52 protein-coding genes (2 of these 52 cut by a window edge) are annotated in these 57671 nt (G+C 55.8%); 12 read left to right on the forward strand and 40 right to left on the reverse strand.

Annotated elements, in window-relative coordinates:
* Both INT32_RS16535 and INT32_RS16540 read right to left on the reverse strand, forming a co-directional pair.
* Positions 1 to 512 carry the 5' portion of an ABC transporter permease gene (locus INT32_RS16535; RefSeq protein WP_193089822.1) on the reverse strand. The gene continues 361 nt to the left of window position 1, outside the view, so only the first 512 of its 873 coding nucleotides appear in the window; its start codon is at positions 510 to 512; the stop codon falls past the left edge of the window.
* Between the two features lie 2 nt (positions 513 to 514).
* Positions 515 to 1594: an ABC transporter ATP-binding protein gene (locus INT32_RS16540; RefSeq protein WP_193089823.1), complete on the reverse strand. Its 1080-nt coding sequence runs from the start codon at positions 1592 to 1594 to the stop codon at positions 515 to 517.
* Positions 1595 to 1881: 287 nt separating this feature from the next.
* Here INT32_RS16540 and INT32_RS16545 point away from each other — a divergent pair, with 287 nt between their 5' ends.
* The gene (locus tag INT32_RS16545; RefSeq protein WP_193089824.1) at positions 1882 to 2700 is read left to right on the forward strand and encodes an IclR family transcriptional regulator; all 819 of its coding nucleotides are present in this window, start codon (positions 1882 to 1884) and stop codon (positions 2698 to 2700) included.
* Between the two features lie 76 nt (positions 2701 to 2776).
* On the opposite strand, the gene INT32_RS16550 is transcribed toward INT32_RS16545, so the two are convergent.
* From INT32_RS16550 to INT32_RS16560, 3 genes are all read right to left on the reverse strand, one after another.
* On the reverse strand, positions 2777 to 4084 hold the full coding sequence (locus INT32_RS16550; RefSeq protein WP_193089825.1) for an FAD-binding oxidoreductase: 1308 nt from the start codon (positions 4082 to 4084) through the stop codon (positions 2777 to 2779).
* A gap of 254 nt (positions 4085 to 4338) precedes the next feature.
* Entirely contained in the window at positions 4339 to 4800 is a 462-nt protein-coding gene (locus INT32_RS16555) for a GyrI-like domain-containing protein (RefSeq protein ID WP_193089826.1), read from the reverse strand.
* Positions 4801 to 4854: 54 nt separating this feature from the next.
* A complete protein-coding gene (locus INT32_RS16560; protein ID WP_128393095.1) occupies positions 4855 to 5043 on the reverse strand; it encodes a YqaE/Pmp3 family membrane protein in 189 nt (62 codons plus the stop codon).
* A 225-nt stretch (positions 5044 to 5268) separates the two neighbouring features.
* Between INT32_RS16560 and INT32_RS16565 the strand changes: the two genes are divergently transcribed.
* From INT32_RS16565 to INT32_RS16575, 3 genes are all read left to right on the forward strand, one after another.
* The gene (locus tag INT32_RS16565) at positions 5269 to 5808 is read left to right on the forward strand and encodes a DUF924 family protein (RefSeq protein ID WP_193089827.1); all 540 of its coding nucleotides are present in this window, start codon (positions 5269 to 5271) and stop codon (positions 5806 to 5808) included.
* A 391-nt stretch (positions 5809 to 6199) separates the two neighbouring features.
* On the forward strand, positions 6200 to 7549 hold the full coding sequence (locus INT32_RS16570; protein ID WP_193089828.1) for an efflux RND transporter periplasmic adaptor subunit: 1350 nt from the start codon (positions 6200 to 6202) through the stop codon (positions 7547 to 7549).
* Positions 7542 to 9104 carry a DHA2 family efflux MFS transporter permease subunit gene (locus INT32_RS16575; protein WP_226817168.1) on the forward strand — a complete coding sequence of 521 codons (1563 nt, stop codon included), beginning with the start codon at positions 7542 to 7544 and terminating at the stop codon, positions 9102 to 9104. The genes INT32_RS16570 and INT32_RS16575 overlap by 8 nt, the downstream gene beginning before the upstream one ends.
* Positions 9105 to 9149: 45 nt before the next feature.
* On the opposite strand, the gene INT32_RS16580 is transcribed toward INT32_RS16575, so the two are convergent.
* The 11 genes from INT32_RS16580 to INT32_RS16630 form a co-directional block, all read right to left on the reverse strand.
* Positions 9150 to 9800: a DUF3540 domain-containing protein gene (locus tag INT32_RS16580; protein WP_193089829.1), complete on the reverse strand. Its 651-nt coding sequence runs from the start codon at positions 9798 to 9800 to the stop codon at positions 9150 to 9152.
* Between the two features lie 39 nt (positions 9801 to 9839).
* Positions 9840 to 11765, reverse strand: coding sequence for a type VI secretion system baseplate subunit TssF (gene tssF, locus INT32_RS16585; protein ID WP_193089830.1), 1926 nt, complete (start codon positions 11763 to 11765; stop codon positions 9840 to 9842).
* A complete protein-coding gene (gene tssE / locus INT32_RS16590) occupies positions 11765 to 12319 on the reverse strand; it encodes a type VI secretion system baseplate subunit TssE (protein ID WP_226817170.1) in 555 nt (184 codons plus the stop codon). The genes tssF and tssE overlap by 1 nt, the downstream gene beginning before the upstream one ends.
* Positions 12320 to 12382: 63 nt before the next feature.
* Positions 12383 to 13204 (reverse strand): type VI secretion system accessory protein TagJ, encoded by an 822-nt coding sequence (locus tag INT32_RS16595; RefSeq protein ID WP_193089831.1) that lies wholly within the window; start codon positions 13202 to 13204, stop codon positions 12383 to 12385.
* A gap of 114 nt (positions 13205 to 13318) precedes the next feature.
* On the reverse strand, positions 13319 to 13804 hold the full coding sequence (locus tag INT32_RS16600; RefSeq protein WP_193089832.1) for a type VI secretion system tube protein Hcp: 486 nt from the start codon (positions 13802 to 13804) through the stop codon (positions 13319 to 13321).
* A gap of 187 nt (positions 13805 to 13991) precedes the next feature.
* Positions 13992 to 15488, reverse strand: a complete 1497-nt coding sequence (tssC, locus tag INT32_RS16605) for a type VI secretion system contractile sheath large subunit (protein ID WP_193089833.1) — start codon at positions 15486 to 15488, stop codon at positions 13992 to 13994.
* A 13-nt stretch (positions 15489 to 15501) separates the two neighbouring features.
* Entirely contained in the window at positions 15502 to 16068 is a 567-nt protein-coding gene (tssB, locus tag INT32_RS16610; RefSeq protein WP_226817172.1) for a type VI secretion system contractile sheath small subunit, read from the reverse strand.
* Positions 16069 to 16126: 58 nt separating this feature from the next.
* Positions 16127 to 17176, reverse strand: coding sequence for a type VI secretion system protein TssA (gene tssA, locus INT32_RS16615; protein WP_193089834.1), 1050 nt, complete (start codon positions 17174 to 17176; stop codon positions 16127 to 16129).
* A gap of 370 nt (positions 17177 to 17546) precedes the next feature.
* A complete protein-coding gene (locus tag INT32_RS16620) occupies positions 17547 to 18845 on the reverse strand; it encodes a TRAP transporter large permease (protein ID WP_193089835.1) in 1299 nt (432 codons plus the stop codon).
* A gap of 84 nt (positions 18846 to 18929) precedes the next feature.
* Positions 18930 to 19439 carry a TRAP transporter small permease gene (locus INT32_RS16625; protein ID WP_193089836.1) on the reverse strand — a complete coding sequence of 170 codons (510 nt, stop codon included), beginning with the start codon at positions 19437 to 19439 and terminating at the stop codon, positions 18930 to 18932.
* The gene (locus INT32_RS16630; RefSeq protein WP_193089837.1) at positions 19436 to 20410 is read right to left on the reverse strand and encodes a TRAP transporter substrate-binding protein; all 975 of its coding nucleotides are present in this window, start codon (positions 20408 to 20410) and stop codon (positions 19436 to 19438) included. The genes INT32_RS16625 and INT32_RS16630 overlap by 4 nt, the downstream gene beginning before the upstream one ends.
* Before the next feature lie 557 nt (positions 20411 to 20967).
* Between INT32_RS16630 and INT32_RS16635 the strand changes: the two genes are divergently transcribed.
* The 3 genes from INT32_RS16635 (at position 20968) to INT32_RS16645 (ending at position 27543) form a co-directional block, all read left to right on the forward strand.
* Complete coding sequence (locus INT32_RS16635; RefSeq protein WP_193089838.1) at positions 20968 to 24588, forward strand: hydantoinase B/oxoprolinase family protein; 3621 nt, start codon at positions 20968 to 20970, stop codon at positions 24586 to 24588.
* A gap of 351 nt (positions 24589 to 24939) precedes the next feature.
* Positions 24940 to 25938, forward strand: coding sequence for a tripartite tricarboxylate transporter substrate binding protein (locus tag INT32_RS16640; RefSeq protein WP_193089839.1), 999 nt, complete (start codon positions 24940 to 24942; stop codon positions 25936 to 25938).
* A gap of 57 nt (positions 25939 to 25995) precedes the next feature.
* Entirely contained in the window at positions 25996 to 27543 is a 1548-nt protein-coding gene (locus INT32_RS16645; RefSeq protein WP_193089840.1) for an acetolactate synthase large subunit, read from the forward strand.
* A gap of 60 nt (positions 27544 to 27603) precedes the next feature.
* On the opposite strand, the gene INT32_RS16650 is transcribed toward INT32_RS16645, so the two are convergent.
* The 6 genes from INT32_RS16650 to INT32_RS16675 form a co-directional block, all read right to left on the reverse strand.
* Positions 27604 to 28551 carry a LysR substrate-binding domain-containing protein gene (locus INT32_RS16650; RefSeq protein ID WP_193089841.1) on the reverse strand — a complete coding sequence of 316 codons (948 nt, stop codon included), beginning with the start codon at positions 28549 to 28551 and terminating at the stop codon, positions 27604 to 27606.
* Positions 28552 to 28662: 111 nt separating this feature from the next.
* Positions 28663 to 29433, reverse strand: a complete 771-nt coding sequence (locus INT32_RS16655) for an amino acid ABC transporter ATP-binding protein (RefSeq protein ID WP_193089842.1) — start codon at positions 29431 to 29433, stop codon at positions 28663 to 28665.
* On the reverse strand, positions 29430 to 30080 hold the full coding sequence (locus INT32_RS16660; protein ID WP_128393116.1) for an amino acid ABC transporter permease: 651 nt from the start codon (positions 30078 to 30080) through the stop codon (positions 29430 to 29432). The genes INT32_RS16655 and INT32_RS16660 overlap by 4 nt, the downstream gene beginning before the upstream one ends.
* Positions 30081 to 30082: 2 nt before the next feature.
* On the reverse strand, positions 30083 to 30943 hold the full coding sequence (locus INT32_RS16665) for a transporter substrate-binding domain-containing protein (RefSeq protein ID WP_226817174.1): 861 nt from the start codon (positions 30941 to 30943) through the stop codon (positions 30083 to 30085).
* A gap of 130 nt (positions 30944 to 31073) precedes the next feature.
* A complete protein-coding gene (metC, locus tag INT32_RS16670; protein ID WP_193089844.1) occupies positions 31074 to 32225 on the reverse strand; it encodes a cystathionine beta-lyase in 1152 nt (383 codons plus the stop codon).
* A 230-nt stretch (positions 32226 to 32455) separates the two neighbouring features.
* Positions 32456 to 33787 carry a PLP-dependent aminotransferase family protein gene (locus tag INT32_RS16675; protein ID WP_193089845.1) on the reverse strand — a complete coding sequence of 444 codons (1332 nt, stop codon included), beginning with the start codon at positions 33785 to 33787 and terminating at the stop codon, positions 32456 to 32458.
* Between the two features lie 136 nt (positions 33788 to 33923).
* On the opposite strand from INT32_RS16675, the gene INT32_RS16680 reads away from it, so the two are divergent.
* Entirely contained in the window at positions 33924 to 34802 is an 879-nt protein-coding gene (locus INT32_RS16680) for a DMT family transporter (RefSeq protein ID WP_193089846.1), read from the forward strand.
* Positions 34803 to 34849: 47 nt separating this feature from the next.
* On the opposite strand, the gene INT32_RS16685 is transcribed toward INT32_RS16680, so the two are convergent.
* Positions 34850 to 35659 carry a siderophore-interacting protein gene (locus tag INT32_RS16685; protein ID WP_226817176.1) on the reverse strand — a complete coding sequence of 270 codons (810 nt, stop codon included), beginning with the start codon at positions 35657 to 35659 and terminating at the stop codon, positions 34850 to 34852.
* A gap of 121 nt (positions 35660 to 35780) precedes the next feature.
* Positions 35781 to 36362: a PadR family transcriptional regulator gene (locus INT32_RS16690; RefSeq protein ID WP_193089847.1), complete on the reverse strand. Its 582-nt coding sequence runs from the start codon at positions 36360 to 36362 to the stop codon at positions 35781 to 35783.
* A 280-nt stretch (positions 36363 to 36642) separates the two neighbouring features.
* Here INT32_RS16690 and INT32_RS16695 point away from each other — a divergent pair, with 280 nt between their 5' ends.
* Both INT32_RS16695 and INT32_RS16700 read left to right on the forward strand, forming a co-directional pair.
* Positions 36643 to 37119, forward strand: coding sequence for a DUF2753 family protein (locus tag INT32_RS16695; RefSeq protein WP_193089848.1), 477 nt, complete (start codon positions 36643 to 36645; stop codon positions 37117 to 37119).
* Between the two features lie 116 nt (positions 37120 to 37235).
* A complete protein-coding gene (locus INT32_RS16700; RefSeq protein ID WP_193089849.1) occupies positions 37236 to 37847 on the forward strand; it encodes a superoxide dismutase in 612 nt (203 codons plus the stop codon).
* A gap of 232 nt (positions 37848 to 38079) precedes the next feature.
* Here INT32_RS16700 and INT32_RS16705 read toward each other — a convergent pair whose 3' ends face one another.
* Positions 38080 to 38877, reverse strand: a complete 798-nt coding sequence (locus INT32_RS16705) for an SDR family NAD(P)-dependent oxidoreductase (protein ID WP_193089850.1) — start codon at positions 38875 to 38877, stop codon at positions 38080 to 38082.
* A 499-nt stretch (positions 38878 to 39376) separates the two neighbouring features.
* Between INT32_RS16705 and INT32_RS16710 the strand changes: the two genes are divergently transcribed.
* Positions 39377 to 40357, forward strand: coding sequence for a tripartite tricarboxylate transporter substrate binding protein (locus tag INT32_RS16710; RefSeq protein WP_193089851.1), 981 nt, complete (start codon positions 39377 to 39379; stop codon positions 40355 to 40357).
* A gap of 94 nt (positions 40358 to 40451) precedes the next feature.
* Here INT32_RS16710 and INT32_RS16715 read toward each other — a convergent pair whose 3' ends face one another.
* From INT32_RS16715 to INT32_RS16760, 10 genes are all read right to left on the reverse strand, one after another.
* Complete coding sequence (locus tag INT32_RS16715; protein WP_193089852.1) at positions 40452 to 41444, reverse strand: hotdog domain-containing protein; 993 nt, start codon at positions 41442 to 41444, stop codon at positions 40452 to 40454.
* A gap of 204 nt (positions 41445 to 41648) precedes the next feature.
* Complete coding sequence (locus INT32_RS16720; protein ID WP_193089853.1) at positions 41649 to 42416, reverse strand: carboxymuconolactone decarboxylase family protein; 768 nt, start codon at positions 42414 to 42416, stop codon at positions 41649 to 41651.
* Between the two features lie 51 nt (positions 42417 to 42467).
* Positions 42468 to 43694, reverse strand: a complete 1227-nt coding sequence (locus tag INT32_RS16725) for an SDR family oxidoreductase (protein ID WP_193089854.1) — start codon at positions 43692 to 43694, stop codon at positions 42468 to 42470.
* Positions 43695 to 43710: 16 nt separating this feature from the next.
* Positions 43711 to 44469, reverse strand: a complete 759-nt coding sequence (locus INT32_RS16730; protein ID WP_193089855.1) for an SDR family NAD(P)-dependent oxidoreductase — start codon at positions 44467 to 44469, stop codon at positions 43711 to 43713.
* Positions 44470 to 44481: 12 nt separating this feature from the next.
* A complete protein-coding gene (locus INT32_RS16735) occupies positions 44482 to 45441 on the reverse strand; it encodes an acyl-CoA dehydrogenase family protein (protein ID WP_226817178.1) in 960 nt (319 codons plus the stop codon).
* Between the two features lie 2 nt (positions 45442 to 45443).
* A complete protein-coding gene (locus INT32_RS16740) occupies positions 45444 to 46646 on the reverse strand; it encodes an acyl-CoA dehydrogenase family protein (RefSeq protein WP_193089856.1) in 1203 nt (400 codons plus the stop codon).
* Positions 46647 to 46663: 17 nt separating this feature from the next.
* The gene (locus INT32_RS16745) at positions 46664 to 48796 is read right to left on the reverse strand and encodes an acetate--CoA ligase family protein (RefSeq protein ID WP_193089857.1); all 2133 of its coding nucleotides are present in this window, start codon (positions 48794 to 48796) and stop codon (positions 46664 to 46666) included.
* A 3-nt stretch (positions 48797 to 48799) separates the two neighbouring features.
* Positions 48800 to 49570, reverse strand: coding sequence for an enoyl-CoA hydratase/isomerase family protein (locus tag INT32_RS16750; protein ID WP_128393132.1), 771 nt, complete (start codon positions 49568 to 49570; stop codon positions 48800 to 48802).
* Positions 49571 to 49653: 83 nt separating this feature from the next.
* Positions 49654 to 50448, reverse strand: coding sequence for a flavin reductase family protein (locus tag INT32_RS16755; RefSeq protein WP_128393133.1), 795 nt, complete (start codon positions 50446 to 50448; stop codon positions 49654 to 49656).
* 20 nt (positions 50449 to 50468) lie between these two features.
* Complete coding sequence (locus INT32_RS16760; protein WP_130304189.1) at positions 50469 to 51530, reverse strand: LLM class flavin-dependent oxidoreductase; 1062 nt, start codon at positions 51528 to 51530, stop codon at positions 50469 to 50471.
* A gap of 113 nt (positions 51531 to 51643) precedes the next feature.
* On the opposite strand from INT32_RS16760, the gene INT32_RS16765 reads away from it, so the two are divergent.
* Positions 51644 to 52579 carry a LysR family transcriptional regulator gene (locus INT32_RS16765; RefSeq protein WP_193089858.1) on the forward strand — a complete coding sequence of 312 codons (936 nt, stop codon included), beginning with the start codon at positions 51644 to 51646 and terminating at the stop codon, positions 52577 to 52579.
* Between the two features lie 4 nt (positions 52580 to 52583).
* Here INT32_RS16765 and INT32_RS16770 read toward each other — a convergent pair whose 3' ends face one another.
* The 5 genes from INT32_RS16770 to INT32_RS16790 all read right to left on the reverse strand — a co-directional run.
* Positions 52584 to 53477, reverse strand: coding sequence for an SMP-30/gluconolactonase/LRE family protein (locus INT32_RS16770; protein ID WP_226817180.1), 894 nt, complete (start codon positions 53475 to 53477; stop codon positions 52584 to 52586).
* 27 nt (positions 53478 to 53504) lie between these two features.
* Positions 53505 to 54479: a tripartite tricarboxylate transporter substrate binding protein gene (locus INT32_RS16775; protein WP_226817182.1), complete on the reverse strand. Its 975-nt coding sequence runs from the start codon at positions 54477 to 54479 to the stop codon at positions 53505 to 53507.
* A 131-nt stretch (positions 54480 to 54610) separates the two neighbouring features.
* The gene (locus tag INT32_RS16780; RefSeq protein ID WP_193089859.1) at positions 54611 to 55579 is read right to left on the reverse strand and encodes a tripartite tricarboxylate transporter substrate binding protein; all 969 of its coding nucleotides are present in this window, start codon (positions 55577 to 55579) and stop codon (positions 54611 to 54613) included.
* A 423-nt stretch (positions 55580 to 56002) separates the two neighbouring features.
* Positions 56003 to 56983: a tripartite tricarboxylate transporter substrate binding protein gene (locus tag INT32_RS16785; RefSeq protein WP_193089860.1), complete on the reverse strand. Its 981-nt coding sequence runs from the start codon at positions 56981 to 56983 to the stop codon at positions 56003 to 56005.
* 70 nt (positions 56984 to 57053) lie between these two features.
* Positions 57054 to 57671, reverse strand: the 3' end of a protein-coding gene (locus tag INT32_RS16790; RefSeq protein ID WP_193089861.1) for an AMP-binding protein. Its footprint extends 894 nt past the window's final position; 618 of the gene's 1512 nt are visible here — the last part of the coding sequence; the start codon falls outside the window, past its right edge — the gene reads right to left on this strand; its stop codon occupies positions 57054 to 57056.

The following is a 57671-nucleotide window of genomic DNA, read 5'->3' on the forward strand; positions in this document are numbered from 1 at the left end:
ATAAACGGCAACATGACATGCACCAGGCCGATCACTACTGCCGAGGAGGTGTACAGCAGCGACCCCAGGCCCATCATCTGGGTTAACTTGCCAATGGGCGACATGGGATTGAGCAGCATGCTCCAGCCAAAAGCCCGCACCACAAGTGAAATAAGCAGAGGTGACAGGATGACCAGCAGGAAAACAGAATTCCACGGCGCTTTCATGCGACTTAAGATATACGATTCCGGTACACCGATCAGCACGCAGATAATGGTGACCAGGCCCGATATCCACAGCGTGCGCCAAAATACCGTGAGCGTGTAGTTACTGGTGAATATTTCAATGTACTGTTCGAGCGTCCAGCCCGCTTGCACGCCCAGGTCGTAATCGTAAGGTCTGAATGAGAGCACGATGGTAAGCACCAGCGGCACGATCAGCAAGCCAATGAAAAGCAGGGTCAGCGGCATGGCGCCCAGAAAACTTAAGCGCCGCTTGCGCGCTGGCGCAGCGCCAGGATCAGGATGAGTCATGGTCACAGATTCCCGGCGGGCTCGGCTGTCAGCACCTTGAGCGCACCTTCATGCCAGTCCAGGCTTACGTTCTCGCCGATTTTATAAACCTGCTGGTGGTTATTGATGACCGACACGATGATTAGCCCGAAAGCGGTCTGTACTTCGTACATCCACAAATTGCCGAGGAAAAAACTGTTTTTGACCGAACCGGCAAAGCGCCCCTGGCCTTGTCGGCCGATCACGATTTTTTCAGGACGCAATGACATCAGTGCGTCGCAGCTGCCTGAACTTGGCGCAATGTTCGACTCGTTCTTCAGGGTAATGCGGTGACCATCCAGATCGAACTGGCGGCCCTGCTCTGAAACGGTAAGCGTGACCTCAAAGGTATTGGTCTTGCCAACGAAGCGGGAAATAAAGGGCGTGGCCGGGTTCTCATACATGACGTAAGGCTCATCAATTTGTATGACTTTGCCCTCTCGCATGACGACCACACGATCGCTGACCGACAGCGCTTCGGCCTGGTCATGCGTAACCATGATAGTGGTGGTGCCTGCCTGCTGCTGAATCCGGCGCAGCTCAAATTGCATCTCTTCACGCAGGTTGGCATCCAGATTCGACAAGGGTTCATCCAGCAACAATACCGGCGGCTGAATGACCAGGGCGCGAGCCAGGGCCACGCGCTGGCGCTGGCCACCCGACAGTTCGCGCGGATAGCGCTGTGCAAACTTCTCCAGTTGCGCCATGGCCAGTGCATCCTTGACACGCCTGGCAATATCTCTGCCGGTTATCTTGCGCATTTCCAGACCAAAGGCCACGTTCTTTTCCACCGTCATATGCGGAAAAAGCGCATACGTCTGGAAAACAATCCCCAGCCCTCTTTCATTGGGTTTTGCAAATGTGATGTCTTTGCCATCCAGAATAATGCTGCCAGCGGTAACGTCAACGAATCCGGCAATCATCTGCAGAGTGGTGGTCTTGCCACAGCCCGAAGGACCAAGCAGTGAAACGAACTCCCCTTTGGCGACATCAAGAGACAGGTTGTCGACGGCAGTGGTATCCGCAAATATTTTGGTCAGGCCGTGCAACTGCAAAAAAGACATACGTCCTCACTTCGTTCATTTTGATATTGTTCCGCAGACTGCACTGTTCTCGTACGCGCCGCATCGTGTGACGTGATGCTGCGGTAAACAACCAGGAATGCAATTAGGGAGGCGCCCAACTGCCATGCTGTTTATGACAGTAGTATTCAAAGCTCGATAATTGTCCCTTGCATCGCCTGTTTTATATATTGGTATTTCTACCAATAAAATTATTTTTATTTATATTTCATTTATTGGAAAAATATATATAATATTCAATTATTAATTTCATTTAACAGAATATCATCATGGACCAGCAATCTACAGGCGTGCAAGGTGTGCTTACCAAGGGCTTGGGTATTTTGCGCTTGCTTAGCGACGCAGGACCGCAAGGGTTGCGTGTGACCGACATTGCCCGCCAGCTTGAACAATCCCAGGCAACGGTGCACCGGCTTTTGCAAACGCTGATCGCCGAAGGCTTTGTCGTGCAACGCCAGGGAAGCAAATCCTATGCGCTGACCCTGGAGCTGTTTTCCCTGGTGGCCCGTGCGCATCATCAGGAATCGTCGCTGCGCGCCATCTGCCGCAGTTCCATTCTCAGAATTGTGGGAACGCTGCAGGACTCGGCGTTTGTGCTTTTACGTGATCGCTATGACGTGGTGTGTATCGATAAAATGGAAGGTAGCTATATCACGCAGTCGTTGACCGGCGGCATTGGAGGGCGCATCCCCATCGGACTGGGCCAGGGAAGCATTGCCATTCTTGCTGCCTTGCCGGAAAGCGAACAGAATGCCATCCTGGCTTTCAACATACCGCGCTTTTACCAGGACGACGGGATCGATGAGCCGCAGTTGCGCGCAAGAATCCGGCAAACGCAACAGAACGATTATGTGCTGAACACGGGCCCCGGCAAACTGACGGGTATTGGCGGTATTGCTGTGGCATTTACCGACACCACGGGCTATCCGGTAGGCGCAATCGGGCTAAGCGTTCTTACTGAACGGCTGACTCAGGAACGCCTGCCCTTTATTGTCGATATTCTGAAACGTGAAGCAGCGGCGATCAGCAGTAATCTGAATCCCTTTGATCCGGCGCTGGGCAGCCCGCACATGGCGCTGTCAAACTAATGGACAGCAATTTAATCCACATGTATTGCGATCGCAATATGCTGTGCAGTAACCGGCGCAGCATGTACAGGTATTGTTAACGCTCGGCGCTGGCCCTGATTCCCTGAAAGAAAATAGCGCTTTTCACACCCAACGCCCGCAACGGCTCCGGCGGCAACCAGGACGGCCCCCCCAGCCCCAATACCGCATCCAGCTCTTCGGACCGATGGTTCAGCATAAGCTCGGCCAACAGGCGCCCGTTTACCGTGCCACGCAGCACACCCGAGCCATTGCACCCGAGCGAGCCGTAGATGCCATCGGCCAGTTTGCCGAAAAAGATGCCGCCGTTACGCGTAAGCGCGGTAGTGCCTCCCCAGACATACTCAAACTCGTGCGATGCCATTTGTGGAAAGCGCCGTTTGTAATAATGCGTCAGCATGGTGGTATAGGCAGCAGCACTGCGCTCTGACTCATAGGAATAGGCGCTACGCACCATGAAACGGTTGCCCGACACCTTGCGCAGCGTCGTGCCAAGGCGGTGAGCCGGCAGCAGGCCCCATTGCCTGGCTGGCCCCAGGGCAGCGGCCTGTTCATCCGAGAGCGCCGGGGTCAGCCCGGCATACGTGTAGATCGCAATCAGGCGGTCTTTCAGGAAACCCAGTTTGCGGGCAAAAGCGTTATTGGCGATTACCAACTGGCCGGCGGAAAAATCGCCCTTACTCGTCGATACCGTGTAGCGGCCTGCACTGCCGGCAATACGATTGGCAAATGTTTCTTCCAGCAAAGTGACATTTTCCGACAGGGTGTCGGCCAGGCCACGATGCATGGCCGCAGGCTGGACAAAAACATTATTGCGCGTGTAATAACCAAAATCGTAATACCGCGTGCCCAGTCGCTGCGCCAGTTGATCCTGGCTCAGCACTTCACTGTCAATGCCCAGCCGGTTGTTTTTGTCTATGCCCGACAGCAGGGAAGCCTTGCCGGTCGGAGTGGCCGACGCATTGTATTTACCGCTGTTTTCATCCCAGTCGCATTCAATCCTGTTCTCCTGCAAGGTGCGCTTGAGCCACTGCAGCCCCTGTTCATAAACACGAATTTGCATGCGTCCCAGAAGGTCGTCCTGCGCCGGATCCGTCGCAATGCCAGAGCGGGGAAACGTGGACATGAATCCGGAATTGCGGCTTGATGAACCCTCGCCGATGACGCTGCCTTCCAGAACAAGCACTGATTTTTCCGGCGCCAGCTGCGCCAGGCGGCGGGCTGCCGACAGACCGGTAAAGCCCGCCCCGATGACAATGAAATCAAAAGCACGCAGGCCTTGCGGTTCAGTGGTGGCCGTGCGTACAGGCAACAGCGCGTTCCAGCCGGAATGGTTGTTATAGTGGGGTAAAAAGGGATTTTTCACGCGTGTCAACTTCGGAGACAAAAAACTGAAGAGCTTTCCATCATAAGTGGCCAGCGGTAATTTTCAATTGTTTTATCACATCAGAACGAAAACCGCGGCAAATGTGTAATCTATCTGCAACATGGTGCGCCGATGGTGCCTGTTTGGTCACAGTGCCGTACATGCAGGAGACGACCGCAAAACAATTCGCTGAGCACGGATCCAGGGCGGCAGTGGAAGCAAGCCATGAAGTACCTGGCGGTAACCATGACGATTTATTTGATGGCGATATGCACGCTAACTTCGATCGCCGTTTCCTCGCGTCCCCGATAGACTTCGAAATCGGTGGTGTAGGCCCGCTGGTGGGGCGTGTCTTCACGTTTGAAATAATCCCAGATATCGAGCCATACCCGGATGACCGTTTCGGGCATTTTCCCCTTGCCGCTAAAGACCAGATACTGTCCCGAAGGTACGGTGACCTCGACCAGATCCAGATTGCATTTTTTGGGTTTCTGGTCGGCCCCTGCCGTCACGGTATACCGGCCGTCCTGATCCGATTCGTAGCCCCCATAGACACCATAGACTGGCGCATCTGCAGGTAACTCAGGAACCAGTTCGGTATACACATCATGCCAGAGCAGAGGCAGCCGTGCCGTCTTCAAGGTATCTTCATCGGCATTGCTGGTGCGGGTCTGAACGCCGAATATGCGAAATGACGGCAGGTTAACAGTGTGCATAGTATGTCTCTTTCAATACCATGCAACGGCTGCGTAACACGGCGTGATTCCGGTTTAAAGCTGGCGCACCGAGGCGATTTTTTTGTCGGTAGTGTACTGGCTCAGGGCGTAGACCGCCCACAAAGCGGCAGGCAGCCAGCCGATTAACGTGATTTGCAAAATAAGGCAGATGATGCCGGCTATCGGGCGTCCAATCGTAAAAAATGCAACAAAAGGCAGAAAAATGGCAAGCAGTAATCTCATGAAAAATTCCGTAATACGATGCAGTTATTGTAGGGCGATATAACGTCGCAGATGGCGACGAATCACGTAATATCAAGGCTGTATTATAACGGTCGGCAACACCCTTGACAGTATCCAGGCGACCGACACACAGAACCCGCCTCTTACTGTCTCCCTCGCCGGCCCTTTTGGTTAATCTTCACCCTTTCGCTTTATTTGAGCTTCATTTCTATAAAAGGATCGCGTATGTCTCCACAGGATATTCTTGAATTCTGGTTTGAACAAACCCCTTCTGAGCAATGGTTTACCAGCGATCCGCAACTTGATGCAACAATTTGCGAACGTTTTACCGAGGTATGGCAACAGGCCACGCGCGCCGAGCTAAGCGGCTGGCGCAGCTCCATTCGGGGACGCCTTGCAGAGATCATTGTATTGGATCAGTTCTCGCGCAACATCGGCCGCGGCACACCCCTGGCATTTGCCCATGACACGATGGCGCTGGTGCTCTCCCAGGAAGCAACGCGTACCACCGAATTTGCCGATCTGACGCAACAGGAGAACAATTTTTTGCTGATGCCCATGATGCATTCTGAATCAACCGTGATTCACCAGGCGGCCGAATGCCTGTTTCGCAAATATGGTTCAAATGAGTCGTATCAGTTTGAACTGAAACACAAGGCCATCATCGACGCTTTCGGTCGTTATCCGCATCGCAACGAGATTCTGGGGCGCCCATCGACGCCCGAGGAAATCACCTTCCTGCAGCAACCGGGCTCATCGTTTTGATGCCTGCCGCTCTTGTGCGCCTGGTCGCGCCCTCCTCTGGATAATTGCAGCCTGAATGCGGCTTGGGGGCCTTGACTGCGCCAGTCGGCCAGCCCGACCGTATCGAAAAACGGCTCCCGGCGCAACGGATCGGCGGCCTCAAGCGTGCCCCAAGGCTTACGCAGGACTGAATTTTCCGAACTTTCACAACAGAATCGGGCCGTTTGCGCGTTCGTTTTCAGAAAATATTTGACCGTGATTTTTTCTGTGATTATCATTAATTGACCAAGCAATTATTGCTTACCCAATTAATTGAACCTACATAATTCCAGCCGATCGAGAAAACGGGCGATGTCGCTGGCATTGCCTGGTCCCGCATTGGCCTGGCTGATCATCACGGTTACCATCTTCCATGAGCTCCAATTCAAATACAACGACGGTCACCCCCGACGCACCGTCCGCCGTTCCTGCTTCTTCCGCTGAGGGAACAAAAGCAAAACAAAAGAAAAAGCCTGCCGGCAACAAACGCGGTTTTCTGTTCAAGCTGTTGTTCCTGGCCGTTGTGATCATCGCCATTATTGCGGGTGTCATGTATTACCTGAACGGCCGCTGGTATGAAAGCACCGACGACGCCTATGTGCAGGGCAATATCATTCAGATCACGCCGCAGGTTGAAGGCACCGTGGTAGGCATTTTTGCTGACGATGGCGACTTTGTACATGCCGGTGATACGTTGATCCGCCTGGATCAGACCGAGGCAGAAGTTGCCTTGAACCAGGCCAAGGCCACGTTGGCCAAAACCGTAAGGCAAGTGCGCAGCCTGTACAGCCAGGCCAGCGGCGCCAAGGCCACGTCGGGCGCGCAGCAGGCGTTGGTGCAGGCTCAGGAATCTGCAGTCAAGGGAGCCAAAACAGCGCTGGACAAGGCAAAAGCCGACTACAGTCGCAGACAGAAGCTGGTCAAGTCCGGCGCCATTTCCGAAGAGGAAAGCGCACATGCCAGAGACATCTTTCTGCAGGCACAAAGCCAGTACCAGTCGGCCATCAGCCAGCTTGAAGCAACGCGCAGCCAATTGACGGCATCCGAGCAGAACGCCGAGGTGAGCAACGCGCTCGTGGCCGGCACGCTGATCAATCAGCATCCCGATATTCTGGTTGCCGAGTCCAAATTGAAAGCCGCCTATCTGACCTATGTGCGCAGCACGATCACGGCCCCAGCCGATGGCTATGTCGCCAAGCGTGCGGCGCAGGTCGGCCAGCGCGTGGCCGCAGGCAGTGCCATGATGGCCGTGGTCCCGCTGAAAAACGCATGGATTTACGCCAACTTCAAAGAAACACAAATGAAAGACATGCGTATCGGCCAGCCGGTAAGCATTACCTCCGACCTGTACGGCGACGATGTGGTCTATGACGGCGTGATCAGCAGCCTGGGCATTGGCACGGGCAGCGCCTTTGCTCTGTTGCCGGCCCAGAACGCCACCGGCAACTGGATCAAGATCGTGCAACGGATCCCGGTGCGCGTGGAGTTTGCCAAACCTGAGCAACTGGAAAAACACCCGCTGCGCATTGGCATGTCCATGTTTGTTCAAGCCGATCTGCACAACACCGAGGGGGCAGTGCTTGCCAGCGGTATCAATCCAAACAGCAAGCTGTTGACCACGATTTACGATCAGCAGGTGGCTGCGGCGGATCGGTTGATATCAGACATTGTGCAACAGAACCTGGCGACCAACGTTCCCGATAATACAAGCGCCGATGAGTAACGAAAAATCCAGGACGGTGCCGCCCGGCACGCCCACGCAACCGTTCGCCCCGGCCAGCTTGTGGCTGACAACCCTGGGTCTATGTCTTGCCACCTTCATGCAGGTGCTCGACACCACGATCGCCAATGTGTCGTTGCCAACCATTGCCGGCAACCTTGGCGTCAGTTCGTCCCAGAGCACCTGGATCATTACCTCGTTTGCCGTGAGCAACGCCATCACCTTGCCACTGACCGGCTTTCTGAGCCGGCGCTTCGGTGAAGTGCGCCTGTTCAATATCTGCACTGTCCTGTTTGTGATTACGTCGTTTCTTTGCGGCATCTCTACCAATATGACGGAGCTGATTGCTTTTCGCGCCTTGCAGGGTGCAGTGGCAGGCCCGATGTATCCGATCACGCAAAGCCTGCTGATTTCCATTTATCCTGCGGCGCGACGCGGCATGGCGCTGTCCATCCTGTCCATGGTCACGGTGGTGGCGCCCGTCGCCGGTCCCATCCTGGGCGGCTGGATTACCAGCAGTTACTCGTGGGAATGGATTTTCTTTATCAATATTCCGGTGGGCCTGTTTGCCAGCTTTATTGTCTTTATCCAGATGCGAGCCCGTCCGGTTTCGATCATTAAATCCGGCGTGGACTATATGGGTCTGATTCTGCTGATTGTGGCGGTGGGTTCGCTGCAAGTGGTATTGGACCTGGGCAATGAGAAAGACTGGTTCGGCTCGGACTTTATCGTGATACTGACGATCGTGGCGGTTATCGGCACGATTGCATTCCTGATCTGGGAGCTGACTCACCCCAATCCCATTGTGAATCTGACGCTCTTTCGGCATCGCAATTTCGCGTTCGGCACCATTGCCCTTATTTTCGGCTACTCCGCCTTCTTTGCCATCAGCTTGCTGATCCCCTTGTGGTTGCAGCGCACCCTGAACTATGACTCGATGTGGTCGGGAATTGTGTCTGCGCCTATCGGTATCCTGCCGGTCTTTCTGGCGCCAATCGTGGGCAAATATGCCAATCGTATTGATCTGCGTGTGCTGGCATCCCTGTCGTTCGTTGTGATGTCGTTCACCTCGTTCTGGCGCGCCGACTTCACCACCGATCTGGATTACATGCATATTGCCATGACCCAGCTGGTACTGGGCCTGGGTGTGGCGTTTTTCTTCATGCCGGTGCTAACCATTCTGCTGTCTGATCTGCGCCCCGATGAGATCGCTGCCGGCTCCGGCCTGGCGGCCTTCTTGCGAGTGCTGGGAGGCAGTTTCTCGGCGTCGATTACCACATTCCTGTGGGACCATCGCGCTGTTATTCATCATGCCCAGCTAAGCGAAAATATCAATGTCTATAATCCGACAGCGGTAGAAGCATTGAAGCAGTATGGAGAAACCACCGAGATTGCCGCCTATAACATCAATAACCTGATTAATCAGCAGGCATTGCAGATATCATTCAATGAAGTCTTCTGGGGACTGGGCTGGCTGTTTGTGCTGCTGGTCGGACTGGTCTGGCTGACCAGACCGCCGTTCATGGCCAAGCCGGGCGCTGCCTCGGGTGCCCATTGAGGCGATCGGGCGACAACGGGTGCGGCCATTGGCACGCGCCCCGGATCACCCCATATGGATCTGTTTGCCATCGACCTTGACCAGGTCCTTGGCTGTGACCATGGTGTATTTGGAATGCAGGCGGGCAGATTGTTCAGCCTGATAATCGATGGTGCCAGCCCGCAGGTGTTCAACCTCTTCAGTCAGTTTGAACGATGTGCGGCTCATGAATGACAGACGGTCCATGATCGACTCGTAAACCTTGCCGATGACCCGCATCATGCCAACCGTGGTTTTCAGTTCACGACCGACATATTGCATCTCGTCGATGACACACTGGCCTTTTTCCGCACTCAGCTTCAATTGTGCGGTATTGATATCCAGCGCAGTGCCACCGCGCAATTGCATGGCAGCAGCACTGTGGATATTGACCGAGTCGGCCGAGATATTGAGCTTGCCCGGTACACTGACCGTGGATTCGTTCTGCTGTGCCTGTTCGATCACCGCAATCAGGTATACGCGCTCCCGTTCCGGGCCGCTGATAAGCACTGTGTCATCCACCTGGGGCTGCAACAGGCAACTGGCAGCGCGACGGCAGACCCATTCATGACCGTCGCATTCAACAACAAACTCCTGCTCATCCTGCTTTTTCACAACGCCGATCAGATGTACCGGATCGTAGACGGGGTAGGTTTTAGGCTGGGCAACTGAAGACATTTTTGTTCCTTTGGCGGTTGATCGTCAACGTACAGCGATTCAGACGGCTGGCCGGGCGCCCATACGAGGCTTCCAGCGGGCCAGTTCGCCGTGCTGCATGGTAGACAGCACGAGCTCGGACATCATATTGATGGAGACATGCCGGGCAAAAAACTGCTCGAGCACGGCTCCGAACAAATAGGGACTGACACCGGAAAATGCCCCTTCATCCACTTCCAGATGAATTCGCGCACCCCTGCCAAACACGATGGGGCCTGGTACGGGTAACCGATGATGCACGGCCTCTACCCGTACATGCCGAACGCCATTAATCTGCTTGGCAATGGCCGGATCGGCGATATTTGCATATATTTTTAACATCTCACGCAGGGTTTGTGCGCCTTTTTCTGTATCCAAATCAATCAGGCTCAGATAATTGAGGCCCAGATGGCTGATCAGATGCCAAGCATAGGCGCCCTGGGCCAGTGCGGGCCGGGGGCGTGATGGTCCCCGCAGGATCTTGATGCCCTCGATGGGCGCCGACACACGCAACGCCAGATCGTTCTTCTGCCCAATCGGCATCAGCATGGGCAAATCGCGATTGGTACACAGCACATCCATACTCAGGTGCCGCAAATCCTCCGAAAACGGTGCCTGGTGTTTGTCCACAAGCGAAAGAAAGACCTCGCTACCGATATAACCGGTACGCGCGCCATTGCGCGCCGCGGTGTCAGACAGCAGACGGGGTTCACGTCTCATGGAGTAGTAAGCGCCATAATCGTCGGTATCGCTGCCCAGCGACCCGAAAAAGGGTCGAAATTCTTTCTCTGTCAGGTCCGATACATTCGAGTAGCCCGCTACCCGTGTCGTGTTGTAAACCTCGAAGTCCAGCGGTCGTGTACGATCGACCACCAGATGATATTCGTGGGTGTTGGGCGAAATCGTAATCCGGTCGGCTTTTTTTGGAAACAGGTTAACGACCGGCGTGCAGTGCAGCGCCAGATTCTCTGCCGTCACATTGCCTTCCAGCTCGGGCATGTCCTTGTCAAACAGGAATGTCAGCTCAAAGCAGCGGCTTTCCTGGCCACCCGCTGCGTTGGCGCTGCCCGCAGCGATGGCAGCCGGCAGCTTGAGCGCCTTTTGCATATTGTTGACGCTGAAGAACATGAAGCGAGTAGGAAAGGCAAAGTACTCCTGAATAATGCGATAGCCCTGAAAGATCCGGGCCTCGGCAGGCAGCAGCGCCTGGTCGCTCTCGAACCCTTCATGACGCAGGTCATTGACATTGATGCGGTTGATCCACTTGACCGGCTTTTCAGCATCATGGCACAGCACCGTAATGGTATGCCCCATGATGAGTTCGAGCAACCGCTGCATGTGAATGTCCTGACCATTCAAATGAAATACCAACTGATCCAGCTTGAATTCGTGCAGCTTGACGCCGCCCTTGATTTCCAGCCGAATTCGCAGCGAGCTGCGCACAGGCTGGTTCCGGTTGTTCAGATTCATCCGCTTCAAGGGCAGATCGGGCGGAACGCCCGAGAGCTCGGCGCTCGTCACCTGCAATGGCCACAGGGTCAGTGCGTGACCGGTCACAAATTCGCAGGGTGTCTGTTCCGTCTTGGGAATACGGCCACGCATGACCGTCCCCTTGGGCAGGGTAAAGCCCTTAGCCAGGCTGCCCTCGTTCATGCTGGGAGAAACCTGCACCACGGCCATGGATGGGGTCGGCGCCAGATAATTCGGATAGACCACTTCGAGCAAACGCTGGGAAAACTGCGGAAACTCGGCATCCATTTTCATGTGGATGCGCGCAGTCAGGAAACTGAAGCCTTCAAGCAGGCGTTCGACATACGGGTCTGCCACCTCGATGCCATTCATCCCCAGGCGACCTGCTATCTTGGGATAATGATCGGCGAACTCCTTGCCCATCTCCCGAATGTAGGCAAGTTCACGATTGTAATAATCCAGGAAACGCTGTTCCATCAGACAGTCCCCTGTTCCTGCAGATCCATATGGCCGCTTTCCAGATCAATGTCGGTACGGAACAGAAACTCGCGCGGATAGGGATTACACCAAAGTTTGCCGCGGATCTCCAGGCTGAGCACATTATGATGCTCCAGCGAGGTCACTTCGCTGACACAGGCCACTTCCAGCGAGTCGGCCAGAATACGCGGTTCGAAATGAATAATGGCCGTCTTGATGGACTGCTCCATATCAACCCAGTCGATCTCGGACATGCGCCTGCCGGCCAGCGCTTCGACGCCGAAATTGACAGTTGAATGACGCACCTGGGGAAAGGCATCCAGGTCATCTACGGTTTCAATATTGACCGTGTTCAGCACCCAGCGCAGGTCCCGCAGTACGGCATGGCGCAGCGTATCGTAAGTGATCATGACGCTGTCACGGCTTTCCTTTTTTTTCAGCGGTTCGTTGTCCGTGAGGCGATCCAGCAATGCCGGCTGCAAACGGTCCTTGGCAGCGCGACGCTCGCGCATGCCGAATGCCGTCCGTTTACCTGAAATGTCTTCCATATCCATATACGACACACCTGTGACTATCTTGCTTTTGTTCTATTTCTGTTTCCGATACAGGCAGGCGGATCAGTTCAACTGCCCATGATGAAACGTGACGCTGCGCATATCCAACAACGCATACTCGCCCGCATCGGTCATCCACATTTTCTGTCCGGTTCCGAAATAGATGTCCTGGCTGATCTGCTGCCAGTCTGTACGGCGCGACAGATTGCTGGCATCGTCCAGATCGGCATAATTTTTATCGGCAGGCGCCGGATAACGCGCCGGGATCAGGCCGATCTGCGAACGGCCGCTCACAAGCGTGATTTCGGCCTGGACCCAGATCAGATCGGTCAGGCCTTCCGGCTGGATCAGACGCAACGACTGGATCATATCCATGGGAACCCAGCCATAGCGGCCATTGGCAATAACCTCGCACACCGGGCCAAGGCGACTGTCGCCGTCACACAGCCAGTCAAATGCCTGCCCCTGCTCCTGGCCATTGACCACGACCGTGCCCGACACAGCCGGCGCCGCTTCCAGCGCCTGCTCCCGCAAGGTGTGCGCAGTCTCGCCGTCACTGCGCAATGCCTCAAGCAACATGGCCATCCACTCGGGTGGCTGCTCGAATACCGCCGGCGTTTTCTCGCCACGAAAAACGGCTTCGCGCTCCTGCTCCGCCGTAATGGCGCCGGTATAGAGCACGGCAACGGGCTGGGCCTGGGCATTCATTTCAGAGCTCAGTTTTAATTGCTCAAATGCCTTGTCCCACAACCCCTTGACGGCCAGCAACTGGAACAGCCGGGCACGCAGATCGGCGTCAGCCGGTTTTTTTCTTATCTGTGCCTTCACCTGATCGAGCTGTTCATCAACGCTCTTGCCATCCAGTGCCTTTACGATGCCTGTCATATCCATTCCGTAATAAAAAATGCAATGAGCTAACAGATACCCAACGGGGCATACCTGTTAGCTCCTGTGGAGCCTGAAAAAAAGCTCCCTTGCTGTCAACGCGACAAAAGCCGATTAACCGACGATTTTGTTTTGTTTGACGTCATAGGCAATAATAGATTCAGCACCTTTGCCGCCCTGCTCTGTTTGCTCCCAATACTGCTGCTTGACTTTGGCAGCCTGGAAAGCATAGCTAACCATCATGGCATCACCGTCGTGCGCGCCTGTGTATTGAACAGAAGTCACCAGAACGTCTTCCAGCGTAATTTTGGAGTATTCCACCTGTGTGCCACCGGCCTTGCACACTGATACTTCAACCCTGCTCAGGTGTTTACCGGTAGAGCAGTGTTTCATCACTGCTGGTGCAGCCCGGTCAACGCGGGCAACAACGTTCAGGTCGTTAAAGCTGGCTTTACCAGTACCACCGCCACCGCCGGTAGCCATGGAACCGGGTTGTGTTGCACCCCATGCGAAAGACTGGATGTCGCTCCAGTCCTTGTGGTTGGAATCCTTGGATTCGCCGTTTGCACCTTCAATTTTCATAAACATATCAACAGCCACAATTTTCTCCTAGTGAGCTAATTAATTTGATTTGCGATCAGGCCACTTCGGCCTGTCATTGCTTCACATACTACTTACAACTGTAGATATCCCCGACCGCTGGATATCCGGTTTTGTCCGACACATCGCTTCGATGCGCCGGCCAATCGTCACTGCCCTGTGTAAGGGCAGCATTGTTCTGGAGCAATCAGCTATCGTTCTGTTTGAGCGACGGCAGTTTGGATACAAGACGCAGCGACACCGTCAGGCCTTCGAGTTGATAATGCGGACGCAGGAAGAACTTGGCAGCGTAATAGCCCGGGTTGTCTTCGATCTCCGTAACCTGGACCTCGGCGGCAGCCAGTGGCTTGCGCGCCTTTGTTTCCTGCGACGAGTTGGCCGGATCACCATCGACATAATTCATGATCCAGTCATTGAGCCAGCGTTCCATATCGTCACGTTCACGGAACGAACCGATTTTGTCGCGCACAATACACTTGAGATAATGCGCAAAGCGGCAGCATGCAAACAGATATGGCAGGCGGGCCGACAACCGGGCATTGGCTGTGGCATCCGGGTCGTTATATTCATGTGGCTTTTGCAGCGACTGCGCACCGATGAAGGCGGCAAAGTCGGAGTTTTTGCGATGAACCAGCGGCATGAAGCCGTTTTTGGCCAGCTCGGCCTCACGACGGTCGCTAATAGCGATTTCCGTGGGGCATTTCATATCGACGCCGCCATCGTCGGTGGGGAAGGTGTGGCAAGGCAGGTCTTCGACTGCGCCGCCGGACTCGACGCCACGAATAGAGGTGCACCAGCCGTATTCCTTGAAGGAGCGGTTGATGTTGGAAGCCATGGCGTAGGCCGAATTGGCCCAGGTATAGCGCTCATGCGTGGCGCCGTCAGTGTCCTCTTCAAAATCGAATTCGTCCACCGGATTGGTGCGCGAGCCGTAAGGTAAACGCGCCAGAAAGCGTGGCATTGCCAGGCCGATATAGCGTGAGTCTTCTGACTCGCGCAAACTGCGCCAGGCGGCATATTCGGAGTTTGTAAAGATTTTGGTCAGGTCCCGCGGGTTGGCCAGTTCCTGCCAGGAATCCATCTGCATGACTTCTGGCGATGCACCGGAAATGAATGGGCAGTGGGCAGCCGAAGAAATGCGCGCCATTTCACCCAGCAGTTCAACGTCTGGCGGGCTGTGATCAAAATGATAGTCGCCCACAATGCATCCGATGGGCTCACCGCCAAACTGACCATACTCTTCTTCGTAAACACGCTTGAAAATCGGGCTCTGGTCCCAGCCGACGCCCTTATAGCGTTTGAGGGTGCGACCCAGTTCCCTCTTGGTGATGCACATCACGCGGATTTTCAACAACTCGTCCGTTTCGGAAGTGTTGACCAGGTAATGCAGGCCGCGCCAGGCGCCTTCAAGTTTCTGGAACTCGTCATTGTGCATGATCAGGTTGATCTGCTCGGACAGTTTGTGATCAATCTCCGCAATAATCGCCTGGATGGTCGAATAGGCATCGGAAGACATGGTGACCGTGTTGGTCAGCGCCTGTTCGGCCAACGTGCGCACCGCATTCTCTACCGCTTCACGGGCCTGGTCGGTCTTGGGCTTGAATTCTTTTTTCAGTAATGAAGCGAGACCATCGGACTGCAGTCCTTCCAACTGTGCCGCTTCTTTCTGTACGCTCGTGCTCATTTAACTCTTCCTGTTACTTGCTGGTATCGTCTGCGTCGGGTGCAGGCTTGTCGGCCTCGGGGGCAGATGTATCCTTGTTCGGCGCAGCAGCCAGCGTTTTCATCAGGGCCGGGTTCTTCAGTACCTTGCTGATGAGTTCTTCTGCGCCGGTCTTGCCGTCCATGTAGGTCAGCAGATTGGCCAGTTCAGTACGCGCCTGCAGCAGTTCATTAAGCGCATCCACCTTGCGCGCCACCTGTGCCGGTGAAAAATCGTCGATGCTGTCAAAGCTCATATCCACACTGAGCACACCGTCGCCGGTCAGGGTGTTGGGCACCTGAAATGCCACGCGCGGCTTGATGGCCTTCATGCGCTCATCGAAATTATCAATATCTACTTCAAGGAATTTTCGGTCGTTGATATCGGCCTGCGGCACTTCGGATTTACCGGCAAGATCAGCCATGACACCCATGACAAATGGCAACTGAATGGTTCTTTCGGCACCATAGATTTCAACGTCATATTCGATCTGCACACGCGGAGCGCGGTTTCGTGCAATGAACTTCTGGCCGCTTCTGCGTGACGACATTCGTGTAGCCATTCTTTACTCTCCAACTCTTGGCCGGCTGAACCGGCGGATCATATTTATCTAAATCTGTTTACTCTTCGCGGGGCAGCCAGTTTTCAAACTGCTCGGCGTTACCGGGGGTGAGATTTTTCAGCATTTCATGAAAATTAAGAGGAATGGTCTGCTGAACCCGCCGGATCAGGAACGGAGCCGGGTGGCTCGGTTCGTGAATTTCAAAATAACTGCTGATTTTTTCAAGTGCAACCATCGCCTCGTCGCGCGTTTTGATTTGCACTTCTGTCCATGACACCGACCTTTCCGCCATTTGCTGTTGCGCTGTTGCGATATTGCCGGCGGCAGGTTCAACCACACCTTGCTCGCCATTGTTATCTACACCCGTGCTATCGGGCTGTTGCGCTTGCCACGTTGCCGAAGCACCTAATGCACTTGTGATCAGCTCAAAACTTCGCTGCAGCGATGATGCCGACGGCGCCCACTCTGTGCCAAGCTTTTCGGTGGCCAGTTCCACAATGCCCTGCAGGCTTTTTGCTGCGCCGCTCAATCCGATCATTTCCGGAGCACCCGCAATAGCAGCCTGGTTCAGCGTTTCCACCAAACGAGCCCGGCCACCGGGGAACAGATCGGCACGCGAGCCTTCCATGATGGATTCAGCATCGCGCAACGACAACTGGCCGTGTGCGCCGGTGAGCAGGTTGGCGCTGCGTACGCTTCGTCCTACACCTTGCATATCTGCCAGAGAATTGATGGCGTTGATGCGGGGCAACGGATCTTCGTAATCATCTTCAACCAGTTGCGGATAGACGCCAATCCAGCATTTTTGCAGAGCATCGTGCGCCAACCGGATACCGCTGGCGTAGCCTGCGAGACCATTTTGTGACGCCCATGCGCAAGCCAGCGCATGGATCACGCGCAAATCGCAGGTTCTGTCACAAAGCGCGAGCGCTTGCTTTTCAACCTGGTTCCAATCCGGAGCCTGAGCATCAATAATCGTATCGCCAAACTGTTGTTCCGGCTTTTCTACTACCGCCTGCTGTAATGCCAGAAACGCAGCATCGTACTCCAGATTTTCGCCACCGTTGTCTTCGCTAAACGCAGAGAACAATTCGTCAAATGTTTTCATGTACCCCGGCTATCCTAAACATGCATTGTGAAACGTGTGTGACGTTTGTTCTTCACACAACTTGCGCATTTCGCTACACGTTACACATTAAAATTCATATTGAGACTAGTGGAAACCCTAGCGATTTGCGCAAATGCCAATTGAAATCTTACAAAAGTTATCTTCCATCATAAGGTTTCAGTCTTGGCAAAATTATGTCAATTAAAATTAAAAACACTTTATTACATATACACACAAAATATTTTTGAGCAATTTCGATTTACTTTGGCGATGATCGTGCATTTTGCACCGCATTTGCCACTTGCAGACATGCATGCTTACATCATTTACATGATGAAAATATGCGCATGGCATCTTGCGCCATGGGCACTTAGCGTACGTTCTGTGGCAGCCACAGTACCAGGTCCGGAATCCAGTAGATAATCATCACGCCAACGATCATCAGCAGGAACATGGGCAGCGCCACCCTGGCGATATAGGGAAGCTCCTTTTTGGTCATGCCGGACAATACAAACAGATTAAAACCAATAGGTGGCGTGATTTGAGCCATCTCAATAACGAAAATCAGAAAGACACCAAACCACACCAGGTCAAGCCCTGCAGCCTGTACGGTAGGAAGTAGCACACCGATAGTGAGCACTACCATTGAGATCCCATCCAGAAAGCAGCCCAATAAGACGAAGAACGCCATAAGCGCGAGCACAAGACCAAACTGCGACAGTCCCAGGGACGCGATCCATTCGGCCAGCGCGCGTGGCAACCCGATATAGCCCATTGCCAGCGTGAGGAACTGAGCGCCAGCCAGAATCAGCGCAATCATGCAATACAGTCGTGTTGCGCCCAGCAACGAGTCCTTGAACGCGGCCCAGCTCATGGAGCCTTGCAGTACGGAAAGAAGGAAAGCACCGACAACGCCGAGCGCTGCAGCCTCAGTAGCCGTTGCGATGCCAGTATAGATAGAACCAAGTACAGCCACAATCAGCAACACCACCGGGATCAGATAACGGGACTCGGCAATTTTCTGTCGGAACGTCATTTTGTTCTGCTCGGGTGGAATGGCCCCGGGATGAAGCAGTGACCACACAATGATGTAACCCATGAACAAAACAGCCAGCAGAATACCTGGTACCACGCCTGCAATAAATAGCCGGGAGATGGACACGTTGGCGGCAACGCCATACACAATCATAATAATGGATGGCGGAATAAGCAGGCCGAGCGTGCCGGCGCCCGCCAGCGTACCCAGCACCTGATCGTCGGGATAGCCACGACGCTTGAGTTCGGGAATCGTCATTTTTCCGATGGTGGCGCAGGTCGCTGCCGATGAACCTGAGACGGCGGCGAAAATGGCGCAGCCAATAATATTGGTATGCAGCAGCTTACCAGGCAACCGGTTCAGCCACGGGGCCAGGCCACGAAACAGATCGGTGGAGAGCCGGGAGCGAAACAGAATTTCGCCCATCCATAAAAACAGCGGCAGCGCGGTCAGCGTCCAGCTCGAGGACGCACCCCATATAGTTAGCGACATGGCATCGCCCGCCGGTCTGGAGGAGAACAGCGCCATGGTCAGCCAAGCGCAACCGGACAGTGTCAGGCCAACCCAGACCCCTGCGCCCAGAAAGCCGAAGATGGCAACCAGCAGGACAATAATGACAATTGACTCATTCATAATGCATTCCGCGCAGTATGCGCATGATTTGCCGGCGATCTTGCCCGGCACGGATTACCCAAAGGAAGGTGTCCTGACCACCGATCAGGTCTGGATGGAAACCGGCTCTTCCTCTGTGCGCGAGTAGCCTTTTTTGAGGGAACTGATAAATTCGTCCACAATCGCGATGCAAAATAGCAGGCAACCGGCAGCCATACCCAACTGTGGGATCCACAAGGGCGTAGCATCTTCTCCGGTAGACAGATCGTGATAACTATAGGAGTCCATGACCAGCTTGATGCTGAACCAGGCCAGTGCCCCCGACAGCACTGTCGCAACCACAAGTGTGAACAGGTTCAGATAGTGGCGCGCGCGCGGCTTGAGCGCAGACAGAATCAGCGTGACCCGAATATGTTCGTTGTTGCGAAAGGTGCTGGCCAGCGCCAAAAAACCTGCCGCTGCCATGGAGTAACCGGCATAGGCATCGAGCCCCGGAAAATTGGTTCCCATTTGCCTGATGATGATGGACCAGAGCACAAATACCAAAATGCCGATCATGAACAGCCCGGCGAGCCAGGCGGCGCCTTCATAGACACAGTTAAGCAAACGCCTCATTTTGATTTGTAGTCGTTCAGCAGTTTTTCACCATCTGCACCAGCTTTCTTGGTCCAGTCGGCAATCATGCTCTCGCCGATTTTGGTCAGGCCGGCAATCAGCTCGCTCGAGGGTTTAACTATTTCCACACCATTCTTTACCAATTGCTCGTTGTACCATTTGGTTTTTTCCTGAGACAATGTCCAGCCGGTTTTTTCAGCTTCGGCTGCCGCATCCAGCAATGCCTTGCGCTCTTTATCGTCCAGTGCATCAAAGGCTCTTTTATTGACGATCAATGCATTCTTGGGTAACCAGGCCTGCGTGTCGTAGAGCTTTTTCAAATACTCATAGGTTTTGGTGTCGTAACCGGTAGAACCCGATGACATATATGAATCGACCACTCCCGTGGCCAATGCCTGGGACAGTTCCGCCTGCTGGATGGTAACCGGATGGGCGCCCACTTCCTGTGCAATTTTGGAAGTGACCGGGCTGTACGCACGCCATTTCAGGCCTTTCATGTCGTCAATCGAATTGAGCGTTTTATTGGTGTAGATCCCTTGCGGCGGCCACGCCACTGAATACAACAGCTTCATACCCTGGGATTCCAGTTTCTTTTCCAGATAGGGTTTCTGTGCCTGGTACAGTTTCCAGGCCTGTTCATAGCCGGTGGCCAAAAACGGCAGGCCATCCAGTTCATAAATGGGATCTTCGTTGGCGAAGTTGCTTAGCAGGATTTCACCGGCCTGAGCCTGATTACCCTGCACTGCCCGCTTGATTTCCGGCGCCTTGAACAGCGATGCGTTGGAGTGAACGGTAATTTTGAATTCGCCGCCCGTGGCATCGGACACAGCCTTGACGAATTTCATGGCAATTTCAGTATGGAAATTGGAATCAGGGTAAGCCGTGGGCAAGTCCCATTGCGTGGCGGCTGAAGCATTCACACTGAATAGAGCGGTGGCAAGCGCGGTCAGAACCAGAGCATTATTTTTCATGGGGGGCATCCTTCAATGTCAGGGTTATGCGGCCGCAGACGCAGCCTGAAGATGGGCAGTGTCTGGCGGACTGGCAGTTACGGTTATATCAGCCCTATGGCTGTCATACTTCAGAGAATATAAGATTTTTGCCGCAAGGGCACGAGAAGATTTTCAGGCAAAGGGAAAACACTGATAGGGTCTGCACCGAAACCGGGCGGCGTTCGGACGCGCAAGCCAGAGGCCGGTGCTAGCATATTTACAGACTTACAGACAATTGGACACAACGATTACGCCGCACAACCGTGCAGCACTGCTTCACGTATCGTCTCCTGTGCCGCTTTGTGTATCGCTTCAGGTGCCGCTTCCAGACGACAGTGCCGTTGCGGCGGTGATACGCTTGCGATCAAGCCGACATGTATGAAGGCGCGGCATGCAAGCGTTTATGCCAGCCAAATGATACCGCCGAAAACATTGGCATGATTTGTGCTGATACACTTGCATGACGCCCGTTCAGAAAATGACGAGCACAATTTTCAGAATCAATATTTTTATTAGAGACAGGCAGGACAAAAAACATGAGCAAGTGGCAATTCTGGGTAGACCGTGGCGGCACCTTCACCGACATCGTCGCAATCAATCCGCAAAAAACCTTATTGACCAGAAAACTGCTCTCGGACAATCCCGATCATTATGAGGATGCAGCGATTGAAGCAATACGCGATCTTCTTGGCGTTGCCAAGGGTGATCCGATTCCGGTGCAAAATATCGATTGCGTCAAAATGGGGACCACGGTTGCCACCAATGCACTGCTGGAGCGCAAAGGCGAACGTGTTGTTTTTTTGACAACCCGCGGCTTTGCCCACGCCTTGCGAATTGCATACCAGAATCGCCCGCGATTGTTCGATCGCCATGTGGTCCTGCCCGAGATGCTTTATGAACAGGTGCTGGAAGCCGACGAACGGATCGACGCGGCCGGCGATGTCATCACAATAATGGACGAACAGGCGCTGCGCGCGCAGCTGCAAGCGGCTTACGATCAGGGCCTGCGCAGTATTGCAATTGTATTTATGCATGCCTGGCGCAACCCGGCTCACGAGAAGCTGGCAGCCCAGCTGGCGCAGCATATCGGCTTCACGCAGATCTCTGCATCGCATGATGTCAGCCCGCTGATCAAATTTGTATCGCGCGGCGATACCACGGTGGTAGATGCCTATCTGTCGCCGATCCTTCGCCGCTACGTGGATCGGGTCGCCTCGCAATTGCCCGGCGTCAATCTGATGTTCATGCAGTCTTCGGGCGGCCTGTCGGACGCCCACCGCTTCCGTGGCAAGGACGCCATCTTGTCTGGCCCGGCCGGCGGCATCGTCGGGATGGCGCGCAGCAGCCAACAGGCGGGCTACGAGAAAATAATCGGTTTTGACATGGGTGGCACTTCGACCGATGTGTCGCATTTTTCCGGTGTTTACGAACGCGATTACGAAACCTCTGTGGCCGGGGTACGCATGCGCACGCCCATGATGCGTATCCATACTGTGGCAGCCGGCGGCGGCTCAATTCTGCATTTTGACGGCGCGCGCCTGCGTGTCGGACCGGATTCGGCAGGCGCCAACCCCGGCCCTGCTTCTTATCGCAAACAGGGCCCGCTGACTATTACCGATTGCAATGTCATGCTGGGTAAAATCCAGCCGGATTACTTTCCGGCGGTCTTCGGCGCCAATGGCAATGAACCGCTGGATACACAGGTTGTGACCGAAAAGTTCGGTTTGCTGAGTGCGCAGGTTAGCAAGGCTACGGGCCGGCAGGTGAGCCCGGAAGAGGTGGCCGCAGGCTTTCTGGCCATTGGCGTACAAAACATGGCCGAAGCAATCAAACGGATTTCAGTGCAACAGGGCCACGATGTCACGCGCTATACGCTGACCACGTTCGGCGGCGCCGGAGGCCAGCACGCTTGCCTGGTTGCAGATGCGCTTGGCATGACAACTGTGTTTGCCCATCCATTGGGCGGGGTGCTGTCAGCCTATGGCATGGGTCTGGCAGATCAGGTGGCCATTCGCCAGCAGACCGTGGAAAAGCCGCTACATGACAGCCTGATCCCGGAACTGGAGCAATTACGCGATCAGTTAGGCGCGCAGGCCAGCGCAGAATTGAAGACACGGCTGACCACAGGCATGCAGATCGTGCTGAACACCCGTGCACTGTTGAAATACCAGGGCACCGACAGCGCCCTGGAAGTGAATTTTGCCGATGCAGAACACATGCTTGCTGCATTCAATGAACAGTATCGCCAGCGGTATTCGTTTCTGATCGAAGATCGTGCGCTGGTTATCGAATCCTTGCTGGTTGAAGCGGTGATTGCCGGCAGCCGGATTGACGAGGCGTTGATTACGCGGCGCGATGACAGCCAGCCTGTGGCAGATTCACGTCGCCAAATGTACAGCAACGGCGCCTGGCATGACACACCGGTATTCCGGCGACAAGCGCTGCAGGCTGGCGATGTTGTTGCCGGCCCCGCGATTATTTCCGAAGCCAACCAGACCACGATTATTGAAGCAGGCTGGTCGGCAACCCTCAACGGCAAGGATCATCTGATTCTGACGCGGACCGTCCCCCTGCGTAATGCACTAGCCGTTTCCACGGATGCCGACCCGGTGATGCTTGAAGTCTTCAATAATCTGTTTATGTCGATTGCCGACCAGATGGGCCTGAGTCTGCAGAACACCGCCTATTCGGTCAATATCAAGGAGCGGCTGGATTTTTCCTGCGCGATTTTCGATGACCAGGGCAATCTGATTGCCAATGCGCCGCATATGCCGGTGCATCTGGGATCCATGAGCGAATCGATCAAGACGGTCATGCGGGAAAATGCCGGGAACATGCGTCCGGGCGATGCCTATGTGGTGAACGATCCCTATCACGGCGGCACGCATTTGCCGGACATCACCGTTATCACACCTGTGTTTGCTCGTGACCAAAAGCAGATCATTTTTTATGTCGGATCACGCGGGCACCACGCCGATGTCGGCGGGCTCACGCCCGGCTCAATGCCACCGGACTCGACGACCATCGAAGAAGAAGGCGTGCTTTTCACCAATTTCCAGCTGGTTCGCAACGGTCGGTTCCGCGAACGGGAAGCGCGGGACATTCTGATGTCGGGCAGGTATCCGGCCCGCAACCCCGACCAAAACCTGGCCGATCTGCAGGCACAGATTGCAGCCAACCAAAAGGGTGTCAGGGAACTGCATGCCATGTGCGATACGTTTGGACTGGAGGTCGTGCAAGCCTATATGCAGCATGTTCAGGATAATGCCGAGGCCTCGGTGCGTCGCGTGATTCCCCTGCTGCGTGATGGCAGCTACACCTATAAACTGGACAACGGCGCCGTAATACAGGTCGCGATCCGGATTCATGACGATCGTGAATCGGTGACTGTCGACTTTACCGGTTCATCTGCACAACTGACCAATAACTTCAATGCGCCTGCCTCGATCGCCGTGGCCGCCGTGCTTTATGTCTTTCGTACACTGGTGAACGATGAAATCCCGCTCAATGCCGGTTGCCTCAAGCCTATCAATATAGTGATCCCATCGGCATCCATGCTCAACCCCGAGCCGCCCGCTTCCGTGGTGGCCGGAAATGTGGAAACATCCATGTGCATTGTCAATGCGCTGTACGGCGCATTGGGTGTGCTGGCAGCCAGCCAGGGCACCATGAACAACTTCACTTTCGGCAATGCCCGCTACCAATATTATGAAACCGTCTCTGGCGGCACCGGCGCCGGCCCTGTGTATCTGGACTCGGACGACGAAGGCTTTGACGGTACCTCGCTGGTGCAGGCGCATATGACCAACTCCCGGCTAACCGACCCCGAAGTGCTGGAGCTGCGTTTCCCGGTACGCCTTGAATCCTATGCCATCCGCCACGGTTCCAGCGGCAAGGGCAAATGGCACGGTGGCGATGGCGGCGTCAGGCGCATGCGCTTTCTGGAATCGATGACCGCTGCCATTCTTTCCAATAATCGCAAATACGCACCCTTCGGTCTGAAGGGCGGGGAGCCGGGCCAGACCGGCAGGAACTATATCGAGCGGGCCGATGGTTCTGTGACAGAGCTTGGCCCGCAGGACAGTGCCAATCTGCAGCCGGGGGATATATTTGTGATTGAAACGCCGGGCGGCGGCGGTTACGGTCTGGCAGAATGAGCTGTCCCGATGCTGTCCGCGTGCGGCCCAGTGACGCAGATGTGGCCCGAACATGGCGTGGATGCCCTCGCCGTCAATAGGCTGCTGCGACTGGGCACAGGAGCGGTTGCTCAACTGACACAGGGCAACAGTGCCAGTGGCGCAGGATCAATTGACCGTGGCGCCCGGATCAAGTATTCCACCATGCAAAACGCAGAACGAACCATGCCTCAGGGCCGATGAAATCAGCTTCTTCATATTTCATTTGTATTGGTCCTGGAAGCGGATACACTATGCACAGGGGTGGCCACCCGGACTCCCGACAGTAATACGATACAACGATAAGAAACACGCATCCAAAGGAGACATGCTATGACATTCATTTCCAATACGGTCACACCGATTCGGTCCCTGGCGCTGGCGACCCTTGCTGCCTGCTGTGTCGCCAGCGCAGCGCACGCAGCCGGTTATCCCGAGCGCGCTGTTACCCTGATTGTGCCCTTCCCGCCTGCCGGCACAACCGATCTGATCGCCCGGCATGTTGCCCAGGCACTGGAAAAGGAACTGGGCCAGAGCATTGTGGTCGAGAACCGGGCCGGTGCCGGCGGCAATGTGGGCATGGGCGCACTGGCGCGCGCCAAAGCAGATGGCTATACCATTGGCATGGGCACCATCGGGACGCAGACCATCAACCAGTTTCTGTACAAGGATATGCCCTTTGATCCGCAAAAGGATTTTGCGCCCATTGCGTTGGCAGGTACCACACCGAATATCATTGCCGTCAATGCCAATTCCGATATCAAGTCGCTTGGCGACCTGATTGAAAAGGCCAAGGCGGCAAAAGATAAAAAGCTCAGCTACGCTTCTCCAGGCGTGGGCTCATCGGTGCATCTGACCGGCGCCTATCTGGAAGACGCAGCCGGCATCAGCATGCTGCATGTGCCATTCAAAGGCGTGTCGGGCTCGATGCCTGCGCTGATCGGCGGCCAGGTGGACATACTGATGGACAACCTGCCCAGCACGCTATCACAAGTGAAAGATGGAGGAAAAGTGCGCGCAGTTGCCGTAACGGGCGCGCAGCGGGATCCTGCCATCCCGGATGTCCCGACGGTCGCCGAATCGGGCCTGCCGGGCTTTGATGTGAGCGCATGGTTTGCCCTGTATGCACCAGCCGGCACGCCTCCCGAGGCCATCAAGACGCTGGTTGCTGCTGCAGAAAAAGCATTGGCCTCGAACGAATTGAAACAGAAACTGCAGCAGACCAGCACCCAGCCAGGCACAATATTCGGCACTGATCTGACGGCATTCGAGGCCAAGGAACGTGAACGCTGGAACAAGCTGATTCAGGACAAACATATTCAGTCCAAATAGTTTTTATTGTTAACCCGTTCCGTGCGCGGAACATAGTTGAAAAAGGTTTATAGATTCATGAACGGAGCAGACAGTCTTTGCGATACCTTGCTGGAAAACGATATTGATGTATGTTTTGCCAACCCCGGTACCTCGGAAATGCATTTTGTAGCAGCGCTGGATCGCAAGCCGCAGATGCGCTGCGTACTGGGTGTTTTCGAGGGCGTGGTGACAGGCGCGGCCGACGGCTATGCACGAATGGCCGACAAGCCGGCAGCCACGCTGCTGCATTGCGGGCCCGGCATGGCCAACGGCCTGGCCAACATGCACAACGCCAGGCGCGCCCATACCCCCATGGTCAATGTCGTGGGCGATCACGCCAGTTATCATTTGCAATACGACGCACCGCTGACCAGCGATATCGAAAGCCTGGCCACACCCATGTCCGACTGGGTAAGGCGTATTGCGTCGGCCGACGATGTTTCCGGCGCTGCAGCGGCGGCGATCAGTGCAGCAAACAGCGGCTACGGGGCTGTGACCACGCTGATTCTGCCGGCAGATGCCGCATGGACTGAAACCTCCACCCCCATACAAAAAGCGCCGGCCGTCAAGCGCACACAGGTTGCTCCGCAAGCCCTGCGAGCGGCAACCGAAGCGCTCAATAACGGTCGCAATACAGTGATCCTGCTGTCTGGCAAAGCGCTGCGTAGCAAGGCGCTGGAGACCGCAGCCCGGATCGCTGAGCGTACCGGTGCCCGGCTGATGGCGCAACAGTCCAACGGTCGCATTGAACGGGGTGCAGGGCGTGTGAAAATAGAACGCGTGCCATTTAACGTTGATCTTGCCATCAAAGCGTTGCAAGATACCGAACAGTTGATTCTGGTGGGCGCAAAAACGCCCGTTGCCTTTTTTGCATACCCGGGCAAGCCTGGCGAACTGGTTCCGGAAAATTGCAAACGTATTGAACTGACGCAGCCGGACGATGATCTGCCCGGCGCCCTGGAAGCCCTGGCTGATGCCGTGGGCGCAACCCAAACGCCGATCAGCCTGCTTGCAGAACGAATTGATATCGGCCTGCCGACTGGGACACTGGACGCAGCTGCCGTGATCCAGGCGATTGGCAGCCTGCTGCCCGAGAACGCGATTATTTGCGATGAATCTGTTACCTCGGGAAGGGATTCGTTCAAATCGACATTTGGCTCGGCGCCACACGATTTCCTGCAGATCACAGGCGGTGCCATCGGGATCGGAATTCCTATGGCCACTGGTGCAGCCGTTGCCTGCCCGGATCGCAAAGTCGTTCTGATGCAGGCTGACGGCAGTGGCATGTATACCCTTCAGGCCCTCTGGACACAGGCCCGCGAACAACTGGATGTGGTCACTGTTATTTTTGCAAATCGCAGTTATGCCATATTGCATAACGAATTCAAGCAGGTTGGCGCCGGCGCGCCCGGCCGCAATGCCCATCGCATGCTGGATCTGGACAACCCCGCATTCGACTGGGTACACATGGCCAACGCGGCCGGCGTAGAAGCTGCCCGGGTGACCACCACGGCAGCCTTATCCGATGTGCTGCGCAGCGCCATGACGCGCAAGGGGCCGTTTTTGATTGAAGCGGTTATCTGATCCAGAACCTGGTGAGTGCAGCTGTGATATCGCCGCGCTCACCACACCTGAGGATTGCATTTACCGTGATTTTCGGCCAGCGGGTTTGGACGGTATTGCACCCAGAAGCTCGTCAATCTGTGTTTGCACTTCACTCATTTGAATACGCATGAATTTAAGAAACTGCTTGGAACTTTCCGAGAATAATCTATCTGTACGAAACAGCAGAATCGCGCGAAACTCGACATCGAATGCCGCTCGCTTGAGGACCAGCCCGCTGTCAGCATAACCTATCGCGGTCACCGGATTGGCAACGCCAATGCCCACCCCTTGTCGGGCCAGTTCACATACCGTTTGCGAATAAGGCGTTTCAACGATACGCCTGGGCACCACATTGGCGTTCTGCAGCAGGGCATCCAGGCGAATGCGACTACTGTCTTCGGCGTTAAGCGCGATGAAATCCATATCCTGAAGATCTGTGAGCGCAATGATCTGCTTATTGTTCAGCGGATGGTCTTTGCGCATGACGACCACGCATTGTGTTCTGTAGAACAGCGAGTGTTCCAGACCGGCCAGCGACATCTCATCTGCCATTAAACCAAAATCGGCCTGTCCGGATGTCACATGCGCATGCACATCCTTGGAGCTCATGATTTGCAAAGAGATAGAGGTTTCTGAAAAACGATGGCGAAAGGACGCAACAACGTGCGGCAGAAAACTAAAGCCCAGCGCAGGGTACACAGCAGCAGTCAGCCGGTCGGCGCCACCGGACTTCAGGCTGCGAATGCGATGTTCTATTGCCTGCATACCGACAAAATGCCGCTCGATATCATTGAGCAGTATCTGCGCTTCGCGGGTGGGAACCAGCCGTCCGCGAATTCGTTCGAACAAACACAGATCTGCCGAGGTTTCCAGCTTACGCAATGATTGGCTGACTGCCGATTGCGAAATCCCCAGTAAAGCGGCGGTCTTGCTGGCCGTCCCGGACACCATGACCGAGCGGAAAATTTCGATGTCCCGGGCATTCATACGCGGCTCCTGGAAGGAAAATGATCGCTGCCGGCAGTGCTCACACAGAAGCAAACGGCCAGCTCAAACAAGCAAGACCGGTCACCCCATTACGAATCGCCAATGATCAGGCTAATCGACCTGCCCCAGAAACTGGGTAATGCGTGAATTGCCCTGATTACTGAAAAATTGTTTCGCCGAACTATTCTCCAGAACGGAACCCTGCTCCATGAAGATTATACGGTTTGCGACACTTTTGGCAAACCTGACCTCATGCGTGACCACGATCATGGTCATACCATCACGCGCCAGTGCCCGCATAACCTCCAGCACGTCGTCACGCAGTTCAGGGTCAAGCGCAGAGGTCGGTTCATCAAACAGGATAACTTCGGGATCCATCGCCAGCCCTCTGGCAATGGCAACCCGCTGCTTTTGCCCGCCCGACAAATGGGCCGGATAGTCATTTGCCTTTTGCGCCAGACCGACGCGCTCAAGCAGCTGCATGCCTTTGTCCATTGCTGACGCTTTGGCCATACCCTGAACACTGATCAGTCCCTCTATGACGTTTGCAATTGCCGTCATGTGTGGGAACAGATTGAAAGACTGAAAGACCATGGCCGATTTTCTGCGTATCTGCTGGATCTCATGCTTTTGCTTGCCTGTATATTGCTGTGTGGGCTCAACCGTAACCCTGATCCCGGCGATCTCGACCGTGCCGCTGTCCGGTCGCTCCAGGAAGTTCAGGGATCGCAACAGCGTGGTCTTTCCTGAACCCGAGGGTCCCATAATAACGACCACCTCTCCTTTATCTACGTCCAGATCGACGCTATGCAAAACCGGTGTTCCCGCGTAGCTTTTGCAAATGCCACGCGCCTGCACTGCGCTTGTGATTTCAGATGTCATCGAATATGCCTCGCACACCGTTGCTCCAGATAAGTCTGAAGAATTGTCAGTATTTGGTTGATGATCCAGTAAATAGCGCCAACCATAAGAAACATCTCCATGTAGCGGAACGTGGCCGCGCCTACCTGGTCAGCCACCCTGGTCAACTCCACCACCGTGACAGTGGATGCAAGCGAGGTGTCCTTCACCAACGCGATCAGGCGACTGCCTACCGTTGGAATGGCAATGACCAGGCCCTGCGGGAGAATGATCCGCTGCATCAGCTTACGGTAGCTCAACCCCATGGACAGTCCTGCCTCCCACTGCCCTTTGTCCACGGCATTGATGCCGGAGCGGAAGTTTTCACTCAGATAGGAAGCTGAAAACAACGTGAGGGCAATAATGGCAGAGGGCACAGGTTCAAGAACAATGCCTATGCGCGGCAGGCCAAAATAGATGAGCAGCAGTTGCACCAGCAACGGCGTACCGCGAAAGATGGACACGTAAACGAATGCCGCGTAGCGCAGTACCCTGAAGGACGAGATCCGTGCCAGCGCAATAAACAGACCGAGTATACAACCCAGGATAAAAGAGCTGGCCGATAGCAACAAGGTCAAGAGCAGTGCGTTTTGCAGGAGCGGCAAGGCTCGCATGAACAGCTCCAGCATGATTATTTCCCCTCTGCTGCGATTTCTTCTTTGGCTGCCGCTATTGAGCCCAGCATATTGTAATCCTTGCCGACAAACTCATTGCTTATGCGTTCGACGGTGCCATCCTTGAGCATGCTGTCCAATGCACTGTTGACGGCTTCACGCAAGGCATCCTGTCCTTTTGGCAGCGCTGCAGCGGCCAACTGGAATGTCAAGGGTTCGCCAACCTCCTTGACTGGAATCCCTTTGGCATGCGCGTACTTCATACCACCAAAATGGGAAATGATGACAGCATCGATTCTGCCATTGGCGATATCATTGAAAATTAGCGACCCGTTATCGTAGCCTCTGATATCCGAATCGGTCAGATGCTCACGTGCCCAGCTTTCGTTGGATGATCCGGTCGAAACCCCTACCTTTTTGCCGGCGAGTGTTGCTCTGTCCGTAATATCGGTATTGTCATTACGAACGAAAATGCGAAATACTTCAACCCCATAAGGGACGGAAAAATCAACCTGTTTGCGGCGCGTCTCGGTGGGTGTCATATCGTTCATGACCAGATCGTATTTATCTGTTTTCAACCCTTCTACAAAGTTCTTGTAGGTGTCGCCAACAAATTTTATTTTCGGCGTTCCCATGCGCTGCGCCATCTCTTTGGCAATGGCCACATCGTACCCGGTCAGCTGATTCTTGTCGTCAAGCATGCTCCAGGGTGGACTGGCCTGGGTATTGGCAATGCGTATGACGCCGGTGCTTTTGATTCTTTCCAGTAGATCTGTTTGCTCTGCAAGTGCGGGTGCAGTAACACTCGCTCCTCCTATGGCCAAAACCAACATAGCTGCCAGTTGCCGTGATCCACGTATCCATGTCGTCGTTTTCATATCATGTCTCCACATTGATGTGATGTTGTGTTCGATCCGCACCCGGTGCCCTGGCTGCAGGCGCATACCGGATGTGAACGCTCTTTCTTTACAGCAGATTTATCTATTGACGCCTGCCGTCGCGCATTTTTTATGCGCAAACTTGGGCATAGGCGCTTAGGGCCTTTTTTAAATCCTGGATAATCAGTTCGGGATCCTCCAATCCTGCCGATAATCTGATGATGGCCTGATCCGTTCTCGGAAATACCCTGTCGCGCTGCATTTGCGCCGGATAGAATGCGATCAGACTGTGTACGCCGCCCCAGCTGGCGCCAAGCACAAGATGCTCCAGCGCAGCGAAAAATGCGCGATAAGCCTGTTGATTCTCCTGGTTGAGCGTAAAAGAAAACAGGCAACCGCCCGGTCCAAAATCACGCTTCCATACTTCATGCCCCTGGTCACCGGGCAGGCAGGGAAACAGCATGTCCCTGACTTCGGGCTGTTGCTGCAACCAAGTGGCGATGGTCAGGGCATTCTCACTCTGCCGGCGGTATCTGATCTCGAAGGTTTCCAGCCCGCGCATCACCAGAAAACAATCATCTGGACTGGTCTGCAGCCCCATAATGCTCTGCGTCTCACGTAACTGTGCGAACTGCTGGGCATCATTGGTGATGACGGCACCGAGAAGCAAATCAGAATGACCACCGAAAAACTTGGTTGCAGCCTCGACACACAAATCAATGCCATGCTCCAGTGGACGAAAACCCAGTGGCGAGGCCCAGGTATTGTCCATCATGGTCATCACACCGTGTTTTTTGGCTGCAGCCACAATCGCCGGGATGTCGGGCATTTCCATGGTGACCGTTCCAGGCGCCTCGGCGCAGATCATCTTCGTATTGGGCCTGATAAAACGCGATATTTCATGCGCAATATCCGGTGGATAATATTCAACCTCGACCCCCAGGCGGGCCAGCCATTTTTCTGCGTAGGTTTTCAGGGCGCCATAGCTTGCTGCCGAAATAAGCAGATGATCTCCACCCTGCACGAACGCCATCACGGCAAGACATAATGCGGCCTGTCCGGATGGCGTCACCGCGCAGTGGCGGCCACCTTCAAGACGAGCGATATCCTGCTCCAGCAAACGGGCGGTTGGCGTGCCCGTGATGCCATAGCTAAAACCATCAGGCTGCCGCGCCTTTCTGTGTATGAAGGATTCAACGTCGTCAAACACAACGGTGGAGGCGCGCCAGACAGGGGCCGACAGGCCTGCAAATGCTTCGTTCGCTTGGTAATACTTCTTCATGGTAGTCAGAACTCAAATGGGGAAAGTCTGGCCAGTGTTGCAGAAGTTGATACCAGCGGCTACATCTATAATTATTGACTCTATAAGTAAAACTTAAGTGTGGCCGAGCAGGCGTCTTTGTCGATCGCGAAAGCCCGGCTGTGCCCGGCGCCTGGCAGTCACCGCGTGACCGGAGCCCTTCTCTGTGTTTGCTCTATAACAATCGCACAATCGGCGATGAAAAATCCGCGTCATGCATAAGACATCACGCAATGCCTGACCCGCTCCAATGCCGACTGTAGTACGTCCGGCGTAACCGACCCAAGTGCCAGGCGAATTGCATGCGGCACGTGGACCGTAGTGGCAAATGGCTCTGCTGTTGACACGGAAATCTGTTCGCGCATGAGCGCCATCGCAATCTGATCTGCCCGTACCTCTTCGGCCAAGGGGATCCACAGAAAATAGGATGAGGGGTGGCCAACGCACGAGATACCTGCCAGGATCTTTCGGGCCATGGCCTGGCGGTATTGTGCGTCTTCGCGTTTTTCGCGTTCAAGCTGCAATACAGTGCCGTCGCGGATCCATTCAATTGTCATGGCGGTCATCACTCCCGGCGTACTCCAGGTTGTGGCGCGTATGGCCCGTTCCAGCGAGGCAATATGCGCCGGCGGCGCCGCGACCAGGCCCACGCGCAAACCTGCGGCAACATTTTTTGAAAACCCGGTGATGTAGATCGTGATATCCGGCGCCAGCTGGGCAATAGGCGCAGGCGCGTCATCAACCAGAAAAGCGTAGGCGGCATCTTCGATAATAAGCAGGCTGTATTTGCGTGCAACCGCCACCAGTTGCTGCCTGTGGTTTCCGCTCATGACCCAGCCCAGCGGGTTGTTCATGGTGGGCATGGTATAGATCGCCTTTATCCGACGCGAACGACACAGCTTTTCCAGCGCGGCAATATCGGGGCCATGGTTGTCTGCCGGGATGGGCACCAGCTCCAGATGCAGCATATCTGCCAGCACCCGAAAGCCGGGATAAGTCAAGGCATCGACGGCAACCACATCACCTGGATTCAGGCGTGCCATCACCGTGATGGCCAGGCCATCTTGCGCACCATTCACGATCAGAATCTGCCCGGCATCGACGATAAGCCCGCGATGCGCCAGATATTGCGCCATCACTGCCCGGTCGTGTGCCCTGCCGCCATAAGGCTGATAGCGCAACAGCGAGGCCAGATCGCCCGAAGTGGACAACTGCCTGAGCGCATGGCGCAGCAGTTCGGCCTGCTGTGGCAACGAAGGGTAATTGAAATTGAGATCTATCATGTCGGCTGCGACCACGTGCTGATCCGTTCCGTGTCCGGGCGTGAGCGTGATGGCCCGCACATAAGTGCCGCGCCCGGTTTCACCGCTGACTAACCCCATGGCTTGCAGCTCAGCGTAGACGCGGGTCGCGGTAACCAGGGACATGCCTTCGCGCGCAGCCAGTTGCCGGTGGGTCGGCAGCCGGGTTCCCGGCGCCAGCTGCCCTGCCTGGATTTGCTGCGCAAATCGATCGACAACTGTTTTGTATCGCAGGCGGGCCATAGGCAGATGTATCCATGACAATAATTTGATTGTCATTATTATAAGTTCTAAGATTGCATTTTGCCATTGCTGTTTCACGACAATACGGGCGCAATTGCAGGTGTGATAGATGACGGATGATCAATCGGGTGAATACATGAAACACGGAAATTGGCAGACAAATACAGCAGGTGGCTGGCTCAATGGATTTCTCGGCGTGCTGATTTTCAGTGGTTCGCTGCCGGCAACGCGCGTGGCGGTGCTGCAATTTGACCCAATATTTTTGACGGTCGCCCGTGCAACCATTGCCGGTGTACTGGCGCTGGTCATGCTGCTGGTGTTCAGTCAAAAACGTCCCACCCGGGCCCAGTTGGTCCCGCTGCTCATCGTGGCCCTGGGGGTCGTGGTGGGGTTTCCGCTGCTGACGGCGCTGGCGCTGCAGCATGTCACGTCGGCGCATTCCATTGTGTTTATCGGACTGTTGCCGCTGGCCACAGCGGCATTCGGCGTATTGCGGGGCGGCGAGCAGCCGCGCCCTGCCTTCTGGCTCTTCTCTGTCACCGGTAGCCTGCTGGTGGCAGGATTTGCCCTGTCGCAGGGCCTGAGCGCCTCCCTGACGGGCGATCTGCTGATGCTTGCCGCCGTGCTTGTCTGTGGGCTGGGTTATGCCGAGGGCGCGGCGCTGTCACGCAACCTGGGCGGCTGGCAGGTGATCTGCTGGGCTTTGGTGCTGTCTTTGCCTGCCATGCTGATTCTCTCGCTGCTGACCATGCCGGCCTCATTTGCAGGCATCGGCGCTCCCGCCTGGGCAGGCCTGGCTTATGTGTCGCTGTTCAGCATGCTTATCGGTTTTGTGTTCTGGTATCGTGGCCTGGCCCAGGGCGGCATTGCCGCTGTCGGCCAGTTGCAATTGCTACAGCCTTTCTTTGGCCTGGCGCTGGCAGCAACGCTGCTGCACGAACCGGTCAGCATGCTGATGATCGGCGTCACGGTGGCGGTCATTGCATGTGTCGCAGGGTCCAAGCGTTTTGCCTGAGGCAAGTGCAATAGCACGCTATGGTTACTGCTGTCGCCGCATGTGACCTATTCCTGTGGAGTGCCCTGCTTCCAGTAATTGCTGATGCGCATCCGTGATTTATCAATGCCCTTTTCTTCAAGCAGGTACTGGCTGATGGCCCGCATTTGCGCGGCCTGGCCACCGCCCCAGATATAGCCTTCGCCAGCCGGCAGCGCAAAGGCGCGTACGGCGTCGACCAGTGCTTGCTCCGACTGCTGCTGTCGGTGCAGCCAGGTGATCTGGACATCGGCCTGCGTATGAAAGCGCTGCTCTTCGGCGGCGTTTTCCACCAATGCAATCACGTGGACTTTGGCGCCTTCGGGCAACGCTTCAAGACGCCGGCCGATAGCCGGCAAGGCGGTTTCGTCGCCAATCATCAACTGCCAGTCGAAGTCTGGCGCGATGACAAATGAGCCGCGCGGCCCGGCCACAACCAGTTGATCACCGGCCGTTGCGCCCGCCACCCAGGTTGAAGCCGGCCCATCGCCATGCAGGACAAAATCAATATCCAGTTCGTTGTCTGCGGGACGGTAGCGTCGTGGGGTGTAATCGCGCGCTGGCGGACGAACAGTGCCTTCAGGAAACTGCGGCCCCGCTTCGGTGTTTGTCGGAACGACGAGCTGGCCATCGGCAGGGAAAAACAGTTTCATATGATCGTCGAACGAGGCGGAGATAAAGTCGCCAAGATCGGGACCGTGAAACGTGACGCGCACCATGCGCGGCGTCAGGCGGGTGACCTGCCGCACTTGCAGCAGGCGAGCCTTGAGCGGATGGCGCACGCGCTGGGGCGTGTGTTCGGTGGGAATCGGGGTTTGCATCATTGTCAGGGTACTCATAGGTGAATCTGTCGAAAATGCCGTCGATAAACAGGCGTTGGGGAGCGCATCCTGGTGCTCGCATCTAGCAGCGCGCGCCTTCGGACGGCTGTAGCGCCGCAGTGGTATTCATCCATTGATCCTATCGTGGCGGTGTACAGGACTGGTTGATTTGCGCAATGGCCTCTTGCAGAATCGTAGTGATACGTTTTTGCTCCTGTGGATCGGCGGCGCTTTTAAGCAGCAATGCCCGCTTCAGAGCGAGGCGCGCTGCCAGAAACTCAGGGAGCCAGCCGTCATTGCCTGTGGCATCGCTGTCAGCGGCCATCGCTCCCTGGATGTATTTCATTTTGTTGGCCAGATGCACCAGCATGGCCAGCAATTCCTCTGCCTGATCGCGATGTTCATTCAAGAATGCCAGACCTTCGGGCAATAACGCATAGGATTTTTTGTTGCTGCTGACCGACACCGAGGCATAACCAATTTCCTGGATGTAGGTAAGCGCCGGATACACCATGCCAGGGCTGGGTTTCCAGTATCCGCCGGAACGGCTGTCCAACTCCTTAACCAGTTCATAACCGTGACTGGGCTGCTTTTCAAGCAAAGCCAGCAACATAAGCTGCAGATCGTCCGATGAAAATTTGCGGCCACGGGTAAAATTCGCCTCGTGGCGATGCCGGCCATGTTCGCGCGAGCGATCACCTGGCTGCTTGTCTTTTTTCATTTCAATTCCTTATAAACATATCGTACGATATATTTTATGACCTTAATAGTCAAGTGAAAAAGAAGTGACATCCATTATTTTTCTGAGTTTTTTACAGTTAATCTTCGTTGTTAAACACTGCTGAAAGAGTATAGATACGGGGTTATTTATTTCATAAGTCATTTATTTTTAAAGACAAATTAAATATTCACATTACTTTCAGAAAGGCCATTGTTGCTATGTATAATAAAAATCATTACTATTTGCATAAGCGATACAGTGGTATTGCCATGGAGGCGTTATGCTGAATGAAATAAGGACCGAAGCGTCCGCGGTAAACAGCCAGGATTATCTTGTGCGCTGGCGTCAGGCAACGACAGATGGCAATGATGCGTTCAGCAGCGGCAGCTACAGGGAAGCGATAGGACACTATGATTTTGCCCTGACCATGGCCACGGATTTTTTTGGCCAGGCTGACGATGCCGATACCGCCATTGCCGCCTATGTCATTGCCCATCACAATCTGGCCGATACTTACGAGCGTCTTGGCAGCGAAGCGCTACAACGCCTGCACTTGTGCCTGGCACACGAAAAACTGTGCGCCGCGATGAATGATCGCGCACTGCCGCAAGCGTGGCAAATGGCGGCCATGAATCACAGCCGGCGCACCTATGGCGAACTGACCCGTTTTCTGGGCCGGCACCCGAACGATAAGCAAGCGCAACTGGCGGCAAGCCAGGGCGCGGCCGGTATCACACTTGACATAGCCATGCATTGACGGGCTTTCTCTTGCCTTCACGCCCCCGTGGGTTGAGCACTTGCATTCGACCGGCACCGCCAGCGGATGCATCAGCTTGCCGATTCTTTTATCACTAATTACATCAGGAGCAATTCATGTCTTATACCCTTCCCGCTTTACCTTACGCTTACGATGCGCTCGAACCCAATATCGATGCACAGACGATGGAAATTCACTACACCAAGCACCACCAGACGTATATCAACAACCTGAATGCGGCGCTGGAGGGTGCAAGCCTTCCCAAGCCGGCTGTCGAGGAACTGATTGCCAATATCGATACACTTCCCGAATCCGTGCGCGCGGCGGTACGCAATAACGGCGGTGGCCATGCCAATCACAGCCTGTTCTGGCAAGTGATGTCCGCACAAGGCGGCGGCCAGCCCGATGGCAGTCTCGCCGCAGCCATTGACGCGGATCTGGGTGGTCTGGAAAAGTTCAAGGAAGCCTTCACCAAAGCAGCCATTTCCCGCTTCGGTAGCGGCTGGGCCTGGCTGAGCGTTACGCCTGAAAACAAACTTATTGTTGAAAGCACGGCCAACCAGGACAGCCCGCTGATGACCGGCAACACACCGATTCTTGGCCTTGATGTGTGGGAACATGCTTACTATCTGAAGTACCAGAACCGCCGACCCGAATATATTGCTGCGTTCTACAATGTAGTCAACTGGCCCGAAGTGGCACGCCGGTATGAGGCTGCGATGGGTTGATAGTATGTACCAGAGCGCTTTCACCTGATTGCGCCCGTCCGATCGCACTCATCGGAACCGGAAAGCAGGCCTGGCCTGCCTTTTAAAAAAGCTGAGCACCGCACAGGTCTGCCGTGGCACCAACGAGTGGATTCTGCGTGGCCAGCAGTGTGCTCGTCAGCGCAACAGCAGACCCACTGACTTATTTTGCGCTGACGTATTTGGCTGCCACATTTCGCAGTCACATTGCATTTTACGCGCGACGTGGTCGCGGAATATGACTCATGAGCGACTGCGTAAAGCCTCCATCCACAACTATTTCTGCACCATTGACGTAGGCCGAACGATTGCTTACAAGAAAGACGGCCACATTGGCGATATCCTCCGACATGCCGATGCGACGTTGAGGCACGGCATTTTCCCGTTGCTCGCGCACGTGCGAATCGACATAATAGGGTTCGCTCAGGGGTGTACGAATCAGCCCGGGACTGATCGCATTGCTGCGCACCCCCTGTGGCCCCCATTCAACCGCCAGTTGCCGGGACAGCATCAAGATTGCCGCTTTGGTTGTGCTGTAGGCGCCGCTGAACGGCTGGGGATTTGAACCGGCGATGGATGCGATATGAACGATAGCACCTTCGCCCTGGGCCTGCATTGACTGGCCAAAGGCGCGGGCACATCGCAAGTAGCCTGTCAGATTGACGTCAATCTGGCGCTGCCAGTCTGCAACAGCAATCGCGTCAAGATGCCCCTGTACAGAGACCGCAGCATTGTTGACCAGTGCAAAACAGTGGCCCAGTTGCCTGCTCACGATTTCTGCCGTCGCAGCGACCTGATCATCGTCAGCAACATCGCAGGCCAGTGACAGGCATTCACCCTTGGCATTGGCACGCAGCTGGTCCACCTCACCAGGCGATAATGCCTGACGATCCAGCATGGCGACATGCGCGCCATTTTCAAGCAGCGCACGCACCGTTGCGCGTCCGATCCCGCCGTTTGCGCCCGTGACCGCTACGACCCTTCCTGCAATGCCCAACCACGTATCGTTCATCCTGAATCCTTTGCTCCGTCTGATTTATGTTGACTCTATGTGCAGATCTCCCTTTGCTACGTATAGCGGATCTGCGCCTGCCTGCCATGGGCTTTGCCGGTATAGTGCGCCCGCGATAGCCCCGGCCCCGGTCTGCGCCCGTTGAGCCTGCAGACTGTCACCTGCCCAGGGCGTGCCTTGGCCGCCTGTTATCATCTTATCCGGCTTGCGCTGCGCGCACTAGCCGCGATTCACGCAAAACACAATCGAGCTTTTGGCGAGCAATTGTGATTGGCGCAAGCGGCAAGCGTTATGCGCCAATCACAATTGCTATCGCTTTGGAGCAGCGGGCTGATAACGAACGTGATAAAAATCGACCGCAAGCCATTGCTCCTGAATTTGCAGTATTGTTCTGCGCGTGTGCCCCTTATCGCAGGCAAGCGGTCAGTGTATAAAAGCCTTTGCCACAAAGAGGGCAATGCAATTGACGACAAAGTTTCCAACTGGAGCGAGACCAAGCATGAATTTTTTCCGAAGCACCGTCTTGATCGGCGTATCTGTACTGGCTTTTACTGCCACCACGGCTCATTCGCAAACCGCAGAACACTACCCGGACAAACCGATCAAGATCGTGGTGCCCTATTCGCCTGGTGGCTTTACCGATATTCTGGCGCGTCTGTTATCGCAGAAGCTCTCCGAAAAATTGTCGCAACCGGTGGTAGTGGAAAACAAACCGGGCGCCTCGACCATCATTGGCGCAGAAACGGTCGCCCGAGCCCGGCCAGATGGGTATACGCTATTGATGGCCGTCACCACAACACTGTCGACCAATCCACACCTGTTCAGCAAGCTGCCGTATAAAGTGTCTGACTTCAAGCCGGTTGCGCTTGCCGGCCTGACGCCATTTGTGCTGGTTGCCAATCCATCCGTGCCAGCGAACAATGTGCGCGAGCTTATTGATCTGGCAAAAAATGAGCCAGGAAAACTGTCGGCGGCGACGCTGGGCAATGGCTCTTCGACCCATCTGGTCCTGTCCATGTTACGCGGGGCCACGGGTGCCGATATTCTGGATGTTCCCTATAAGGGCTCATCGCCAGCCATGTCCGATCTGGTGGCCGGGCATGTCGATCTGTTCTTCGATGCCATTACTACCTCGCTGCCGCATATTCAGGCCGGCCGATTAAAGGCCATTGCAATGACATCTGAAGAGCGTCCGCAGGCAGCGCCATCCATTCCGACTTTTGCAGAAGCGGGTACGCCAAACATGCTGGCCTATTCCTGGTACGGTTTGCTGGCGCCTGCCGGAACACCGGACGCCATTACGGATAAAATAAATGCGGCCGTCAATGAAGCCCTTGCTTCTGAAGAGATCAGGCAGAAGTTTTTGACAGAGGGCGCCGAGGCGCGCATGATCAGCGCCACGGCATTCGGCGATCTGATTGCAGCGCATTCGAAAACCTGGGGCGCCGTTATCAAGTCACTGGGTATTCGCCTGGACTGAACGATTCATTGTTGCGCGGTGCTGAAGCGTCGGCCCAATGCAAACGGATATTTGCCTCCCATATTGAATTATATTGAGCGGGCGGTTGGCTTATTTATTCCCTGATCAAGGTGGACTGGGTCTGGAGCACCAATCGGTCTGTGTCAGTCGTAATATCGCAGGTGACATGAGCAAGGTTGCGTCCCTGGTTAACGATGCGACTGCTTGCTTTCAATATGCCTTCGGTTCCTGGACGAATGAAGTTGGCGCTTATCTCAAGCATGCGCCAGCCGTGCTCTACAGTAGCAAGGCTGGTGCTGATCGCAAGCCCCAGCAATATCCCGCCCTGTACATGACCGACCCGATTGCCAATATGAAGGCCGCATTCGATCTCGCATGTGGCTGCCTTGCCGTGCGCTTGCGGCATCAACCCCCAGAACCTTTCTGTAAAAGTCGCAGTTGTATCGCGATCGCCCGCGCTGTCTCCCTCTCGATGTCTGCCGTCGATGCTTGCTTTCTGTGCTTTGAGATAAACGCGTTTTTCCTGGTCGGTAAGATCATTGATTCCGAGCCATTCAACTTGTTCCAATGACTCAGGACTTGGCAGCACTTGCGCAGGTTTATCTGCCGGACGATTCAGAACGGCAAAATTGGCTTCCGCAAAACATATTTCCGTATCCCCAGAAAGGACCGCCACGCTGCTGTTGCGGATTGCAATTGTGTTGGTGTCCGAGCGAAACCGGGTATGGCTTCTGGCCAAAAGCCGCTGTGTTCCGGAGCGACCGGTAAACGTTAATCTGGCGCTGACCGTCGCCAGCCTGGTCTCAAATCCGACTTCTCCGCGAATGGCGGCCGCCAGCGCAACATCGGCCAGGATGCACAAGGCAACCGGTAGCGGCTGGCCGTTGCGGTCTACATTGCGATCCAGATCCATGGTCAGCGTTGCCTCGTCAAGGCTCACCGAGTCATATGCAATACCCAAATAGTAGCCGGGAAGATGCCATCCGCTGATGCGCTGCAGACTCAATGCCTGCAAAACACGCAATACATCCGGATCGGGCGTGGCGGCATCGCTGGGAGAATGAGTCTGAGTTCGAGTCGGGTGCATATGTCAATTGAATTGAACAGGTAAGTATGGGCAGGCGCGTTATCTTTGCATAGACGGCCATTTTACACGGCTTGCTGAATGCGCCCTTTAAAGGCCGTTAAAGCCAGTAAAGCCGGTGAAAGTCCGGCAGACTGGGGCTTTACGTGGCAGAACATGATTGGCACGCCCTTGCGCAGCCTTACACTAATTGAACGGTGATGCGTGTTATTTTTCCGGGTGGTTGGCCGGCATACCAGACCTAATGCTCTCTTCGAAGGTATTGGCTCCCAGTGCCGTACCGTGAATGGATAAATGCGCCCCAAGCTGAATGGCTTGCAGCAGTTCCGCCTGGCTGATGCCCGTTTTCAGCGCGCCCCGGATGCGAATGCGCAACATCGTTTCATTGAAACCGGTAAAGCAGGCGGCCAGGGCAACTTCAATGAGCCTGCGTTCCCTGGGTGCCAGGCCGCCCGGTGCTGACCCACCGTTTTGCTCTTCAAGAAAATCGAGCAATACGTCCAGATAGCCCGGATCCAGTTGCGCCAATGTCTCCATGAAAGCAGGCGTTTCCTGAAAGTGCTGCAGCACGCGCTCGCGCTGTTGCACGGACATCGCCGCGCGGGATTCAAGGCCGGTTTCTTCCGCAAGAATGCTCACGGCGTCATAGACGTGACTGAGACCCTGGGTGGCCACAATATGCAGCACATCAAAAACGTCTGCCGCGCTCACCCCTGCCGCGCGGGCAAAATCCAGATGGGTTCTCAGACCTGTCGGGTACAGATGGGTCGCGGAGCTATCGAGCGCGATGTAGATCAGTTCAACCAGGCGCTCGGACAACGGACCCTGCCGTGCCGGATAACCGGCATAGGATGCATAGCCGTTCAGAAATTGCGGCTTGTGACGCAAGATGGCCTGTGTCCAGGGTCTCCAGTAGCCACGCTGGGCAATGAAATGCGCTTTGATCTGTTCCTGCTCAAGGGTATGGTCGGTCATGATGCGTTGCTCGTGTTCGTATTCGTGGCGATGGGGCAAGGGCGACCACCATCAGGTGGCGTGCGCCCGAATGGTCTGCCCCGTCAGAAACTGGGCGCGGGCGCCCGCCACAAACAGCAGTAGCGGAGCCAGTTCAGAGGGACATACAGCCGGATCCATTTCAATGGCATTGACGCGCATGGCACGTGGACCCAGTTCACACGCCAGGGTGGCGATCAGCATGTGCGCAGCGGCCAAGTCCCCTGCCTTCTGCCAGCTTACGGCCTGATCTTGTGCAGGCAGGAGCACCGTCAGGCTGCTATGCGCTGCGTTCTGGCTGGCATAGCGCCGTGCCGCTTCATGAACCGTGTGCAGCAGCTGTCCAGCTTGGGCGTGCAGGCAAGAAAAATCAAGGGTGGCGGTGTAGTGCCCTGGTGCGCTGGTCGCGTCATCAGCAGCCAGTGCTGCGGTCCAGGGCGCAGCCGGGTTGCCGGCAAGCCGGTACGCCACAGGGCTATCGGACGGCAGCGGGAGGAGCTCGGCGGCTTTGAAGGGCGTGCTGCCACCGAATACGGATGAACCACCATCCAGGCTGAATCGCTCTCCGCTAAGCGGGGCTGCCGCTTCCGATGCCAGGAAAAACAGGGCTTCGGCCATTTCCTGTGGGTCTGCCATGCGGCCCAGCGGAATTTTAGCCACGATGTCGGCCGGTTGAAGGCGGCCGATGTCAATCAGTTCAGCCACCAGTTCAGTACGTACAAACCCCGGGCACAGCACGCTGACGGCAAGATCAGGCCGAGCAGCAGCCAACGCCTGCGTTTGTGCAAGAAGGCCGGCTTTGGTAGCGCTGTACGCGCCGCGCCAGGGAATGGCGCGCAATGCGGCGCCTGAAGCCACATTGACGACACGGGCGCCCGACGCAAGTTGCGGGAGCAATGCCTGGACCACCAGGGCGGGCGCACGCAGGTTCAGTGCGGCCAGACGGTCCAGTTGTGCTGCATCCTGATTGACCAGTGGCAGACCACTGGTATCGGACATGCCTGCGTTGTTGATGACGGCATCCAGGGCAAGGGACGGATCTGCCAGCGACTGTATCTGCGTTGCCTGCGTCAGATCGACCGTACGCACCAGATGTTTGACGCCCCCGGCGCCTTGTGCCACAGTAAGCGTTTGCATTAATTGGGCTAGTGCCATGACATTGCAATCGACCAGCACGCAGCGCCAGCCCCGGCTAGCAAACAGCATCGCGCTGGCGCGGCCGATGCCCGAAGCGGCGCCGGTAATGAGGATGGTGGGCATGGCGATCACTTGAAGATCAGATATTCGTAAAGGTGATGCCGCCGTCAACAACCAGCGCCTGCCCCGTAATAAAACCGGCTTCGTCGCTGGCCAGAAAGCAGATTCCCCTGGCAATGTCGGTTACCGTGCCCAGGCGCCCCAGCGGTGTACGCGCGATGCGATTGGCATCCCGCTCTGCGTTGCGATTGCGTTGCGTGCCTTCGGTGGGCACCGCCGAAGGGCAGACGGCGTTCACGCGAATATGACGCGCTCCCAGTTCTGCCGCCGCTGCACGCGTGATACCCAGAACGCCGGACTTGATGCCGGAATACACCACGGAATTGGTGGCCGAGCGCAGGGCCGCGGTAGAGGCCACATTGACGATCACGCCTCCCCTGTCGGGATCCATGACGTCCACTGCCGCCTGCAGCCCCCAGATCACGGATTTGAAGCCGATGTCAATCATGCGATCCACTGTTTCCGGCATGATATCGGGCACCGCCTGATAACGTACCCAGGCGGCGTTGTTTACCATGATATCCAGGCGCCCCATGTGCTGATGCGCCTGCGCGACGGCAGCAGCCACCCCTTCGCGGGTGGCCATGTTCTGCACCACATCAAATGCCTTGCCGCCCGCCTGCGTGATCTCCTGTACGGTGGCGCTGACAAATTCCTCCTTCAGATCATTGACACCGACGATAGCGCCACGAGCCGCCAACTGTTTCGCCGTTTCCTTGCCGATGCCGTTACCCGCGCCGGTAATCAGGGCCACGCGGCCCGCCATATCCTGTTGCATTGCTTTGATTCCTTATACCGTTGCGATGAACTGTGCACCCAGACCTTCCAGTCTGCGCCCGTTATTGAAAGCGGCTTCGATCTTGTGCACTTCTCTGAGGGAGTAATGCAAGGGAAGCTCCCAGGTGAACCCCATGCCACCGTGCAGGTGAATGGCTTTTTCGATAATAAAAACGGCATTGCCCAACGCGCCCGAAAATGCCGGGGCCACATCGCGCGACGCACCAAATTCATTGGTGAGCAATGCGCGGCGCAGTGCGGCTGTCGACGTCTCGTGCAGCAGTTGCATGCGCGCCAGGGTATGGCGCACTACCTGTTTGGCCGACAAGGGGCGTGCGAACTGTACCCGCGTAGACGTATATTGCGCTGTTCGCGTCAAGGCCTCGGCGCTCAGACCGTTGATAAAACCGGCACTCAGGACCAGTGCATCATCCTTCAATGTAGCAAACGCGTCTGCCGACAGGCGCGCCTTGACTACGGCGCTCGCCAGATCAACGTCAAATTGTGGGTACTCGGGATCCATCGTACCGTTAGCCTGCAAACGCAGCGAGGCCGTTTCGAGCAGGCTTGCGCCAGTTTCATCGGCCACCAGAATCCAGTCGCACGCGTCAGCATAACTGGCATGGCTTGCGGATTTTTCTGCCACGCTGCCTTGCCAGGCAATGGTGGCGATTTTCTCACCGGCGATCAGCGCCTGTGCAATGTCGCTATCGGCAAATGCCTTTGCCAGCACCATCTGCTGCACCAAAGGAAAATGCAATTGCAGGGAGCCGGCAGCCTCGCATACCGGCACGCCGAATGCCAGGCCCAGGCCAAGACCACCCCGGCTCTCCTGGGCACACACACCTAACAAGCCGGCAGCGGCCAGTACAGTGGCGGTGTCGCGCACGCCGCGATCCAGCACATCACTCACTGCAGCGACAGCCGCTTCGGCGAATTCTTCGGGGCGCAAACTTTCTTCCTGACGACTCATGATCAGATATCCTTTGGCAGTTGCATAATACGCTGGGCAATGATGTCCAGTTGCACTTCGGTGGTGCCCGCGTAAATGGTCTCGGCATGCGAGAACAGATAGGCAGTGCAAAAATGTTGGCGCGCGCGCTGCGCCAGCGGGCTTGACGACGGCCCGATCTGAGAGACGATCTCCTGCGCCAGCGCCATGAATGCCTGATGGCATTCCGACCAGAACAGTTTGGTCAGCGAACCGCGCGCACCAATGGCCGCCCCGGCAAGCAGCTGGTCGACCGATTGCTCCACCAAGCCCTTGAGCGCATCAATTTCACACACAAGCTGGCCAATGCGGCGCTGATAGTAGCTCTCGGCTAATCGCCCGGAAAGCTGCGCATCCGATTGACACGCCTGAACCAGTTGGCGCAACTCACACTCGAACCGCCACGGACGGTACATGCGATTGGTGGCCCGTTCAATGGACAACACGCGAATGGCGGCGTTCCAGCCCTCATCGGGTGCGCCCAGGCGTGCGCTGTCGGGGACGATGACATCATCGAAAAAAACTTCAGCGAACGACTCCTTGTTGTCAATGGAACGGATTGGCACCACACGAATACCTGGCGTGTTCATGGGAACTGCAAACATGAGCAGGCCACGATGTTTGTCGGCAACGGTGCCCGTTCGTGTCAGCAAGAGGCAGTAATGCGCTTTTGCCGCGCCGCTAGTCCAGATTTTCTGTCCGTTGATCCGCCATTGGTCGCCTTCTTGCGTGGCGCGGGTCCGTAACCGCACCAGGTCGGAACCGGCATCGGGTTCCGAAAAGCCCTGGCACCAGTAGTTCTGCATTTGCAAAATTGCAGGCAGGAACGTCTGTTTCTGGTCTTCTGTACCAACAGTCATAATGATCGGGCCGGCCAGTTCCTTGCCGATAGAGCTGACGCTCTCGGGCATGGCCAGCGCACCGATTTCCTTGTTGACCGCCAGGTGTTCACGCAGGGTGAGCCCATGGCCGCCGTATTCCACCGGCCAGGTCATCCCGGCCAGGCCGGCGCGATACATGGCGGCTTCCCATTGGCTCGATTCCTCCAGCGTCGGGCTGCGGTAATCCAGGCTGTCCGCCCGCATATGCGCGGGCAGGTTATTTTTCAGCCAGTCGCGGGCATGTGCACGATAGGCGTCAGGTGCGATAGCAGGCTGAGCGGTCAGCGGGTTGGCGTGAAAATCCATGCTTGATCTCGAAAGTGTCATACTGCGTGGTTGGTCGGAATCAGAAGTGCATCGAGCACGACCGCCCCCTGCCCTTCGGGAAGGATGCGTACCGGGTTCATATCGATTTCGGCCACATTGCGTGCGTAGCGGCAGGCAAACTGTGACAGCCGTGCCAGCGTCTGCGCCGCCGCCGGTACATCGGCCTTCGGTTGTCCACGGGCGCCATCCAGGATCGGGAACAGTTTGAGTGAGCGTATCATTGCGTGTGCTTCGTCTTCAGAAATCGGGGCGGTCTGCACGGCAACGTCCTGCAAAATTTCCGCATAGATGCCGCCTGTGCCCACCATCACAACCGGGCCAAAAACCGGATCTCTTGAAACGCCCATGATCAGTTCGATGCCGTCTTTGGCCATCGGCGTGACCAGGATGCCGTCGAGTCTGGCTGCAGGCGCATGTGTGCCCGCCGCCTGCATGATTTGTCCGTAGGCGGCGCGCACCGCCTGCTCATCGCCAAGATTGAGGACGACGCCGCCGATCTCGGTTTTGTGGGCGATATCTGCGGAGGCAATTTTAAGGACAACCGGAAAACCCATGCGGCACGCCGCTTGTACCGCATCGTCTGCACTGGCAGCCATGGTTTCATCCTGCACGGCAATGCCGGCCGCGGCCAGGGCTTTCTTGGCGGTATATTCGTTGCGAAAGGCACCCTCTTCCAGCGACTCGACAATATCCTGGTAACGCGGCGCCGCACCCAGGCGGGCCAGTTGCGCCATGCGGATCAGACCGGCCAGTCCCTGGGCCGTCGCGTCAATGCCCGCAAATACAGGAATGCCCAGCGCATTAATTTCCTTGACTGCGTCAGCGGGTCCCTGGCTGGTAACGACCAGCAGACGGTCCGGGTAGGATGCGCGGATGTTGCGCAGCGCTTCCATGTACACACTGCGCAAACGGGGGTTGTAAAGCGCCAGAGACAGAAAGATCTGGGTAACGTCAGCATTGTCATCTTCCATCAGCGCCGACAACATGCCAAACAGGACTTCGGGGCGCGCCGATACCTGGGCGGTGGCGTCAACGGGATTATTGACACCGGCCAGCGGCAGCACCTGCCGGATACGGTCCTTGGTAGATTGCTCCAGCGTGCTCAGCGCGAGCCCGGCTTTGACGGTGGCATCGGCCATCATGATGCCAAATCCGCCAGAGGCCGCCAGCACGGTAATCCGGTTCCCTTTTGGCAGGCCGCCCGGCAGCAGAATGGAGGCGGCGTGTCCCAGTTCCAGCAACGCTTCGATGGAGTCGACCCGCAAGGCGCCGTAGCGCCGGAACACGGCGTCAATGACCGCATCTGAACTGGCCAGCGCGCCGGTATGCGATGCGGCAGCCGCCTGTCCCTGGTCAGTGGAGCCAATTTTCAGTACCACCACCGGCTTGTTCTTTTGCCGTGCCAGGTCCAGCGCCCGGGTCAATCTGCCGGCATCGCGGCAGGTTTCCATGCAGCACAGTATCAAGCGGGTCTGCGCATCTTCAGCCAGTGCGGCAATACCATCGGCAACGTCAATGTCCGCCTCGTTGCCGGTAGCGATAAAGTGACTCACCCCCAGGCCTTTGCGGGCGACGTTCTGGACGACATAGCTGCCGATATTGCCGGACTGGGACACGATGCCCATATGGCCGGCATGAGGCATGCTCTGTTCAAGAATAATAGAGAATGAGCCGATCACCCCTTGGGCCACACTGATGATGCCCAGGCAGTTGGGGCCCAGCAAACGCATGCCATGCTTTCTGGCGATGGCAACCATTTGCGCCTGCAGCACGGCGCCTTCGGGCCCCGCTTCTGCAAATCCGGACGACAGCACAACCACTCCCCTCACCCCACGGTCGGCACAATCCTGCAACGCCTGTACTGCTGCCGAGGCGGGAACGGCCAGCACCGCCATGTCTGGTGCCTGCGGCACATCGGCCAGGCAAGCATAGGCGGGCAGGCCCTGGATGGTGCCACCTCGCGGATTGACTGGATAGATTGTTCCCCCGTAGCCGTACTTGCGCAAAAAATAGATGGGACGCCCACCGATCTTAGTAATGTCGTCGGACGCGCCGACAATGGCGATCCCCTTGGCCATGAAGAACGCATTCATTCCGGCGCCCGGCTCAGGTGCAATGCATGTATCCATTTTTCAGCAGCCTTTGAACTTGGGTTCGCGTTTTTCCAGGAAGGCCATGCGCGCTTCGCGTGCATCTTCTGTCTTGGCCAGCAGCATGGTGAACTCTTGCTCAAAACGGTAGGCATCACGCTGCGGCATCACATCGACCATATTGGCGGCGCGCTTGGCGTAAATGGTAGCCAGCGGCGCCTTGGCGGCAATTTCATGCGCCAGCGCCATGGTGACCGGGAGCAGTTCTTCTGGCTTGAGCACATCTTCCAGGACGTTGCGACGCAACAGTTCATGCGCGGTCAATCGCTGGCCGGTATAGAACATGCGGCGCAGCGTGGAACGGCCAAATAGCGTACGCAGCATGGAGGCGCCCCCTGCCAGCCCTACATTGATTTCGGGCATACCGAAAGTTGCGTTTTCAGAGGCATAAAGAATGTCGCAGGCCGCTGCCAGGCCCAGGCCAGCCCCCAGCGCTGTCCCATTGACGGCGGCGATTACCGGTTTGGCGCATTCTCGTATCGCATTGCCGGTTTCCCGGGTAATGCGATTGTGTTCCAGGAAGTCGCCGGCAATGTTCTCATCGGGACGATCTTTGAGGTCTGCACCGGCGCAGAAAACCGTGCCCGTAGCTGTCAGAACGGCACAACGCACATCGCTGCGGGCCGAGATCTCATCAAAAGCCGACACAAGCTGGCGTCGCATCTCGCGGTTCAGCGCATTGACCGGCTTGCGATCCATGGTAACCAGCGCAACATAATCGGATACGTCGATATGAACAAATTTTTCAGTCATGGTGTTTTGTCTCGAAAGGGTGTTGCGTGCCGAACAAGCGCGCCAGGCCGCTTTGCCTGGTCAATCCGGCAACAATGGATTAGCTAGAGCGGTAGCGGCTCCAGTCGGTGCGTGCCGGCATTGAAGTTGATCATCGGGCTGGCTTGCCGGCTGACCGAGCGGCGGATTTTGCCCACGATCATCCGATGGGTGCCCAGCGCCTGGGTGTTGACAATGTCGCATTCCACGCTGGCCAGCGCATCGTTCAGGACCGGCTGGTCATGCAGGCCGCTGCCCCAGTCGCCCTTGGAAAATCGGGCCGGGCCCTGCTTTTCGCACAGAAAGGCGGACATCACATCGCGATGCGCCTCGCCTAGCACATTGGCAACAAAACGGCCATTGGCCAGCAACGCCGGCACAATCGATGAACTTTCATTGATAAAAAAACCCACCAGCGGCGGTTCGGCCGAAATCGACGTCAGACTCGATACGATGATCCCGGCCACCTGTTGCCCGCTGCCAGTGGTCACGGCGCTGATGCCCGCAGGCAGCGCACGCATGGCGGCTTTGAATTCAACTTCGGTCACGACCTCGTCAATTTCGTTGCGTTCGATATGCACGCGCACGTCGCCGTGTTCATCCACCCAACCGGCCTTGGTTGCATAAGCCATCATTTGTGCAAACCCGGACTCCCATTGCGCATCGCCGGCCCGATCCGCCAGAAACCGCAGTACTGCCGGTGACAGCCGGATATGATTGTCATCTTCTCGTCGACCGATTTTCAAAATCGCTTGTTCCAGCTTTTCGGGCGCTAGCGGATCGACCAGAACGTCAAGCTTGCGAAATTCGGCAGCATCAAGCACGGTGATGGCACCGGTATTTGTCAAATGAATGCGCATGGTGGTCCCCTGCGGGTCGGTCAGGCAGCAGCCCGAAGACCCAGTTCCTTGTTGATGGCAGGGATGATTCTGTCACCCCACAGTTCAATTTGCTTGAGCATGGTTTTTTGATCGAAGTCGCCCAACTGCGTTTGCAAGGCAATATGGTTCGGCTTAAGGATGCTGATTTCTTCCAGCAGCTTGTCGATGACCTGGTTGACCGAACCCACTGGCAGATTCTTGCGCAACTCGTCAAAAGTGACGTCTGTCTGTGAAGGCACTTCCTTGATCATATAGCCGTCTTCGGACTGGGCGCGACGAAACTTCAGGCTCTCGGAAATACGGCGCTGGAACCGCGCACTGTCCAGATAGGCGTCAATTTCCGCCTTGTTATCCGATGCATAGCCACAACGCAAGAAGCCGAACTTGACGTCACGATCCAGATCGCGACCATTATCGTCGGCGACTTTCTCCAGGCGCTCGCGCAGCTCTCTGATGCCATCGTTACCCTTGAGCAATGCGGTAACAAACAGATTGTGATTCTCGCGTACGCCGCGACCAAGGGCTACCGGATTGCCCGAAGTAATCCACAGGGGTGGCATGGGCTCCTGCAGACAGCGTACGGCAATGGAGCTGGGCGGCATGGACAGGAACTGGCCGTGATATTCGAAGGTCTGTTGGGTCAGGCCCATGGGGATCATGTCCAGGAATTCGTTGTATATCTTGGAGGCGTCTTCCATCTTCACGCCGAACCGTTCGAATTCGAAAGCCTGATAGCCCGAGCCGATGCCCAGGTCAAGGCGACCGTCCGAGACGGTGTCGACAAAGCCGACTTCAGCCAGGAAACGGGCTGGATGATACAGCGGCAGGATGCAGACGGCGGTACCCAGACGAATTCGCTTGGTCGCGCCCGCACAGTGCGCCACCATCATAAGCGGCGAAGGCGACAGGGAGTAGTTATTGAAGTGATGCTCTGCATACCAGGCATTATTGAATCCGGCCTGTTCTGCGGCGATGGTCTGCTCGACCGAATTGCTGATGACTTGCTTGGACGTCTGGTGGTAGCCACGTTGTTGCGCAAGAATAAATACACCGAATTCCATAAGGACTCCTCTTTAATATGTATTGATTGACTTGCTGCAATCTTAAATTATAATTATCAGATGATGGAATAGACAAAAATCGCTTGTCTGTCCTGCATATTCTGAGGTAATCAATGGATCGTCTTAAAGCAATGGAGCTTTTCCTGTCGGTGTCCCGCAGCGGCAGTTTCACCGAAACCGCAAGGCAATTCGGTATTTCTCCAACGTCCGTGTCCCGAATGATTACCGAACTGGAGCAGGCGCTGAACGTCAGATTGCTGCTGCGCTCTACGCGCCAGGTCATGCTGACCGAGGCCGGCCAGGAGTATGCCAATCAGCTGGAGGGCATCCTGTGGAGTATCAACCACGCGCACGACAGCATTACGGCCATCAGCACCTCGCCTCAGGGGTTGTTGCGGGTCCATTCCCGGGTCATGTTCGGGCTGGGCGTGCTCACACCGCTCCTTGCGCGCTTTCGTACCCTGTACCCCGACATTCACGTCGAACTTATTCTGGCCGAAGCACAGGCTGATCTGCGCCTTGCGCAAATAGATATCGATTTTCGCATCGCCCCGCCGGTGGAAGCCGGCTTAAAACGCAGGATTCTGTTCAAAAGCGAACGCCATCTTGTGGCATCCCCGGACTATATTGCGTCGATGCCCGCGCTTACAGCGCCGCCGCAACTGGCTGACCATGCCTTGATATGCTATTTGAAACCGGGTGAGGGCTATGTTTTCCGCTTTCTGTCGGATAAGGGCATTGACGAGGTGGCCCTGCACCCGCGCCATGTCACCAACAATGGTATTGCCCAGCTGGAACTGGCCAGACTGGGAGAAGGCATTGCCCTGCTTGACGACTATACGGTAGCCAACGATATTGCCCAGGGACGCTTGGTACGCCTGCTGCCCGATTTCCGGGTAACCAATTCCTCTTTCGAAGACGGTATCTATGCCACGATTCTGGACACGCCCATGATCCCGGCCAAGATCCGGGTCTTCCTGGATTTCGTGGCCTCCGAAGTCTCGGGCAGCGACCGCCGGTTCCTGGCATACCGCCAGCTTGGCGGGTAGGCTGTTAGCTCGCCATACCGATGCGGGTGCGCGCCGGCGCCCGCCCCTGCGCGTCAATGCCACGGACACGCAGCACGGCGCCGTCCAACGGCTTGTCGCCCCTTAGACGGCCACTATCACGGATAGATGTAACGAAGAGCTCATCCAGGTTTTCCCCGCCAAAGCACAGCGACGCAGGATGGGTCAAGGGCAGTTCAATTTTGTGCGTCAGGACGCCGTCCGGTGCGAAACGGGCAATAGCACCGGCATGCACCAAAGCAGTCCACAGCCCGCCGTCCGAATCAAAACAGCAACCATCGGGACCGGATGCATACGCCTGGGTGTTGACAAACACGCGCCGGTCGGCAAGCGTGCCGTCCGTTGCAATGACGTAGGAATAAATGGTGCGAACACTGCTGTCGCTCACGTAGAATCGCCCGTCCACCGGACTGATGCAAGGTCCGTTGGTGATGCCGATATTGCTGTCTAGCTTGACGAGGCGGCCATTTGGATAAAGCCGGTAAAGACCGCCAAGGGGTGGCTCCCCTTCGTTGCGAAACACATGTATGGTCCCGACAATAAAGGAACCATCGGCCAGGGCTTCGCCATCATTCAGACGCAAATTGGGATGGCGGTCTTCAATCTGCGCGATTGTCTGCTGCACACCAGTGGCCAGGTCATAAAGCGCGATGGTTTCCCTGAGCGCCACCACCAGACGGCCATCTGCGTTCAGGGCAAAGGAGCCGGCCGGCGCCGGTACGTGGCTGGTCGCTACCGTCCGGCCCGTTGCCGGATCAATCTGATGAATAAGGCCGGCGCGGCAGTCCATGAACCAGAGTCGCTGGCTTTCCGTATCCCAGATGGGGCACTCGCCAAGCGCAGCGCGGACCGAGCCTACCGGCTCAATATCGATAGTCATAAGCCAAACAAAAGAAAACGTAAAACGCTAATTGATAATGATTTTGTTGTCGCGAATCACTTTACCCCAGTGCTCACGGTCGGCTTGCAGTTGCGCATCCAGCACGTCGGGGCCGCCCGCTTTTTCGGTCTGGCCATTGTCCCGAAGCAGCTTTCGGAATGTGTCGCTCTGTACGGTTTTGACGGCGGCCGCCCCAATCTCATCGATGATTTTGCGTGGCGTCCCCTTGGGGGCATGCAACGCAGTCCAGTAGGACGACTTCAGTTGCGGATAACCCAGTTCGGTGACCGTAGGGATATCGGGAAACGATGGATCGCGTTTATCGGTGGTGAGCGCCAGGATCTTCAAATCACCGGCTTGCTGATGTTGAATCAGGGAAATCGGTGTGGCAAATGACAGATCACCGCGCCCTGCCATCAGGTCAATTAACGATGCCGTATTGTTTTTATACGACACCGCCGTGGTAGGCGCCTTGAGGGTTTTGGTGAGCATCCACCCAAAAAGATCGGTGACGCTGCCCGGACCCATCGTCCCATACAGTAGCGGCCTATCGGCCTTTTTCGCATAAGCAAGCAGTTCGTCCATCGATTTGACACCGAGCGAAGTTGGAACGGTAATGGTCAGCGGACCATCAAACAGCATGGCTACGGAATCAAAACTATCGAAACCATACTGCAACTTGGGACGCAGCATGATGTTCAGGGAAATAGGCCCGGTTCCGCCAAACAGCAGCGTATTGCCATCAGGACGAGCGCGAGCCACATAAGACGTACCTATAATGCCATTGGCACCGCCCTTGTTCTCGACAATTACGGGACGCTCCAACTCCTTGCTCATTCCTTCAGCCATCAGCCGGGCCAGACTATCGGTGGCCCCCCCTCCCGCGTATGGCACAACAATCGTAATGGGCTTGTTGCCATCCAGGGCAAACGCAGGCGCTGCCCCAGCCAAAACCGTACTTATTGCCGCGACAATCAAGCCGCGCCGCATTTGATTACACATTCGTGTTCCTCCTGAAATCCTGCTGCCTGACCGTACCCGGCTGTAACCGCCGGTGAACCGGACGCCGCGCGCTCTGGCGGCCACCGTTAACCTTCCGACGGCACGGCCCGCTATAACGACAGCGTTGGCGATTAGTTGATGACGATTTTGTTTTCGTTGATGACTTTGCCCCAGTGTTCGCGGTCGGCCTGCAATTGCGCATCCAGCACTTGCGGTCCACCGGCTTTCTCGATCTGGCCGTTATCTATGAGCACCTGCTGGAACGCTTTGGCTCTGACTGTTTTCATGGCTGCGGCGGCCACGTCATTGATGATCGCCGCTGGTGTGCCTTTTGGGGCCAATAAAGCTGTCCAGTAGGATGTTTTCAACTGGGGATAGCCCAGTTCGACCACCGAAGGAATGTTTGGAAAATGCGGTGATCGTTTCTCGGTACTCAAGGCCAGGACTTTCAGATTTTTCGCATTCTGGATCATAGGTATCGGTGTGGCATAGTTCATGTCGCCGCGTCCAGCCATCAGGTCCATCAACGCCGAATTATTATTCTTATAGGCTACGGCAGTTAACGGAACACCGAAGGTTTTGGAAACCGTCCGGCCATACAGATCCGAGACGCTGCCCGGGCCCATGGTGCCGTATAACAATGGCTGCCCGGACTTTTTACCGTAGGCGACCAGCTCGTCGATAGAATTGACGTCCAGCGAAGTGGGCACCGTGATGGTCAGTGGCCCGTCAAACAGCATGGCCACTGAATCAAAACTGTCAAAACCATAGGGCAGTGACGGGCGCAGCAGAATATTCAATGAAACCGGTCCCGAGCCGCCCAGCAGGAAGGTGGTCCCGTCCGGCCGCGCACGGGCAACGGATGACGCGCCGATAATGCCATTGGCGCCCGGCTTGTTTTCGACAATCACATGGCGACCCAGTTCCTTGCCGACCCCGTCGGCCAGAAGGCGGGCAAAGTTGTCATTGGTACCGCCGGCAGCGTAGGGCACGACGATGGTGATAGGCTTGCTGATGCCCTGCGCGTATGCGGGCAGCCCAATTGACATAACGACACTCAGTGCAGCAGCAATTAATTTGCGTCGCTTGATATGGCGCATTGATGTTCCTCCAAAACGATTGCAGTGCCGGGCCTGACGACGTTGCTGCGGATGAGGCAAATGAATCGATATCCAATCCCTTGGTATTTACCCTGATGCTGTGCAGCAGACCGTCACGTCGGCTTGTGGCTTGTTGTGAGGAGTCAATCATATATTTGATTTGAATCAAGTATTACCCCGCGCATTTGCAGAACTGTTTTACATGGCAGCGATAAATCCGCCGCCCCCGGTTGCGCCGCACCGGCAAGAAAATATGGAACCCCCTCAGTTCGCGAGTGACATCAATGGCTTATCTGTCGCCGGAATCCGGTCGACAATGGTGTTGTTGTGGTTGTCGGCGGCGCACGCATGACGCTGGCATAAAATTCCAAAATACTGATACTCGCAAAACTGCACCGACACCTGGGCACGTTACCGCCGCTTTCAGTCCAGCGTAATCCGGTTATTTTCTATCACTGTCTTCCACTTGGCGCGATCCTCATCAACAAACTGATCGACCTGTTGCTGCTCGCGTGGTTGTTGTATATAAAGACCCAGCGTCTCGAATCGTTTTTGGAATGATTCATTCTTTAGCGTGGTATCGATAGCCGTCCTGAGGGCATTGACGACGGCATCGGGCGTGCTTTTGGGCACGGCAATACCGAACCAGGTCGATGCTTGATAGTTAGTCTTGCCAATTTCCGATACGCTTGGCACATTGGGCAGAACATCCAGGCGCCTGGGCGATGTGACGGCCAGCGCCTTGATTTTTCCATCCTTGATGAGTGGCAGCGAAGTACTGACAACATCGATCATCAATTGCGTATCATTGCTCATGAGTGAGGTCAACGCCGGCGCACTGCCATTATAGGGAACGTGGGTTGCCTTGATGCCATATTGGCCGAGCAATAATTCGGTGGCCAGATGCAAGGGGTTGCCGTTTCCCACGGAAGCATAGTTAAGCTTTCCTGGATGCCGCTTGGCGTAGTCTACAAACTTGTGCATACTATCCAGGCCGGATTTTTCATTTGTGATTACAACAAGCGGAATGTCGGCAACGATGGAAACGATACGGTAATCGCGTTCGGGATCATAGGGAAAATTCTTGTAAAGCAGCGGGTTGAGCACCATGCTGGAATTGCTTGCCAGAAAAAGGGTATAGCCATCGGCGGGCGAGCGCGCCACCTGGGTCGCGCCTATTTTGGTGCTGGCCCCGGGTTTATTTTCCACTACTACCGCTTGTCCGAGCGCCTGACCCATGTTTTGCGCCAGCGCCCGCGCCAGTTGGTCCGCCGCACCTGCCGGTGTATATGGCACGACCAGCCTGATGGGCTTTTCTGGATAGGCGGCGCAGGCCGGCGCAGCCGCTGCCAGGCCGAACGTAGCGGTAGCGGCAACAATGATGTTTGCAATGCGTTGATTCATGATTGAGTCTCCTTGGTTATTCGTTTTGCCACTCAACGGGCTTTTTTTCCATCAAACGATGACATTCGTATTAGACTTTCCGGCTATGGCCAGCCCAGTATTTATCGCGTAGCAAGCGCTTGTATATTTTCCCGGAGTCATCCCTGGGCAAGGCCGTATCGATAAGGAACTGACGGGGAATCTTGAATTTGGCCATGCGTGCCTGCAACCAGCATCCGATCGCCTGGGTGTCCAGGGTTTGGCCGACTTGTGGTTGAACAAACGCAAGAAGCGACTCACCAAATTCGGCATCAGGGATACCGATAACCGCGCAATCGGCAATGCCTTCATATTGCAAGAGCTGATGCTCGACTTCTGCAGGATAGATATTGACTCCACCGGAGATCACCATGTCGGATTTGCGGTCGCAGACAAATAAAAAGCCATCTTCGTCCAGGTAGCCAATATCACCCAGGCTGATCAATCCCTCTTTGTCGATGTCGTTGCGCGCCTGCGGATTATTGCGGTAATGAAAATCAGCATACGCAGGTTGCCGCACATAGATATAACCGGCGACACCGGGTGCGCACTCGACCCCGTCTTCGTCGTAAATTCTGATCACGGCCTCACCCGCCGGTTTGCCCGCACTGCCCGGCTTTGTCAGTGCCTGATGCGAGTCCAGCAATGTAATTAAGCCGGCCTCGCTGGA

The organism is Advenella sp. FME57 (assembly GCF_014897675.1).
GTDB lineage: Bacteria > Pseudomonadota > Gammaproteobacteria > Burkholderiales > Burkholderiaceae_B > Advenella.

Coding starts and splice junctions, on each gene's coding strand:
- INT32_RS16540 (WP_193089823.1), bottom strand. CDS start 1,594: ATGTCTTTTTTGCAGTTGCACGGCCTGACCAAAATATTTGCGGATACC.
- INT32_RS16545 (WP_193089824.1), top strand. CDS start 1,882: ATGGACCAGCAATCTACAGGCGTGCAAGGTGTGCTTACCAAGGGCTTG.
- INT32_RS16555 (WP_193089826.1), bottom strand. CDS start 4,800: ATGCACACTGTTAACCTGCCGTCATTTCGCATATTCGGCGTTCAGACC.
- INT32_RS16560 (WP_128393095.1), bottom strand. CDS start 5,043: ATGAGATTACTGCTTGCCATTTTTCTGCCTTTTGTTGCATTTTTTACG.
- INT32_RS16565 (WP_193089827.1), top strand. CDS start 5,269: ATGTCTCCACAGGATATTCTTGAATTCTGGTTTGAACAAACCCCTTCT.
- INT32_RS16570 (WP_193089828.1), top strand. CDS start 6,200: ATGAGCTCCAATTCAAATACAACGACGGTCACCCCCGACGCACCGTCC.
- INT32_RS16575 (WP_226817168.1), top strand. CDS start 7,542: ATGAGTAACGAAAAATCCAGGACGGTGCCGCCCGGCACGCCCACGCAA.
- INT32_RS16580 (WP_193089829.1), bottom strand. CDS start 9,800: ATGTCTTCAGTTGCCCAGCCTAAAACCTACCCCGTCTACGATCCGGTA.
- tssF (WP_193089830.1), bottom strand. CDS start 11,765: ATGGAACAGCGTTTCCTGGATTATTACAATCGTGAACTTGCCTACATT.
- tssE (WP_226817170.1), bottom strand. CDS start 12,319: ATGGATATGGAAGACATTTCAGGTAAACGGACGGCATTCGGCATGCGC.
- INT32_RS16595 (WP_193089831.1), bottom strand. CDS start 13,204: ATGACAGGCATCGTAAAGGCACTGGATGGCAAGAGCGTTGATGAACAG.
- tssC (WP_193089833.1), bottom strand. CDS start 15,488: ATGAGCACGAGCGTACAGAAAGAAGCGGCACAGTTGGAAGGACTGCAG.
- tssB (WP_226817172.1), bottom strand. CDS start 16,068: ATGGCTACACGAATGTCGTCACGCAGAAGCGGCCAGAAGTTCATTGCA.
- tssA (WP_193089834.1), bottom strand. CDS start 17,176: ATGAAAACATTTGACGAATTGTTCTCTGCGTTTAGCGAAGACAACGGT.
- INT32_RS16620 (WP_193089835.1), bottom strand. CDS start 18,845: ATGAATGAGTCAATTGTCATTATTGTCCTGCTGGTTGCCATCTTCGGC.
- INT32_RS16625 (WP_193089836.1), bottom strand. CDS start 19,439: ATGAGGCGTTTGCTTAACTGTGTCTATGAAGGCGCCGCCTGGCTCGCC.
- INT32_RS16630 (WP_193089837.1), bottom strand. CDS start 20,410: ATGAAAAATAATGCTCTGGTTCTGACCGCGCTTGCCACCGCTCTATTC.
- INT32_RS16635 (WP_193089838.1), top strand. CDS start 20,968: ATGAGCAAGTGGCAATTCTGGGTAGACCGTGGCGGCACCTTCACCGAC.
- INT32_RS16640 (WP_193089839.1), top strand. CDS start 24,940: ATGACATTCATTTCCAATACGGTCACACCGATTCGGTCCCTGGCGCTG.
- INT32_RS16645 (WP_193089840.1), top strand. CDS start 25,996: ATGAACGGAGCAGACAGTCTTTGCGATACCTTGCTGGAAAACGATATT.
- INT32_RS16650 (WP_193089841.1), bottom strand. CDS start 28,551: ATGAATGCCCGGGACATCGAAATTTTCCGCTCGGTCATGGTGTCCGGG.
- INT32_RS16655 (WP_193089842.1), bottom strand. CDS start 29,433: ATGACATCTGAAATCACAAGCGCAGTGCAGGCGCGTGGCATTTGCAAA.
- INT32_RS16660 (WP_128393116.1), bottom strand. CDS start 30,080: ATGCTGGAGCTGTTCATGCGAGCCTTGCCGCTCCTGCAAAACGCACTG.
- INT32_RS16665 (WP_226817174.1), bottom strand. CDS start 30,943: ATGAAAACGACGACATGGATACGTGGATCACGGCAACTGGCAGCTATG.
- metC (WP_193089844.1), bottom strand. CDS start 32,225: ATGAAGAAGTATTACCAAGCGAACGAAGCATTTGCAGGCCTGTCGGCC.
- INT32_RS16675 (WP_193089845.1), bottom strand. CDS start 33,787: ATGGCCCGCCTGCGATACAAAACAGTTGTCGATCGATTTGCGCAGCAA.
- INT32_RS16680 (WP_193089846.1), top strand. CDS start 33,924: ATGAAACACGGAAATTGGCAGACAAATACAGCAGGTGGCTGGCTCAAT.
- INT32_RS16685 (WP_226817176.1), bottom strand. CDS start 35,659: ATGAGTACCCTGACAATGATGCAAACCCCGATTCCCACCGAACACACG.
- INT32_RS16690 (WP_193089847.1), bottom strand. CDS start 36,362: ATGAAAAAAGACAAGCAGCCAGGTGATCGCTCGCGCGAACATGGCCGG.
- INT32_RS16695 (WP_193089848.1), top strand. CDS start 36,643: ATGCTGAATGAAATAAGGACCGAAGCGTCCGCGGTAAACAGCCAGGAT.
- INT32_RS16700 (WP_193089849.1), top strand. CDS start 37,236: ATGTCTTATACCCTTCCCGCTTTACCTTACGCTTACGATGCGCTCGAA.
- INT32_RS16705 (WP_193089850.1), bottom strand. CDS start 38,877: ATGAACGATACGTGGTTGGGCATTGCAGGAAGGGTCGTAGCGGTCACG.
- INT32_RS16710 (WP_193089851.1), top strand. CDS start 39,377: ATGAATTTTTTCCGAAGCACCGTCTTGATCGGCGTATCTGTACTGGCT.
- INT32_RS16715 (WP_193089852.1), bottom strand. CDS start 41,444: ATGCACCCGACTCGAACTCAGACTCATTCTCCCAGCGATGCCGCCACG.
- INT32_RS16720 (WP_193089853.1), bottom strand. CDS start 42,416: ATGACCGACCATACCCTTGAGCAGGAACAGATCAAAGCGCATTTCATT.
- INT32_RS16725 (WP_193089854.1), bottom strand. CDS start 43,694: ATGCCCACCATCCTCATTACCGGCGCCGCTTCGGGCATCGGCCGCGCC.
- INT32_RS16730 (WP_193089855.1), bottom strand. CDS start 44,469: ATGCAACAGGATATGGCGGGCCGCGTGGCCCTGATTACCGGCGCGGGT.
- INT32_RS16735 (WP_226817178.1), bottom strand. CDS start 45,441: ATGAGTCGTCAGGAAGAAAGTTTGCGCCCCGAAGAATTCGCCGAAGCG.
- INT32_RS16740 (WP_193089856.1), bottom strand. CDS start 46,646: ATGGATTTTCACGCCAACCCGCTGACCGCTCAGCCTGCTATCGCACCT.
- INT32_RS16745 (WP_193089857.1), bottom strand. CDS start 48,796: ATGGATACATGCATTGCACCTGAGCCGGGCGCCGGAATGAATGCGTTC.
- INT32_RS16750 (WP_128393132.1), bottom strand. CDS start 49,570: ATGACTGAAAAATTTGTTCATATCGACGTATCCGATTATGTTGCGCTG.
- INT32_RS16755 (WP_128393133.1), bottom strand. CDS start 50,448: ATGCGCATTCATTTGACAAATACCGGTGCCATCACCGTGCTTGATGCT.
- INT32_RS16760 (WP_130304189.1), bottom strand. CDS start 51,530: ATGGAATTCGGTGTATTTATTCTTGCGCAACAACGTGGCTACCACCAG.
- INT32_RS16765 (WP_193089858.1), top strand. CDS start 51,644: ATGGATCGTCTTAAAGCAATGGAGCTTTTCCTGTCGGTGTCCCGCAGC.
- INT32_RS16770 (WP_226817180.1), bottom strand. CDS start 53,477: ATGACTATCGATATTGAGCCGGTAGGCTCGGTCCGCGCTGCGCTTGGC.
- INT32_RS16775 (WP_226817182.1), bottom strand. CDS start 54,479: ATGTGTAATCAAATGCGGCGCGGCTTGATTGTCGCGGCAATAAGTACG.
- INT32_RS16780 (WP_193089859.1), bottom strand. CDS start 55,579: ATGCGCCATATCAAGCGACGCAAATTAATTGCTGCTGCACTGAGTGTC.
- INT32_RS16785 (WP_193089860.1), bottom strand. CDS start 56,983: ATGAATCAACGCATTGCAAACATCATTGTTGCCGCTACCGCTACGTTC.